Annotated in this window: 52 protein-coding genes (1 of these 52 running past the window's edge); 31 read left to right on the top strand and 21 right to left on the bottom strand. The window is 38.5% G+C overall.

All coding sequences use genetic code 11. The annotated features are described in order from the left end of the window. Positions 1-327 carry the 5' portion of a hypothetical protein gene (locus GJV03_RS04335; protein ID WP_154129548.1) on the bottom strand. It extends 702 nt beyond the left edge of the window, so only the first 327 of its 1029 coding nucleotides appear in the window; it begins with the start codon at positions 325-327; its stop codon lies off the left edge, out of view. A 217-nt stretch (positions 328-544) separates the two neighbouring features. Here GJV03_RS04335 and pheS point away from each other — a divergent pair, with 217 nt between their 5' ends. From pheS to GJV03_RS04320, 3 genes are all read left to right on the top strand, one after another. Then, positions 545-1525: a phenylalanine--tRNA ligase subunit alpha gene (gene pheS, locus GJV03_RS04330; protein ID WP_004723046.1), complete on the top strand. Its 981-nt coding sequence runs from the start codon at positions 545-547 to the stop codon at positions 1523-1525. Positions 1526-1655: 130 nt separating this feature from the next. Continuing rightward, positions 1656-4037 carry a phenylalanine--tRNA ligase subunit beta gene (gene pheT, locus GJV03_RS04325; RefSeq protein WP_154129547.1) on the top strand — a complete coding sequence of 794 codons (2382 nt, stop codon included), beginning with the start codon at positions 1656-1658 and terminating at the stop codon, positions 4035-4037. Further along, a complete protein-coding gene (locus GJV03_RS04320; protein WP_004723042.1) occupies positions 4034-4330 on the top strand; it encodes an integration host factor subunit alpha in 297 nt (98 codons plus the stop codon). The genes pheT and GJV03_RS04320 overlap by 4 nt, the downstream gene beginning before the upstream one ends. A 554-nt stretch (positions 4331-4884) precedes the next feature. On the opposite strand, the gene GJV03_RS04315 is transcribed toward GJV03_RS04320, so the two are convergent. The 3 genes from GJV03_RS04315 to trxA form a co-directional block, all read right to left on the bottom strand. Continuing rightward, positions 4885-5139, bottom strand: a complete 255-nt coding sequence (locus GJV03_RS04315; protein WP_154129546.1) for a hypothetical protein — start codon at positions 5137-5139, stop codon at positions 4885-4887. Positions 5140-5519: 380 nt separating this feature from the next. Beyond that, the gene (gene rho, locus GJV03_RS04310; RefSeq protein WP_004723038.1) at positions 5520-6788 is read right to left on the bottom strand and encodes a transcription termination factor Rho; all 1269 of its coding nucleotides are present in this window, start codon (positions 6786-6788) and stop codon (positions 5520-5522) included. A gap of 344 nt (positions 6789-7132) precedes the next feature. Further along, entirely contained in the window at positions 7133-7459 is a 327-nt protein-coding gene (gene trxA, locus GJV03_RS04305; protein ID WP_004723035.1) for a thioredoxin, read from the bottom strand. A 292-nt stretch (positions 7460-7751) separates the two neighbouring features. Here trxA and ppx point away from each other — a divergent pair, with 292 nt between their 5' ends. From ppx to GJV03_RS04275, 6 genes are all read left to right on the top strand, one after another. Continuing rightward, positions 7752-9272, top strand: a complete 1521-nt coding sequence (gene ppx / locus GJV03_RS04300; protein WP_151957192.1) for an exopolyphosphatase — start codon at positions 7752-7754, stop codon at positions 9270-9272. Between the two features lie 102 nt (positions 9273-9374). Continuing rightward, on the top strand, positions 9375-10199 hold the full coding sequence (locus GJV03_RS04295; protein WP_004819131.1) for an acetyl-CoA carboxylase carboxyltransferase subunit alpha: 825 nt from the start codon (positions 9375-9377) through the stop codon (positions 10197-10199). Beyond that, on the top strand, positions 10136-11515 hold the full coding sequence (gene tilS / locus GJV03_RS04290) for a tRNA lysidine(34) synthetase TilS (protein WP_154129545.1): 1380 nt from the start codon (positions 10136-10138) through the stop codon (positions 11513-11515). The genes GJV03_RS04295 and tilS overlap by 64 nt, the downstream gene beginning before the upstream one ends. Then, positions 11512-12342 carry a pyrroline-5-carboxylate reductase gene (gene proC, locus GJV03_RS04285; RefSeq protein ID WP_154129544.1) on the top strand — a complete coding sequence of 277 codons (831 nt, stop codon included), beginning with the start codon at positions 11512-11514 and terminating at the stop codon, positions 12340-12342. Before tilS ends, proC begins: the two co-directional genes overlap by 4 nt. A 26-nt stretch (positions 12343-12368) precedes the next feature. After that, a complete protein-coding gene (locus GJV03_RS04280; RefSeq protein WP_004723028.1) occupies positions 12369-12938 on the top strand; it encodes a YggT family protein in 570 nt (189 codons plus the stop codon). A 112-nt stretch (positions 12939-13050) separates the two neighbouring features. Next, positions 13051-13413, top strand: coding sequence for a hypothetical protein (locus GJV03_RS04275; protein ID WP_154129543.1), 363 nt, complete (start codon positions 13051-13053; stop codon positions 13411-13413). 155 nt (positions 13414-13568) lie between these two features. On the opposite strand, the gene polA is transcribed toward GJV03_RS04275, so the two are convergent. Further along, positions 13569-16331 (bottom strand): DNA polymerase I, encoded by a 2763-nt coding sequence (gene polA, locus GJV03_RS04270; protein ID WP_154129542.1) that lies wholly within the window; start codon positions 16329-16331, stop codon positions 13569-13571. Positions 16332-16493: 162 nt separating this feature from the next. Between polA and GJV03_RS04265 the strand changes: the two genes are divergently transcribed. After that, the gene (locus GJV03_RS04265; RefSeq protein WP_154129541.1) at positions 16494-19211 is read left to right on the top strand and encodes a DUF2339 domain-containing protein; all 2718 of its coding nucleotides are present in this window, start codon (positions 16494-16496) and stop codon (positions 19209-19211) included. Positions 19212-19311: 100 nt separating this feature from the next. Here the strand turns inward: GJV03_RS04265 and GJV03_RS04260 are convergent, their stop codons facing one another. Next, positions 19312-20487: a thiolase family protein gene (locus tag GJV03_RS04260; RefSeq protein WP_004723023.1), complete on the bottom strand. Its 1176-nt coding sequence runs from the start codon at positions 20485-20487 to the stop codon at positions 19312-19314. 117 nt (positions 20488-20604) lie between these two features. After that, complete coding sequence (locus GJV03_RS04255; protein WP_252720677.1) at positions 20605-21027, bottom strand: GspH/FimT family protein; 423 nt, start codon at positions 21025-21027, stop codon at positions 20605-20607. Positions 21028-21511: 484 nt separating this feature from the next. Between GJV03_RS04255 and omp38 the strand changes: the two genes are divergently transcribed. From omp38 to GJV03_RS04240, 3 genes are all read left to right on the top strand, one after another. Then, entirely contained in the window at positions 21512-22543 is a 1032-nt protein-coding gene (omp38, locus tag GJV03_RS04250) for an outer membrane protein Omp38 (RefSeq protein ID WP_154129539.1), read from the top strand. A gap of 117 nt (positions 22544-22660) precedes the next feature. Further along, positions 22661-23116 (top strand): OmpA family protein, encoded by a 456-nt coding sequence (locus tag GJV03_RS04245; protein WP_154129538.1) that lies wholly within the window; start codon positions 22661-22663, stop codon positions 23114-23116. 75 nt (positions 23117-23191) lie between these two features. Then, positions 23192-23722 (top strand): cysteine peptidase family C39 domain-containing protein, encoded by a 531-nt coding sequence (locus GJV03_RS04240; RefSeq protein ID WP_154129537.1) that lies wholly within the window; start codon positions 23192-23194, stop codon positions 23720-23722. Between the two features lie 75 nt (positions 23723-23797). Here GJV03_RS04240 and GJV03_RS04235 read toward each other — a convergent pair whose 3' ends face one another. The 4 genes from GJV03_RS04235 to GJV03_RS04220 form a co-directional block, all read right to left on the bottom strand. Beyond that, positions 23798-25003 carry an RtcB family protein gene (locus tag GJV03_RS04235; RefSeq protein ID WP_154129536.1) on the bottom strand — a complete coding sequence of 402 codons (1206 nt, stop codon included), beginning with the start codon at positions 25001-25003 and terminating at the stop codon, positions 23798-23800. A gap of 396 nt (positions 25004-25399) precedes the next feature. After that, a complete protein-coding gene (locus GJV03_RS04230) occupies positions 25400-26863 on the bottom strand; it encodes an amino acid permease (RefSeq protein WP_154129535.1) in 1464 nt (487 codons plus the stop codon). A 2-nt stretch (positions 26864-26865) separates the two neighbouring features. Further along, positions 26866-27897, bottom strand: a complete 1032-nt coding sequence (locus GJV03_RS04225; RefSeq protein ID WP_154129534.1) for a class I SAM-dependent methyltransferase — start codon at positions 27895-27897, stop codon at positions 26866-26868. A 69-nt stretch (positions 27898-27966) separates the two neighbouring features. Next, entirely contained in the window at positions 27967-29340 is a 1374-nt protein-coding gene (locus GJV03_RS04220) for a uracil-xanthine permease family protein (RefSeq protein ID WP_004723006.1), read from the bottom strand. A gap of 174 nt (positions 29341-29514) precedes the next feature. On the opposite strand from GJV03_RS04220, the gene typA reads away from it, so the two are divergent. The 4 genes from typA to GJV03_RS04200 all read left to right on the top strand — a co-directional run bounded on the left by typA (position 29515) and on the right by GJV03_RS04200 (position 33684). Then, on the top strand, positions 29515-31350 hold the full coding sequence (gene typA, locus GJV03_RS04215) for a translational GTPase TypA (protein WP_004723004.1): 1836 nt from the start codon (positions 29515-29517) through the stop codon (positions 31348-31350). A 194-nt stretch (positions 31351-31544) separates the two neighbouring features. Beyond that, a complete protein-coding gene (gene mscL, locus GJV03_RS04210) occupies positions 31545-31976 on the top strand; it encodes a large conductance mechanosensitive channel protein MscL (RefSeq protein ID WP_004723003.1) in 432 nt (143 codons plus the stop codon). 140 nt (positions 31977-32116) lie between these two features. Beyond that, the gene (locus tag GJV03_RS04205) at positions 32117-32755 is read left to right on the top strand and encodes a hypothetical protein (RefSeq protein WP_154129533.1); all 639 of its coding nucleotides are present in this window, start codon (positions 32117-32119) and stop codon (positions 32753-32755) included. 11 nt (positions 32756-32766) lie between these two features. Continuing rightward, complete coding sequence (locus GJV03_RS04200) at positions 32767-33684, top strand: hypothetical protein (protein ID WP_154129532.1); 918 nt, start codon at positions 32767-32769, stop codon at positions 33682-33684. On the opposite strand, the gene GJV03_RS04195 is transcribed toward GJV03_RS04200, so the two are convergent. Together GJV03_RS04195 and mutM are read right to left on the bottom strand one after the other, a co-directional pair. After that, positions 33681-33965, bottom strand: coding sequence for a peptidylprolyl isomerase (locus GJV03_RS04195; protein ID WP_004819160.1), 285 nt, complete (start codon positions 33963-33965; stop codon positions 33681-33683). The two genes, GJV03_RS04200 and GJV03_RS04195, sit on opposite strands and share 4 nt — an antisense overlap. Beyond that, positions 33962-34813 (bottom strand): bifunctional DNA-formamidopyrimidine glycosylase/DNA-(apurinic or apyrimidinic site) lyase, encoded by an 852-nt coding sequence (mutM, locus tag GJV03_RS04190; protein WP_004722995.1) that lies wholly within the window; start codon positions 34811-34813, stop codon positions 33962-33964. Before mutM ends, GJV03_RS04195 begins: the two co-directional genes overlap by 4 nt. A 389-nt stretch (positions 34814-35202) precedes the next feature. Here mutM and GJV03_RS04185 point away from each other — a divergent pair, with 389 nt between their 5' ends. The 4 genes from GJV03_RS04185 to GJV03_RS04170 all read left to right on the top strand — a co-directional run bounded on the left by GJV03_RS04185 (position 35203) and on the right by GJV03_RS04170 (position 40871). After that, complete coding sequence (locus GJV03_RS04185) at positions 35203-36501, top strand: carbohydrate porin (protein ID WP_154129531.1); 1299 nt, start codon at positions 35203-35205, stop codon at positions 36499-36501. A gap of 20 nt (positions 36502-36521) precedes the next feature. After that, positions 36522-38690, top strand: coding sequence for a TonB-dependent receptor (locus GJV03_RS04180; protein WP_154129530.1), 2169 nt, complete (start codon positions 36522-36524; stop codon positions 38688-38690). Between the two features lie 19 nt (positions 38691-38709). Continuing rightward, a complete protein-coding gene (locus GJV03_RS04175; protein ID WP_096733226.1) occupies positions 38710-39837 on the top strand; it encodes an NADH:flavin oxidoreductase/NADH oxidase in 1128 nt (375 codons plus the stop codon). A 110-nt stretch (positions 39838-39947) separates the two neighbouring features. After that, the gene (locus GJV03_RS04170; RefSeq protein ID WP_154129529.1) at positions 39948-40871 is read left to right on the top strand and encodes an AEC family transporter; all 924 of its coding nucleotides are present in this window, start codon (positions 39948-39950) and stop codon (positions 40869-40871) included. Between the two features lie 39 nt (positions 40872-40910). Here GJV03_RS04170 and GJV03_RS04165 read toward each other — a convergent pair whose 3' ends face one another. The 5 genes from GJV03_RS04165 to GJV03_RS04145 form a co-directional block, all read right to left on the bottom strand. After that, a complete protein-coding gene (locus tag GJV03_RS04165) occupies positions 40911-41723 on the bottom strand; it encodes a tetratricopeptide repeat protein (RefSeq protein ID WP_154129528.1) in 813 nt (270 codons plus the stop codon). A gap of 222 nt (positions 41724-41945) precedes the next feature. After that, a complete protein-coding gene (locus GJV03_RS04160; RefSeq protein ID WP_004819173.1) occupies positions 41946-42653 on the bottom strand; it encodes a DsbC family protein in 708 nt (235 codons plus the stop codon). Positions 42654-42754: 101 nt separating this feature from the next. After that, positions 42755-44494, bottom strand: a complete 1740-nt coding sequence (locus tag GJV03_RS04155) for a DKNYY domain-containing protein (RefSeq protein ID WP_154129527.1) — start codon at positions 44492-44494, stop codon at positions 42755-42757. Positions 44495-44604: 110 nt separating this feature from the next. Continuing rightward, positions 44605-44925 carry a hypothetical protein gene (locus GJV03_RS04150; RefSeq protein WP_004722986.1) on the bottom strand — a complete coding sequence of 107 codons (321 nt, stop codon included), beginning with the start codon at positions 44923-44925 and terminating at the stop codon, positions 44605-44607. Further along, on the bottom strand, positions 44922-45179 hold the full coding sequence (locus GJV03_RS04145; protein ID WP_004722985.1) for a hypothetical protein: 258 nt from the start codon (positions 45177-45179) through the stop codon (positions 44922-44924). Before GJV03_RS04145 ends, GJV03_RS04150 begins: the two co-directional genes overlap by 4 nt. A gap of 176 nt (positions 45180-45355) precedes the next feature. On the opposite strand from GJV03_RS04145, the gene GJV03_RS04140 reads away from it, so the two are divergent. Together GJV03_RS04140 and GJV03_RS04135 are read left to right on the top strand one after the other, a co-directional pair. After that, entirely contained in the window at positions 45356-45601 is a 246-nt protein-coding gene (locus GJV03_RS04140; RefSeq protein ID WP_004722984.1) for a hypothetical protein, read from the top strand. Positions 45602-45964: 363 nt separating this feature from the next. Continuing rightward, positions 45965-47149 (top strand): glucose/sorbosone dehydrogenase, encoded by a 1185-nt coding sequence (locus tag GJV03_RS04135; RefSeq protein WP_154129526.1) that lies wholly within the window; start codon positions 45965-45967, stop codon positions 47147-47149. A 250-nt stretch (positions 47150-47399) separates the two neighbouring features. Here the strand turns inward: GJV03_RS04135 and GJV03_RS04130 are convergent, their stop codons facing one another. Then, positions 47400-48122 (bottom strand): folate-binding protein YgfZ, encoded by a 723-nt coding sequence (locus tag GJV03_RS04130; RefSeq protein WP_004819185.1) that lies wholly within the window; start codon positions 48120-48122, stop codon positions 47400-47402. 238 nt (positions 48123-48360) lie between these two features. Here GJV03_RS04130 and acnD point away from each other — a divergent pair, with 238 nt between their 5' ends. The 8 genes from acnD to GJV03_RS04095 all read left to right on the top strand — a co-directional run bounded on the left by acnD (position 48361) and on the right by GJV03_RS04095 (position 55874). Further along, positions 48361-50967, top strand: coding sequence for a Fe/S-dependent 2-methylisocitrate dehydratase AcnD (gene acnD, locus GJV03_RS04125; RefSeq protein WP_154129525.1), 2607 nt, complete (start codon positions 48361-48363; stop codon positions 50965-50967). 151 nt (positions 50968-51118) lie between these two features. After that, entirely contained in the window at positions 51119-51271 is a 153-nt protein-coding gene (locus GJV03_RS21395; protein WP_004722970.1) for a hypothetical protein, read from the top strand. Positions 51272-51441: 170 nt separating this feature from the next. Further along, positions 51442-51576 (top strand): hypothetical protein, encoded by a 135-nt coding sequence (locus GJV03_RS04120; protein WP_004722968.1) that lies wholly within the window; start codon positions 51442-51444, stop codon positions 51574-51576. Between the two features lie 126 nt (positions 51577-51702). Next, positions 51703-52278 (top strand): DUF4126 domain-containing protein, encoded by a 576-nt coding sequence (locus tag GJV03_RS04115; protein WP_154129524.1) that lies wholly within the window; start codon positions 51703-51705, stop codon positions 52276-52278. A 292-nt stretch (positions 52279-52570) separates the two neighbouring features. Then, entirely contained in the window at positions 52571-52774 is a 204-nt protein-coding gene (locus GJV03_RS04110) for a hypothetical protein (RefSeq protein WP_154129523.1), read from the top strand. A gap of 391 nt (positions 52775-53165) precedes the next feature. Next, positions 53166-53615 (top strand): hypothetical protein, encoded by a 450-nt coding sequence (locus GJV03_RS04105; protein WP_154129522.1) that lies wholly within the window; start codon positions 53166-53168, stop codon positions 53613-53615. A 249-nt stretch (positions 53616-53864) separates the two neighbouring features. Further along, complete coding sequence (locus GJV03_RS04100) at positions 53865-54332, top strand: hypothetical protein (protein WP_154129521.1); 468 nt, start codon at positions 53865-53867, stop codon at positions 54330-54332. 693 nt (positions 54333-55025) lie between these two features. Continuing rightward, positions 55026-55874, top strand: coding sequence for a GGDEF domain-containing protein (locus tag GJV03_RS04095; RefSeq protein WP_154129520.1), 849 nt, complete (start codon positions 55026-55028; stop codon positions 55872-55874). A gap of 156 nt (positions 55875-56030) precedes the next feature. On the opposite strand, the gene GJV03_RS04090 is transcribed toward GJV03_RS04095, so the two are convergent. Both GJV03_RS04090 and GJV03_RS04085 read right to left on the bottom strand, forming a co-directional pair. Beyond that, the gene (locus GJV03_RS04090; protein ID WP_154129519.1) at positions 56031-56564 is read right to left on the bottom strand and encodes a GTP-binding protein; all 534 of its coding nucleotides are present in this window, start codon (positions 56562-56564) and stop codon (positions 56031-56033) included. Between the two features lie 14 nt (positions 56565-56578). Next, the gene (locus GJV03_RS04085; RefSeq protein ID WP_154129518.1) at positions 56579-57550 is read right to left on the bottom strand and encodes a hypothetical protein; all 972 of its coding nucleotides are present in this window, start codon (positions 57548-57550) and stop codon (positions 56579-56581) included. Between the last annotated feature and the right edge of the window lie 121 nt (positions 57551-57671).

The following is a 57671-nucleotide window of genomic DNA, read 5'->3' as shown; positions in this document are numbered from 1 at the left end:
CCATGCGGTTTTCTTTTGTTGATCATGGCTAACAATAAAGTGGGGAATGGCTAACAGTTCAACATTGGCATTTGGATTTTGTTCATCATTTAAAATGCTCGCGCTATGTAAGCTGAGTCGATACACGCCTTGTTTTTTTAGCCCTTCAAGCCAAATCTGAAAATGCTGTGCCAGTAGGTGCTGGTTGGTTAAATCACGGAAGCCAAAAGCATGCTGATTAAAAATGGCATGATTGACCCAACGAGAAAAACTGATCCCTTGAGTGAGATACTCATTGCCATAAGTGACGAGTGTAAGTTGACGTTTCCAGATTTGATCGAGTGCCATTTTTTATAGATCTCAGCGACATTAAATCCATTTTATACTTTTTATAAATCAAAGTTCTAGCATTTCAACAGGAATCAAACAGGGAAATATACAAATTATTTAGAATAAGTTGTGACTAATCGTATTTTTTGTAAAGCGGAAACTTCATTCAACTGCATAAAAACTGTTAGAATATAGAGTTATATTATTTTTCTAAAATATTGCTTTGAGAGTTACTATGTCACTGGAAGCCCTGACCACTGAAGCGCTCGCTGCGATTGCAGCAGCTCAAGACCTGACTACACTCGACCAAGTACGAGTGCAATTTACAGGGAAAAAAAGCCAGCTTGCGGAACAATCTAAGGCACTTGGCAAAATGGACCCTGAAGAGCGTAAAGTTCAGGGTGCTGCAATTCATGCAGTACGTGAAGCGATCAGTGCAGCGTTGACTGAACGCCAAACTGAATTACAGAAAGCTGAATTAGAATTAAAGCTAGCAAGTGAAACAATCGATATTACTTTGCCTGGACGTGGGCAAGCTGTAGGAAGTATTCATCCCGTTACTCAGGTTCAAGAACGTATTTGTCAATTCTTTACCAAAGCGGGTTTTACTGTTGCGACAGGGCCAGAAGTTGAAGATGATTATCACAACTTTGAAGCATTGAATATTCCAGGACATCATCCTGCACGTGCGATGCATGATACTTTTTACTTTGATGCAAACCATTTGCTACGTACCCATACCTCAGGTGTACAAGTACGCACAATGGAAAACTCGCAACCACCGATTCGTATCGTTTGTCCGGGGCGTGTTTATCGCTGTGATTCAGATCAAACCCATTCTCCAATGTTCCATCAAATCGAAGGTTTATACGTTGCTGAAAATACCAGCTTCGCAGAATTAAAAGGTTTGTTGATTAATTTGCTAAATGAATTTTTTGAGAAAGATTTAAAAGTACGCTTCCGTCCGTCTTATTTCCCATTCACAGAGCCAAGTGCTGAGGTGGATATTATGGATGAGCGTGGTCGTTGGTTAGAAGTTTTGGGTTGCGGTATGGTGCATCCAAATGTTTTACAAGCTGCGGGTATTGATCCTGAAAAATATAAAGGCTTTGCATTTGGTCTTGGTGTAGAGCGTTTCGCAATGTTACGTTATGGCATCAATGATTTGCGTATGTTCTACCAAAACGATGTGCGTTTTTTACGCCAATTTGCTTAACAAATTTATACCTCTCCCTGACCTCTCCTAAAAGGAGAGGGGATGTCCAAGATAATGAGACGAAGGGTTCTGCCTCTTTTTAAAAGAGAGTCAGAGAGGAATTCATAGATATTGAATATAGGTTTTAGAAATGAAAATTAGCGAAAATTGGCTTCGCACATGGGTCAACCCTGCAATTGATAGCGATACCTTGTCTGATCAACTGACTATGTTGGGACTTGAGGTGGATGAACTGGTTCCCGCAGCTAAACCATTTACAGGTGTGGTGATTGGTGAGGTTTTAACTGTTGTACAGCATCCTGATGCAGATCGTTTACGTGTCACCACAGTGAATATTGGTTCGGGTGAACCTTTGCAAATCGTATGTGGCGCACCAAATGTACGTGCTGGAATGAAAGTGCCAGTTGCAACCATTGGTGCGGTGCTTCCGGGTGATTTTAAAATTAAAAAAGGCAAACTTCGTGGTGTTGAATCACAAGGAATGCTGTGTGGTGCTTCAGAAATTGACCTTGAAGATAAAATTGATGGCCTGTTAGAACTTCCTGCAGATGCGCCTGTAGGCACAAATATTCGAGAATATTTAAATCTTGATGATCATGTGATTGATATCAGCATCACGCCAAACCGTGGTGACTGTTTTAGTATTCGTGGGGTGGCGCGTGAAATTGGGGTAATTAACCAATTGCCTGTAACCGCACCTGAAATTCAAGAGGTTGTGACTACGATTGCTGATCAGAAGCAAGTTGTTGTGACAACGGATGGTTGCCCTCGTTACTTAGGTCGTGTAATTAAAAATGTAAATACCAAAGCAGCTACACCTGCATGGATGGAGCAAGCTCTAGCACGTTCAGGTATTCGTCAACACAGTATTCTTGTTGATATTACCAACTATGTGCTTATGGAACTTGGTCAACCGTTACATGCGTTTGATGGTGGTCAGGTTCAAGGTTCAGTGCATGTGCGTCAGGCAAGTGCAAATGAAAAGCTTGTTTTGTTAAATGAACAAGAAATTGAATTGACCGAAGATGTTATGGTGATTGCAGATGATGTAAAAGCATTGGCGATCGCAGGCATCATGGGTGGTTTGTCCTCATCTGTAACAGATGAAACCACTGAGATTTTCCTTGAATCTGCATTCTTTGCACCATTACATATCGCAGGGCGCGCACGTCGTTATGGTTTGCATACAGATGCGTCACAACGTTATGAACGTGGTGTGGACTTTGAATTGCCTATGATCGCAATGCAACGCGCTTCACAATTGATTCAAACTCTTGCAGGTGGTGATTTCGGTCCAATTACCGTATCTGAAAAAACTGAATTGTTGCCTAAACGTGAAGCAATTGAGTTGAATCAAGCGCAAGTGGATCAATTGCTGGGTTATCAAGTTCCTACTGCATTTATTACAAATGCGCTGCAACGTTTAGGTTGTGATGTGACTGTAAAAGCTGAAGGTGAATGGACTGTTGTACCACCATCACATCGTTACGATATGGCAATTTATCAAGATTTAATTGAAGAAGTTGCGCGTATACATGGTTATGACAATATTCAAATTAGTCTGCCAGTGATTGATGTAAAACTTGCTAAACATCAGGATCAATTTGAACTGACTCAGTTACGTCAAACTTTAGTAACACTGGGTTATCAAGAGGCGATTAGTTTTAGTTTTGCAGATTTAAAACTTGAAAAACAATTGAATTCACAAGTAAATCCATTGGCGCTTGCAAATCCGATTTCAAGTGATTTGGCGGTCATGCGTTCAACTTTACTTTCAAGCTTAATTCCGTGTGTTCAGTACAATATCAATCGTCAACAAAGTCGTGTGCGTTTCTTTGAGCTAGGGCTACGTTTTGATTATCAAAACGCGAAAAGTATAGAAGATTTGAAACAGATTCCAACTTTGGCTATGATTGCTGTAGGATCAAAACAAATTGAATCTTGGCATGGAAAAGCTCAAGTTATGGATTTCTTTGATCTCAAAGGCGAGGTCGAAGAAATTTTAGCAGCTGGACGTGTTCACGTTGAATATGTTCGTTCTGATCGTGAATGGTTACATCCAGGTCAGTCTGCGGAAATTCTCGTGGATGGGAAATCAGTAGGCTATTTAGGTCGTCTACATCCATCTTTGGAAAATGCACTAGATTTGAGCACAACTTGGATCGCAGAGCTCGACCAATCGGCTGTTTTGCAAACTTATGTATCTAATTTTACAGAATTATCACGATTTCCATCGGTTAGACGTGATATTGCGCTTGTAATTAGTGATAAGATTAATGTTAGTGAAATTCAGCAACTTATCGAAAAAACGGGTGGAGAGCTTTTAGACTCTACTTGGTTATTTGATGTGTATACAGGGCAAGGTGTTGAACAAGGTAAGCGCTCTTTGGCATTTGCATTGTTATGGCAACATCCATCACGTACACTCGAAGATGCTGAGATTAAATCCGGTATGGATCATATTATTCAAGTGTTAGAAGACACTTATCAAGCGACATTGAGGGCCTCATGACAGCATTAACAAAAGCAGAAATGGCTGATCATTTAAGTGAGCTTACGAGTTTAAACCGTCGTGAAGCAAAACAAATGGTCGAGTTGTTCTTTGACGAGATTAGCCAAGCATTAATTGCTGGCGAACAAGTCAAACTTTCAGGTTTCGGAAATTTTGAACTACGTGACAAACGTCAACGTCCAGGTCGAAATCCTAAAACTGGAGAAGAGATTCCAATCTCAGCACGTCGAGTTGTAACTTTCCGTGCAGGTCAAAAATTTAGACAACGTGTGGGTACAGAACAAGAAGATTAATCGGCAATTTGTGTGTCGTAAGATGAAAGCTCTGTAATTTAAAAGTTTTGTAAGATAAAAACCCTGAGTAATCTGCTTGGGGTTTTTTATTGCCAGAAATAAACATCATTTGGATTGGTATAAACCAACTTTGCTGAAATAACCGTGGCAAGGTCATATATTGATTTTTATCCTTGCATCAAAAGATCAAATGGTTTACCTAGATACGGTTTTAATTAACAATAGGGTAGGGAGAGATTTTGTAATTGTTGGATAAAAGTAAGGCTCTTATGCGGGATAAATTTATTTTGAGAAAATTCTCAGCATCTTTATAAAAATGCAAATAAGTAAACCTATTCTAGTGTTGGTTAAGATGATCTGAATACGCTTGCAATTTTAAAGGGCAATAACCAAAGTAGAATATAGTGGCGTGGTTTTGTACTTATTGGATCTAAAGGTTCTGTAGTGAAGGGCGATACAGCTTATTTATGATGATTTAAACTTTAAGATAAAAAGAAAGCAAAAAAAAGAGAACCTAAAAGGTTCTCTTTTCTTAATAATAATCTAAGCGATTATTAGTGAGCAGCTGAAGCAGCAGCAGAAGCATCTGCAGCAGCAGCATTAGAAGCAGCAGCAGTAGCGTCAGCAGCAGCATCAGTAGCAGATGCAGCAGCAGCGTCAACAGCAGCAGTAGCTTCAGAAGCAGCAGCTACAGCTTGAGAAGCAGCAGCGTTTGCATCAGCAGCAGCTTCTTCAGTTTTTTTAGCACAACCAACGAAAGCTAAAGTAGTAGCAACTGCAGCAGCAATAGCGATTTTTTTGAATAACATGGCATCACTCTCATAAATTTAATTGAGACAAAAAACCCAAGTTAGCCTGTTTTTTGCTTTTTGCATGGGCAGTCTAACTGGTATGCGAATATGCTATCACTGCGCATTTTGAATTGCTACTGTTTATCTTAAAAAAACCGACCAAATTGATGAAAAAATGATGTTTTTTTAACAGTATTTTACAATCAAGTTGCGTTTTTAGATTGGTTTATTGATAAATAAGTTATTAATAAATATAAAAAATATTGATGAATAATTTTTATATTCAAATATTTGCAATATCGTGTAACGTTGAAACTCGATGATTGTATATTTATGTAAATAATGTCAACCAAATAAAAAGGCTACTCTAAGAGTAGCCTTTTTAAGTGTTTATTGAATTAGTTGGCAGCTTTGCGCTTCATTTGATCAAAGAAATCATCATTTGTTTTGGTTTCTTTCATGCGATCCAACAAGAATTCCATCGCCACTAATTCATCCATAGGATGAAGAAGTTTACGAAGAATCCATACTTTACGTAGGTTTTCTTCGCTCATGAGACGCTCTTCACGACGCGTACCTGACTTTTTGATATTCATTGCTGGGAAGACGCGTTTTTCAGCAATACGGCGATCAAGGATGATTTCTTGGTTACCTGTACCTTTGAATTCTTCGTAGATCACTTCATCCATTTTACTGCCTGTTTCAATCAATGCAGTCGAAATAATGGTGAGAGAACCGCCTTCTTCGATATTACGTGCAGCACCAAAGAAACGTTTAGGGCGTTCTAAGGCATGTGCATCAACACCACCGGTAAGTACTTTGCCAGATGAAGGAACAACAGTGTTATAAGCACGGGCTAAACGCGTGATGGAGTCAAGTAAGATCACAACATCTTTTTTGTGCTCTACCAGACGTTTGGCTTTTTCAATCACCATTTCAGCAACTTGGACATGGCGAGCTGGAGATTCATCAAATGTTGATGCAACAACTTCACCACGCACAGTACGTTCCATTTCGGTCACTTCTTCAGGACGTTCGTCGATCAGAAGGACAATCAGGAAACATTCCGGATTGTTACGCACAATAGATTGGGCAATGTTCTGTAATAACATCGTTTTACCCGCTTTTGGCGGTGCTACGATAATTGAACGTTGGCCTTTACCGATGGGTGCAACCAAGTCCACGACACGCGCTGTCAAATCTTCAGAAGAACCATTACCCAGTTCCATAACCAATTGCTCAGTTGGGAAAAGTGGTGTGAGGTTTTCAAATAAAATTTTATTGCGTGAGTTTTCAGGGGTGTCATAGTTAATTTGATTAACTTTTAATAATGCAAAGTAACGTTCACCTTCTTTAGGTGGGCGAATCGTACCTGTAATCGTATCACCAGTTCGTAGATTAAAACGACGAATTTGTGAAGGACTAACATAGATATCATCCGGACCTGCAAGATAAGAACCTGCAGCGGAGCGTAAAAAGCCGAAACCATCAGACAAAATTTCAAGAACACCATCACCAAAAATTTCTTCGCCATTCATTGCATGGCGTTTGAGGATGGCAAAAATGATGTCTTGCTTACGGTTACGAGCCATTCCTTCAAGGCCCATAAACTCAGCAATTTTAATGAGTTCGCCGATCGGTTTTTTCTTGAGTTCAGTTAAATTCATAAATGGTCAGATTGAATAAGGATGTGTGGAACACAGATAAAGAGAAAAGAAGCAAAAGTCGCCAGCAGTGTAATAGGTGAGTTGAAATTGTATAGACACAAAAACAAACTCAGAATCTATGTAGTTCTTTCGAGGAGAAATATGTAAAACAATTTCTGTTGCCGAACGGCGATCTTATGTGTTGTCCTTTAAGAAACAGGAAGAGAATCCTAATGTTCCTTGAGCATGGAATATAAGTTAGATCAACAAGTTTGTCAAATTATAGTCGAAAAAAAATACGCTAGAAAATCAAGCGTATTTCTCATTTTCCTAGATTTATACAAAAAATGTATAAATTCAGCAAATTAAATATTTTCTTCAATAAATGCAGTTAGTTTAGATTTTGGCACTGCACCAATTTGTTGGGCAACAACTTCACCGTTTTTAAACATCAATAATGCTGGAATATTACGAATGTTGTAATTGACCGCAGTTGCTTCACACGCAGTTACATCAACTTTAACGATTTTAACTTTACCTTCAAATTCAGTTGAAAGTACTTCAAGCACTGGTGCAATCGCTTTACACGGTGCACACCAGCCTGCCCAGAAATCTACGATTACAGGGATATCAGATTGAAGTACATCTGCATCAAAGTTGTCATCAGTGGTATTTACGATATTGCCAGACATGGATTTTGCTCCAAAATATTTTAAAGATGAATCTATCTATGGATATAAGTATTACATAGTCATCTTTAACAATGTAGGGGGATACTTAAATTTTCATTCTAATTTGTGAGTTTGTCCAATTGATGCTCACGATATTTACAATCGGATCTTTAGAAAAACCAGTGAAACTGTCACATAATTGTCATATATGCTGAAAAAATAATGACTCATCAAATTGTCTAAATAAATGGCTTTTAAAAAGCGTGTATGTGAATTAATCTAAGCAGCAATTCAGTATGAGTTTGTATAAATAATGTCTGATTTTTTGATTGATGAAGAATTACTTGCTGCGATTGATATGGGGTCAAATAGTTTCCATTTGGCAATTGCTCGTGTGGATCATGGTGAAGTTAAGAAAGTTGCTTCTATGTCAGAAAAGGTTCAGCTTGCGGCTGGATTAGATGAAAATAAAAACTTAACTGAAGCTGCACAGCAACGAGGCTTGGCTTGCTTAGCGCGTTTTGTTGGGCGTTTAAGTTCAGTACAGCCGACTCGACTCAGAATTGTTGCGACAAATGCGCTGCGTCAAGCGAAAAATGGGCATGAATTTATTCAAAAAGCAGCGGAGATCTTGCCAAAACCCATTGAAATTATTGCGGGACGAGAAGAAGCCCGACTCATTTACTTGGGTGTTTCACATACCATGGCCAATAGTGGTCGACGTCTGGTGATCGATATTGGCGGTGGATCTACTGAACTGATTATTGGTGAAGAGTTCGAGCCTATTCATACCGAATCTTTACAAATGGGCTGTGTTGCCTTTACTAAAGCCTATTTTGCTGATGGTGATATTAACAACAAAGCTTTTGATAAAGCTGTGGTTGCTGCACGAAAAGAATTATCTTCGATTGCAAATACCTATAAAGCTGCTGGCTGGGATACTGTGGTGGGTTCTAGTGGAACCATCAAAGCGTGTCGCCAAATTGCAGTCAATATGGGCTGGAGTGATGAGCAAGAGAATCTGACCCGTGAAGGTTTAGAAAAATTAAAAGATAAGTTGCTGAAATTTAAAAATATTTCAGATATGGAATTTGATGGATTAAAAGAAGATCGCCGAGCAGTATTACCTGCGGGTTTAGCGATCCTTTATGCTGTGTTTGAAGTCTTGAATATTGATAAATTGGTGTATTCGGATGGGGCATTACGTGAAGGTGTAATGTATGACTTGCTCGGCCGTTTCCAACATGAAGATATTCGCGATCGTAGTGTACAGGCGATGATGGGACGCTATGGCGCAGATGCAAAACAGGCTGAGCGCGTGGTTGAAACAGCACAACATTTGTTTAATGCTGTGGCCAGCACGCTTAACTTAAACAGTGATGATAGTGATCTGTTGCGTCGAGCTGCTTATTTGCACGAGATCGGTTTAGCCATTAGTCATAGTGGTTATCAAAAGCACAGTGCTTACTTGTTACAACATTCAGACATCCCAGGTTTTTCACAAATTGATCAAAACCATTTGTCACATTTGGTCGCTCATCACCGTCGTAAATTACGCGTAGATGCCAAACTAGACGTGTTAAAAGTGGGCGGCAACAAGCTTGTGTACTTGTGCTTGTTGCTTCGTCTTGCCGTTTTACTAAATCATAGTCGTAGCGATGAGATGCTTCCTGCCATTGAATTGACGATAGAGAATGAGCAACAATGGCAACTCAGCGTTTCTGGTGATGCCAAACAATGGCCATTGCTGGTTGCAGATTTGCATGATGAGCAAGTGCAATTTAAGCATTGGGACATTGAATTGAATATTCAGTCGGAACAGTTTATCGATTAACTTAAAGGTTTGGTGATGATGGAATGATCAATCATTTCATATCACTTAAACCTAAACTTCCGATGCGTAATCCATCGGTGAATTAGGGATAATACTCGACTTATGAAAAATAAAGCTGCTCAATCTCAAGCTTGGAAAACGGTTCAAATTGCACGTCACCCTGAGCGTCCGCAATTTTTGGATTACGTAGGCGAAATCTTTACTGAATTTGATACCTTGCATGGTGATCGTCTATACGGTGATGATGGTGCAATGGTGGGTGGATTGGCCCGTTTTAACGGTCAGCCAGTAATGGTTGTGGGTCAACACCGTGGTCGTAGTACGCGTGAAAAATTACAGCATAACTTTGGGATGTGTAATCCTGAAGGATACAGAAAGTCTCAACGCTTACTGGATATGGCGGAACGCTTTAATCTTCCAGTGTTTACCTTTGTTGACACCATGGGAGCATACCCGGGTATTGGTGCTGAAGAGCGTGGTCAAGCAGAAGCAATTGCAACCAGCTTAGCGCAACTTTCAAGCCTTAAAGTCCCAGTCATTGCAACTGTTTTAGGTGAAGGTGGTTCTGGTGGTGCGTTGGGCATCGGTGTTGCAGATCGCGTTATTATGCTGTCACACAGTATTTACTCTGTGATTTCACCTGAAGGTTGTGCTTCTATTCTATGGAAAACTGCAGATAAAGCAGAACAAGCCAGTGAAGCACTTGCATTAACTGCTGACAAGCTCAAAGAAATTGGTATTGTTGAATATGTGGTTGATGAAGGCGAGGGTGCTCATTTACATCCTTTTGAGGTTATGGAAAAACTCAAGGATGTGTTAAAACAAGCGCTTGATGAATTACAGCCAATGACTGCGGAAGAACGATGCGAAGCACGTTATCAACGTTTAATGAAGTTTGGCAGCGACAATTTAGGTCTTGCTTCTTAAAACAGTATTCTCAATTTCCTGAAAATACCCGTTTCTTAATCGGATGTAGTGGTGGTATGGATTCCATGCTGTTGCTACATCTGATGGTACAACTTTTCCCCAAGCAAATTCGTGCAATTTATGTCAATCATCACCTGCAAAAAGTCAGTGATGCGTGGGCTGATTTTGTTGCTCAACAATGCACAGTGCTGAATATTCCTTATATTCTTCAGTCGGTTCAAGTCGCTCAAGGTAATCTTGAGAATCAAGCACGTCAAGCGCGTTATCAAGCCTATCTACAGCATATCGATGAAAATGAGGTATTGGTTCTTGCACATCATCAGCAAGATCAAGCTGAAACGTTAATGCTGCGTTTGCTATCAGGTGCGGGGGTTACAGGTCTATCTGCAATGCAATCCATCGATCAGCGCGATCAATTGCTGATTTGGCGGCCTTTACTCGATACTTCCCGTGAGCAGATTTGCCAATGGGTTGAGCAACTGAAAATCGATTATGTGGATGACCCTTCCAATTTAGATATACATTATGACCGTGCATGGTGTAGACATGAACTTTGGCATATTTTGCAAAGTCGTTATCCTAAAATGCAGCAAGCATTGGCACGTACCAGCTATTTAATGCAAGATGCTGATGAAATTCTCAATGAGGTGGTACAACAGGATTTAAGCTTTTGTGGTCATCCTGCACAATTGGATTTAGCCAAATTGGCCTCTCTTTCCCCTGCTAGACAGCGGCAACTTCTCTCTATGTGGATGAAAGGTGAGGGGACATATCGCCCAGCCTTGGACATGGTGCAAAGGCTGCAAGATGAAGTAATTGAGTCTAAAACAGATGCGCAAGCTGCTTTACATTGGAATCATTTTTATTATTTACGTTATCAAAATCAGTTGTATCGAATTGAACAAAACCAATATTTAGCATCAAAATCTAAACAATTGCCTCAAGAACAAGAAGTTCAATTTCAGCTTCATCAACAACTACAATTCACATCTGGTGTGTTTCAGATCGAAAGCTCTAAAATGGGTCTGGCTTTTGCATTATTCAATCATAAGCTAACATTAAAGCCGCGTTTGGGTGGTGAAAAAATTCATCTTTATGGCAGAGTCGGTGCTTGGCCTTTGAAAAAAGCCATTCAAGAAGCACATATTTTTCCGTGGATGCGTCATACAATTCAAATATTAAGTGTAGATAATGTTATGCTTGGGGTGTTTACACCAAATGGTTTTTGGTTGGCGCAATCTGAATATTGTGAAGTGGGTGGATGGCAACCAAATTTAATCTCTGAGTTAAAAACTAAGGTCGAGCGTGATTCATGAGTGCAGCGTTAAATTGTAATATTACTTTCATTGGTGGTGGGAATATGGCACAAGCCCTAATCGGTGGCTTGTTGAGTCGTGGATTACCTGCAACACGTATTACAGTTTCTGACCCCTTTGAAAATATTCGACAATTGCTACAAGAAAAAGATGTTCATGTGACTGATGATAATATCGCAGCAATTAAAAATGCCGATATTGTTGTTTTTGCTGTAAAACCTCAAGTTTTGGGTGGGGTGCTTAAACCTTTAAAAGGTTTACTCGAAGATAAATTATTGATTTCGATCGTTGCTGGTGCTGAAATTAAAACGATTTCAGACTTAACCGACAGTGAGCGTGTTGTTCGTGTTATGCCGAATACTCCTGCTTTGGTTCAAACTGGTGCACATGGTATGTTTGCGAAACCAGAGGTCAGTGCTAAAGACCGCGAATTGGCAACACAAGTACTTGCTGCGACAGGTTTAACGCTTTGGGTGAGTTCTGAAGCACAAATTGATGCTGTAACTGCTGTTTCTGGTTCAGGTCCTGCATATTTCTTCTATATGATGGAAAGCATGATTCGTGCTGGAAAAAATATGGGTTTAGATGAAAAGGTTGCGACTGCTTTAACGTTACAAACAGCACTTGGTGCAGCACAAATGGCAATTACCAGCTCAAATGCACCTTCAGAATTGCGTAAAAATGTGACTTCTCCAAACGGCACTACACAAGCTGCTTTAGAAGTATTTGATCGTGCTCAAATTTCTCAAAATATTCAGACAGCTTTAGCTGCTGCGCAGAAGCGTAGTCAGGAACTGGCTCAAGAATTAAGTGACAGCATTAAATAATTATTGATTTTTAGGAACGTTCCAGTATGGGTGCAAATTCTGCGCAAATTTTTGGCATTATTATTAACGTAGCGATTTTGCTCGTATTCTTTCGTTTTTTAATGCAATTGGCCATGGTGAGTCCATACAATCCAGTGGTGATGTCGACAGTTAAAGCGACAAAAATCGTGGATATGTTTGGGCGAATTTTTCCGCCTTTGGCAAAAGGGCGAGTAAATACAGCTGCATTGGTTTTGCTGGTGGTGTTATATCTGCTTAAAATTTTTGGAATGATGTACTTGCAAGGTGCAATACCCAATAGTCCTGTACATTTGATCATTTTAACTTTTGTGACCATGATCCAAGATTTGATTCGTTTTTGTCGCTATTTAATTTTTGCGACCATTATTCTCAGTTGGGTGGTGATGTTTACTCAGTCGAGATCACCTTATATTGAAGTCATTCAAGAGCTTGCTGAACCGTTATTGGCGCCGTTCCGCCGTATCATGCCAAATATGGGAATGATTGATCTTTCTCCAATTTTAGCGATTTTGGCATTGATCATTGCTGAAAAAGTTATGGATTATGCTGCGATTGCATTGCTAACAGGTCTTTAATTCACCAGTTTAAATAGCAAAAGGACTCAATAGAGTCCTTTTTTTATGAGATAAAGCAGATGGTGATCTAAGTGGGTTATTCGTAAACTTTAAATAGTAAAAATAGAATCATATGAAAATTGAAACCAATAATGTAAATGCAGAGTTTTATTTGGCTTCACTCGCTTTGGGTATTTTAGAGGCAATGAAACTAGAGGCTGTTCAGCCAGAAACAGGGATATGGTCATTAGGAAGATTACAAGGTTTACATCAGTTTGAGCATTCATTAGTTCTTTCTGAAGATTTGAAGTATGTGATTGGTTGTTTTGATGAAATTGATGTGTGGTCGAGTTTAGATACTAAAAATGGTTTAGAAAAACAACAAGCCATGATTGAAGAGTTAAAGGTGCTATGTCTGAATGTTTTAAGAAATTTAAGCTACAAAGAAATGAGTTTAACAATCAAATTATCAATGGAAGAGCATGATTTAGATTAGAGTTTTTGATAATTCAGCTATATTTATGGCAAATATATTGGATATTTAAATAGAGTGATTTGAAAAATATTAGTATTTAGTTAGGATGACAGATGTTTAAAAAATATCTATCATCCTAAGTTTCTTCCTAGACGGGCAGGGAACGTTTCAAAGGCTTAATGTGCTTCACCCCAATTCTTACCTTGACCGACTTCAACAACTAAAGGTACTGATAAGGTGACGACTTTTTGCATTACATCTTTAATCTGTGCAGCCAATTGATCTGCAATAGCTTCATCAACTTCAAATACCAATTCATCGTGTACTTGTAGTAAAAGTTTGGCCTGATCTTGGGGGAGGATTTTATTGACTTCAATCATCGCCATTTTAATGATTTCAGCCGCAGAGCCTTGGAGTGGGGCATTAATCGCAGCACGTTCCGCACCTTTACGTACCATCATATTTCGGGCATCAATATCTGGTGTATATAAGCGACGACCTGTAATGGTTTCTACAAAACCTTGTTCCAATGCCACTTGGCGGGTACGTTGCATATACTCATAAATACCCGGATAACGGTGGAAGTATTGCTTAATATAGTTTTGCGATTCTTCACGAGTAAAGCCCAGTTGACGAATCAAACCAAACTCAGACATGCCGTACAATAAACCAAAGTTAACGGCTTTGGCTTGGCGGCGTTGATCAGAGGTTACATTTTCCAGCGCGACACCCAAGACCTCGGATGCTGTACGACGGTGTACATCTTGCCCATTTTGAAAGGCATCAACCAAAGCATCATCTTGTGAGAAATGCGCCATTAACCGTAATTCAATTTGTGAATAATCGGCTGCCAAAAGTACACGCCCTTGAGGTGCAATAAAGGCTTTACGAATCTGACGACCAATTTCTTCACGTATCGGAATGTTCTGTAGATTTGGATCGGTTGAAGACAAGCGTCCCGTTGCTGTTAAGGCTTGATGGTAACTGGTATGTACGCGATGGGTATCGGGATTGGCTTGTTTGACTAAGGCTTCAGTATAGGTACTTCTAAGCTTGGTTAAACCACGATACTCAATGATCAGTTCAGTAATTGGATGATCGATTTTTTCTAAAACCGCTTCAGAGGTACTGTATTGTCCCGTTGCAGTTTTTTTGCCACCTTTTAAACCTAATTTTTCAAATAAAACTTCACCGACTTGTTTGGGTGAACCGACATTAAAAGATTCGCCAGCGATTTCGATAATTTGATTTTCAAGATTTTGAATGGTATTGGCAAAGTCCACACTGAGCTGATCCAAGAAGCTTAGATCAAGCTCAATCCCATTTTCTTCCATGGTCGCCAAAACACTGGCTACTGGCATTTCAATGTGATGTAAGATATTGATCAGTTCAGGAATTTCTTTCAGCTTACGTTCTAAAACTTCATAAAGACGATAAGTGACATGCGCATCTTCTGCGGCATAATGTCCAGCGGTTTCAATCTCGATTTGATTAAAGGTCTTTTGTTTTGCACCTTTACCAGCAACTTGTTCAAAAGTCGTGGTCAAATGGCTCAGGTAAACGCGCGCAACATCATCCATACCATGGCGTGTTGTCACTGCATTCAAGACATAAGAGGCCAGCATGGTATCAAAATACCAGCCGTGTAAATGGATACCGTGATTTTCAAAAATATGTGCATCATATTTTAAATGATGTCCAATTTTTTCAACACTTGGATCTTCAAGAATCGGTTTGATTTGCTGAATAATCGCATCGCGATTGAGTTGCTCAGGTGCACCTTCATAATCATGTGCCAAAGGGATGTAATAAGCATCATTGGCATCAAAAGCCACTGAAAAACCGACCATTTCAGCGATACGGTAATCTAAACTTGTGGTTTCAGTGTCAATTGCAAAACGTTTTTCTGTGCTTAAGCGCTGGAAGAGCTTATCCCATGCTTCTTGACTTAAAACAGTATGATAAGTGGCTTCACCAAGACGGTCATCAACACTCGAACTTGTTGCTTGATCTGTAATTTCACTTTCAACAGGCTGCTCAGTTTTGCCAATACTTTGTGTTGTTTGTTTATAGGCTGGGCTATTGGGATTGTTTGGATGATCTAGCGATTGTAATTGATTACGGAATTCAAGTTCAGTATACAAGTTGCGTAATGCTTCAACATCAGGTTCACACAGCTTTAAATCATCATATGTCAAGCTTAAATCGAGATCGATAACAATACTTGCCAATTGATGATCAAGTGCAATCCCTTCAACATTGTCTTTTAAACTTTGTCCAACTTTACCTTTGATATTGTCAACATTTTCTAAAATGCCAGCAATCGTACCATATTCATTTAACAGCTTAGCAGCCGTTTTTGCACCAACACCAGGTACACCACGAATACCATCAGAGGCATCACCCATCAAGGTTAAATAATCAATAATTTGATCTGGACGGACGCCAAATTTTTCGATTACACCATCGACATCCATCGGTTTGTCTTTAAAACTGTCTTCGAGGGTCACTTTATCCGTGACCAACTGCGCCATGTCTTTATCACCCGTAGAAATCAAAACTTGATGACCGGCTTTTTCAGCACGTTTTGCCAAGGTTCCAATGATGTCATCCGCTTCAGCACCCGGAAGCGTATGTAATGGAATACCTAAAGCACGAATCAAGGCATGCAAATAAGGGATTTGTTGAGATAATTCTTCTGGCATGCTTGGGCGGTCACCTTTATATATCGGTGACAGTACATGGCGGAAAGTGGGTTCAGGTGTGTCAAAAATAACCGCCATATGTGTTGGTTGCACACGACGCATCAGTTTTTGAATTGCAGAAATTGCCCCGCGAATCGCATTGGTCTGTAATCCAGTTGATGTGGTTAAAGGTGGGAGTGCATGAAAAGCACGAAATAAAAAGTATGACCCATCGACCAATACAAATGGTGGCATTGATATTTTCCTAATTCAAATAACCGCTTTATTGTACGTGATTTTTTGCGCTTGCGAAGATGCAACAGTCATCCTTGTGTTACTGAATATCTGATGAATTCACATAATCATCAGGCAAGGCTGTTGTATCATCGAGTTACTCAGGATCGAGAAAGATGAAATATGCTCAAAGGGCAGAGTGAAATTCGCATCATTTGGTTAATGATGCTGATCATTATCGCAGTCAGTGCATGGTTTTTGGATGCACGGATATTGACCTACATCTGTGGTTTGGCATTTGTCATGAGTGTGATGCAGTATGTGGATGCGATTCAAGATCCATTGCAACAGATCGCGCAACAGACACGTGTTCCACTGCAAAGCACCTCGAAAGTGCCATTATATGTCTCTTCGATTATTGCTGTTGTAGGTTTAACACTGCATTTGAGCTGGATGGTGGGTTTAGGTCTAACTGCTTGGATTTTCTTTTTCTTACGCTGGTTGCGCCGTTTAGAGCGCTATTTGAGCCAAGTTCAATTGCAAATTCAACACTTGAATTTGTCAGAACAACAATCTCCAGATTTAAAGCATCCATCATCTATTCAACAAAACATCGGCACGTCACAAGATTCATCGCTGAACTTAATGGGGCAAATTCGCCAATGGATTTTTCAAGGCAATCCTGTTTTGAAAGTTGCAATCTTGGTTTTGGTGATTGGTATTGTGTTATTGCTGCGTTTTGCGACAGAGCATTGGCAATTAAGTTTAGCGGTCAAACTTTCAATCGTTGCCTTGTCTAGTGGTGCAATCACCGCGTTGGGTGTGTTGCTACAAAATAAAAATCGTAGTTTTGCCTTAGCAATAGAGGGCTTGGGGCTGGCAGGATTATTTTTAACCTTATTCTTTGCCTACTACAATCAGGTGATTCCGAGTCTTTATCTAGCAAGTTTGTGTTTTGCTGTAATCATGGCACTGACACTGAGTTTAAGTTTAAAGCAGCAAAGCGTGGAATTGGCATTGATGGCAGTGCTTATTGCTTATATTGCGCCATTTACGTTACCTGTGCGAAATGCAACGGTAGCAGAACTGATGGCTTATTATTTAGTGATTAACATTGCGATTGCTGTACTGAGTACCTTAAGACCTTGGAAATATTTAAATCAGATCGGATTTTTAGTGACTGTAATCATTGGTGGTGGTTATGCGTTCTATCATGGCTATAGTCAAGAAAAACAATCACTCACGATACTTATTCTTGCACATCTTGCAGTATTCATTTGGCTTGGTTTTCGATTCAGTCAATTGATCGCCAAACAGGATCTTGAGCAATTTAAACTTAAACCCAGTTTAGATGTTGCGTTGATTTTTGGCGCACCGATTATTGGCTATTTATTTTTATATTTAATGTATTTTCACCAAGAACTGATTCTTGCTGGTTTTAGCCTTGGTTTTGCTGTGGTGTTTGCTGGGATTTATCAGCTTTCAAAACGTAATCAATCTATTCAACTGATTTCTCAAAGTTATTTTAGTTTGGCATTGATCTTTCTTGCTTTAATTCCACCGATTCTTCTGCATGGTCAGTGGAGTGTGGTGGGTTGGGCTGTTGAAGGTCTCTGTATTTTTGGCTTTGCTTTATATCGACAATCGGTGATCAGTCGTTATATGGCGATTGCCTTGTTGATTGTTGCAGGCTGTTCAAGCCTTTATTACTTGTTTGAATTGCCTGATTTTCCAACCACGATGTATTGGTACTTATGTTTAAGCTATATCGCCGTGGTGTTATTGGCAAATAGCCGTGATGATTTTCGCAAACAGATCAGTTCAGTAACGACCTTGTTTTTAAGCCTACTGATGATTTCTGCAACCACGATGATTCTTGCATTATTGCTTGATCTCTTAGAGGGAGAGAATCGATATATATACAGTGTATTGATTGTGGTTATTGCTTATCTGTTGATGAATGAATTGATGTTATGGCTAAAGGCCAGATCAACATGGTTGATTCCAAAATGGATTGGGGTAATTCCCGTCTATGTATTTACACTCATTTTATTGCTGGATATTAGTAAAAATGGCATGTTGCTATGGACCAGTGATATTGACCGATGGGGTATCGCAGTTTCAGGTTTAGTGCTAGCGACAGTCTGGTTAAGACCTTCAAAAGGGCTACAGTTTGAAAGTGAATGGCTCAGTTTAGGTGTTTTAATCAGTTTAAGTCTAAGCAGTCTTAGCTTAATTGCAACGATGCCTTATATCAGCATGGTCATTTTACCTTTAGTGTTTTGTGGATGGTGCTTCTTTCAGAAAAACTCAGAATGGACAATGTTTTGGCAAACGCGCAGCAGTTTGTTACTGATGTTGATTTGGATGATTTGTTCTCAGCTATTTTCACAGCAAGCATTTCAAGGATATTTATTACCAATCTTAAATCCCTTTGATTTGGTTAGTATCGCCATGTTAATTGGTTTTTTCTGGATGCTGAACCTTCAATTTAAACAAGCTTTGAAGCCGGGAATCGACCATGGAATACTTGCAGTACTATGTGTTTTAAGTTTGTTATGGCTGAGTAGCTATATCGTTCTAAGAGCCTTACATGTGTATTTTGCTACACCTTATAACCAACTGAGTCTTTGGCAAGATGCCACTGCTCAACTGAGTCTAACCTTGCTTTGGGTAAGCTTAGCCTTTATTGCGATGAGCTTTGCTAGCCGTAAATTATTACGTCCTTTATGGATTTTAGGGGGAAGCATTTTGGTGATTGTCACCTTAAAATTGGTACTGTTTGATTTATCTCATATTGGAACGTTAACGCGCGTGATTTCTTTCTTGGGTGCGGGTTTTGTGATGCTGATTATTGCCTATATTGCCCCGATTCCAGAGCAGAACAATTTAAATCCTTAATTATGAATTGAGCGATATTTAAGTTGTTCAGGTGAAAGCAAAATAAAAGAGGCGTCTACCATGTAATAGATGCCTCTTTTTAATTCAAGGATTGAGGTGCTTAAAGAATTTCAATCGCTACAGCAGTCGCCTCACCACCACCAATACAAAGGGCAGCAATACCTTTTTTACCACCAGTACGTTTTAACGCATGAATCAAGGTCAGGATGATGCGTGAACCTGTAGAACCAACAGGATGGCCGAGGGCACATGCACCACCATGAATATTGACTTTTTCAGCGTCCAATTTAAATTCATCGATAGGGCACATGGTAACCATAGCAAATGCTTCATTGATTTCCCATAAGTCAACATCTTGAACATCCCAACCGGTTTTATTCAGTACCTTTTGGATTGCACCTACTGGGGCAATGGTAAATTCAGAGGGATGTTGTGAGTTTGAAGCATAGGCAACAATTTTTGCTAAAGGTTGAAGCCCTTTTGCTGCAGCATGATCCGCAGAGGTTAAAACCAGCGCAGATGCACCATCTGAAATTGAACTGGCATTGGCTGCCGTGATTGTTCCATCTTTGGCAAACGCAGGGCGCAAGCTAGGAATTTTGTCGATATTGGCATTAAATGGTTGTTCATCTTGATCTATAACAACATCGCCTTTACGGCTTGAAACTGTGACAGAAACGATTTCATCTTTAAACCAACCTTCAGTAATAGCTTTTTGTGCACGTTGTAAAGAACGAATCGCAAAATCATCCATCTGTTGGCGTGTATAGCCTTTGCTATTTGCCATATCTTGGGCAAAAGAACCCATTAAACGACCTGTTTCAGCATCTTCTAGGCCATCAAAGAACATATGATCTTTTACTTCGCCATGGCCCATGCGATATCCGCTACGTGCTTTTGGCAAAAGATAAGGTGCGTTGGTCATCGATTCCATACCGCCAGCAACAATCACATCTGCTGAACCTGCTTTGATTGCATCCGCAGCCTGCATAACTGCTTTCATGCCTGAACCACACAATTTGTTAATAGTTACAGCACCGGTTGAATCAGGTAAGCCAGCTTTGCGCATCGCTTGGCGGGCCGGGCCTTGTTTTAAACCCGCAGGTAAAACACATCCCATAATGACTTCTTGTACATCATTTGGTTGTAAGCCAGCACGGGCAATGGCTTCTTTAATCGTCGCAGCACCTAGTTCTGGCGCAGTCAAACTGGTCAGGCTTCCTTGAAAACCACCCATAGCTGTACGCGCACCATTCACAATTACGATGTCAGTCATTGTTTTAATCTCCAAATGATTATTCTGTGAATATATCCAAAACTTAAGCAGTATATAAAAAATAGTATAAGAATAAAGTCTAGCGATTGAATATATGCTGACCGTAGAGAACAGTTTTTAACATTCAGGTGGTGGCCCTAAATTTATTGCTCCCATTCGTCCGATTTTGTAGCGCTTATTATTTGCCTCATCATATTGGCTACAATAATAGAAGCTTCCAGGTGAACCTCTGGGCAAACCTGTATCACCTTGTAAAGTCAATACATCTCTACTGCTGGCACTTCCGACCCACGTCAGCTTGCCATATTTAATTTTATTTTCAGTTTTGAGGAGTATGTGATCTTCAGCATCGACTTGTTTGTTTTTATTTTTATCTGTAAAAATAAGTAATCCTTTGTTCCATTTGTCTTTTTCACATCGAATTAAATCTTCGGATGAACAAATGACCACAGTAGTATGTCGGACTAAAGCTTGACTTCTTGCATAAGAAACATGCTGTTGGATACCTGAAGATATGATTCTAATCTCTTGTTTTTGCATCCAATTATGATAGTGAGGCAAACAGATTAGGCTGATAATTGTAAGGATACAAATAGTGGTGATAAGCTCGAACAAGGTTAGGCCTTGCTCTTTACAATAAAAATACATCTTAAGGTCTTCTGTTAAGTCTTGTTTTTTATTTGAAAAATAATGATTTTTCTATTAAATTTAATTGAAATGTTAACGTAGTAAAATATTTATTACTATCAGTTTCTTTTACTGCTAAAATGCACGTAGCAAAAAGATAAGCGATCCACGCAAAAAAATTGAGTAAAATGTTACCGAATTACAACGGAAATTGTAAGTAATTTTGTCAATAATTTACTTGATTAAAGTTATCAAGCACTTGGAAAAAGCCTCAAGTGTTTGTATGATTCAACGTGAGTAGCTTAAAAATAATACTGGGGTATTAAAATTTATCTCAGGATAGCCAATAAATTTTAGGCTAAGCTTGAACAACAATTGTTATCTCTGGAGGATATCCATGAAATTGAGTCGTATCGCACTTGCTATGCTTGTTGCCGCTCCATTCGCTGCTGCTAATGCTGGTGTAACTGTTACACCTTTACTACTTGGTTACACTTTCCAAGACACTCAACACAACAATGGTGGTGATAAAGGCGAGTTAACTAACGGTCCTGAATTACAAGACGATTTATTCGTTGGTGCTGCACTTGGTGTAGAACTTACTCCATGGTTAGGTTTTGAAGCTGAATATAACCAAGTTAAAGGTGATCTTGACGGTACTGGCGTAGCTGGTTCTGAATACAAGCAAACTCAAATCAACGGTAACTTTTATGCTACTTCTGATTTGATCACTAAAAACTATGACAGCAAAATCAAACCGTATGTATTGTTAGGTGCTGGTCATTACAAGTACAAACTTGATGACATGTCTTACCATAACAACGAAGAAGGTACTTTAGGTAATGCTGGTGTTGGTGCTTTCTGGCGCTTAAACGATGCTTTATCTCTTCGTACTGAAGCTCGTGGTACTTATAACTTTGACGAAAAATTCTGGAACTATACTGCTCTTGCAGGTCTTAACGTAGTTCTTGGCGGTCACTTGAAGCCTGCTGCTCCTGTAGTAGAAGTTGCTCCAGTGGTTCCAGTTGCTCCAACTCCAGTTGAACCAGCTCCACAAGTTCTTACTGAAGATTTGAACATGGAACTTCGTGTGTTCTTTGATACAAACAAATCAAACATCAAAGATCAATACAAGCCAGAAGTTGCTAAAGTTGCTGATGCGTTAACTACATTCCCGAATGCGACTGCTCGTATTGAAGGTCATACAGATAACACTGGTCCACGTAAGTTAAACGAACGTTTATCTTTAGCTCGTGCTAACTCTGTTAAATCTGCGCTTGTAAGCGAGTACAACATTGATGCATCTCGTTTGTCTACTCAAGGTTTCGCTTGGGATCAACCGATTGCTGACAACAAAACTAAAGAAGGTCGTGCTATGAACCGTCGTGTATTCGCGACAATCACTGGTAGCCGTACTGTAACTAAATAATCCTTTATTTAGTGAATAAAAAAGCGACTCAATTGAGTCGCTTTTTTATTTAAAGTACTTATAATTATAGAATATCTAAATAAAATTGAATCAGAAATTAATAATTACAGGTTAAAGATGAAATATATTATTTTAGGACTGGTACTCATGGCATTAAATGCCTGTACGTCGACACCAATAAATTCAAATCGTATTTCAATCCAAAAACAGTATCCAAATGAAGTGAAGTCATTGAAAAATGGGCTGTCCATATATTTTCAACCGAAATCAACAGACATTGAAGCTGAGTATAAACCTGCTTTATCTGTTGCTTCACAATTATTGAAAGACAATAAAAATTTTGTTCTCTACATTGAAGGCCATACAGACAGTACTGGCTCTTTGGCAGCAAATAATAAAGTATCGTTAACGCGCGCAAATATTGTCAAAGATTTTCTCTTAAATGAATATCAAGTCAATCCAGAACAATTGATTACGCTCGGTTTAGGACCAACCAAGCCAATTGCTGATAATAAAACAGCTGAGGGACGAGTGAAAAATCGACGAGTAACGGTGACTTTAAAAATTAAGTAATTTCGATAAAGCCTCTCAATTTGATCTTACAGCGTTATAATTGTTGATTGTGATTTCTACAAGTTTGAAAATTGAATGAGTGTGCAACTGCCTAAAGCCTTATTAGACCTAGAATCAAATTGCGGTATTTTTGCTGTTTGGATGTTATTGCAAAATTACTCAATTCAGTTAGATATTCAACAACTGGTTAAACTTTGTCATCACGATGCAGAGGATGGTACTTTTACGATTGGCCTAGCCGTTGGATTAAAAAAATTAGGTTTTGATCTGTGTTTTTATACAGATGAAGACTCAAATATTCATGAAAAAGAAATCGTCCGTTATCAAGATGCGAAGAAGTTAGGGTTGCAGATTAGTCCAGCGCTAAGCTATCAAGAAATTCAAGCCTATATTGAACAAGGGTGCAATATCATTGTTTTTTATGACACTTTAGAAGGTGTTGGAAATCATTCGTTGGTTTATTCGATAAATGATCAGGAGATTTGTTTCTATGATAATTTTGAAGCTATGCCGAAAGTTGTCTTTGAACAACAACGTTTAGCTGAAGGAATTTGTCAGCAAGTTATTGTGATTCGTGAATATTGTCCTGCGATTCGATATTGTTAATTCAATTGCAAATGTGAATCTCAGTAAATCGAAATTTACTGAGATTCATGATAAAAATTAAGGGCTATTTCGGCTTTAGCCTTTAATACACAATACTTGTTTCAGTGTATGGACCACATCAATCAAATCATTTTGATTGGCCATAACTTGATGAATATCCTTGTAGGCACTTGGAATCTCATCAACCACACCTTTATCTTTGCGGCACTCAATGCCTACTGTTTGTGCAATCAAATCTTGCTGATTAAACAAATGCTTGGCTTTAGAACGACTCATTTTACGTCCTGCACCATGTGAGCATGAACAAAAAGAATCTGGATTACCTTTACCTTTAACGATAAAAGATTGCGCGCCCATTGAACCGGGGATAATCCCATATTCATCGAGCCCTGCACGAATTGCACCTTTACGTGTAACAAAGACGTCTTCACCAAAGTGAAGTTCTTTCTGTACGTAATTATGATGACAATTAATCGCTTCTTTGGTCATTTGAAAACTTGGTAATAAAGGGCGAATTGCTTCTAAAATTAAACGCATCATTTCTCGTCGGTTTTCAAAAGCATATTCTTGTGCCCATTCTACAGCTTCAACATAATCATCGAAATTCGTCGATCCTTCTGCAAAGTAGCTCAAGTCTTTATCAGGCACGTGACCAAAACGATGTTGTGCTTCTTTCTTGGCACGTTCAATAAAGTAAGTGCCAATCACATTACCTAAGCCACGGCTACCTGAATGCAGCATGACCCAGATATCATCATTTTCATCAATACACAGTTCAATAAAGTGATTACCACCACCTAAAGTCCCGAGTTGCTTTTGCCATGTAACATCAAAACTACGTAACATGCGTTTTAAAGCAGGGTGTTTTTCTGTAATACGCTGGAGTTTTTTATCTAAGGGCGAAAGGGTTGAAGCCTTTGCTTTGATTTGTTTGTGCATTTCAAAGCCGACAGGTACTTTTCTTTCAATGGCATTGCGTAAAGTGCTTAAGTTATCGGGCAGTTGAAATGCTTTTAGACTAAGTCTTAATGCATTCATACCACAACCGATATCCACGCCAACCGCAGCAGGAATGATGGCATTTTTGGTGGGAATAACACTTCCCACGGTTGCGCCTTTACCCAAATGTACATCTGGCATGACTGCGATATGTGAATGAATAAATTGCAATTGTGCCATTTTTCGCAGTTGCGTTAGGCTTTCCTCATCCACATCTTTTGTATAAATTTTTACAGGAACACCATATTCTGCTTTGGCGTTTAAAATCATTTGTATGCTCATTTTTTTTCTCGAAGCAAATTTTTTTATTGTCCGAAGGCGGTTACAACACTATTGTCAAAGCAATGATCGATTCAAATTTTAAAGACAATAAAAAACCTAGCGAATGCTAGGTTTGACTGACATTCGGACACTTTGATTAATTCAGTGCCCGTGGGTAGACGACTGCTTAATCTTAATTTAAAGTTTTCTCAAGTTGATGCATGTCGTACTCCTATACTTTTTGATTTAAAATCAAAGGTGAAAATTCTGATTGGAAATAATCCAATGGGCGTTATTCTATAAAGAAAAAAAACTTTGTCAATGAAACATAGCAAATTAATTTTTAATTCACGTTGAATTGCTGTTATAAAAAAACAATAAAGCAGCTAAAAAGCTGCTTTATTTACATCAAGTGATTTACTCTTTTTCGACTTGAATGGGTTGTACATCCATCTGATCATAAGCAATCAATTTAGATTTGTGTTTCCACTTATAGCCAAGCCAGATAACAAGGAACAGTGGAATACTGATATAAGTAGACAACACACTCATCCATTTTCCATCAAGCACAGCTTCTGCATTTTGGCCAAGAATAATGATGGCACAAAGAATAAAGGCAAACCACGGACCAAAAGGGAAGAATTTTGCACGATAAGCGAGATCATCAAGTTTATAGCCTTGAGCTAAATAACCTTTACGGAAGCGATAATGTGAGATTGCGATACCTAACCAGACAATAAAACCGCACATACCTGACATGTTTAACAACCAAGTAAACACGACACTTTCACCAATAAAGGTGGTTAAGAAACACAGTGCCGCAATTGCCGTTGTTGCATACAGTGCATTCATGGGTACACCGCGAAGATCGAGTTTAGAGAAAACTCGTGGCGCTTTACCTTCACGTGCCATATCAAACAACATACGTGTTGATGAATACATACCTGAGTTACCTGCAGACATAATTGCAGTCAAAATCACGGCATTCATTAAGCCTGCTGCAAATGCTAAACCTGCTTTTTCATATAATAGAGTAAATGGTGACAGGGTAATGTTTCCATCACCTTCCGCAGCAAGTGCAAGGTTTGGATCTGTATAAGCAACCAATGTACCAATGATAAAGATACACAAGATATAAAATAAAAGAATACGCCAAAAGATTTGTTTAATGGCGATTGGAATGGTTTTTTTCGGATCCTTAGATTCACCTGCGGCAACACCGACCATCTCCGTCCCTTGGAACGAGAATCCTGCGATCATGGCCACACCGACTAAGGCTTGAAAGCCACCTACAAATGGCGCTTCACCAACGGTCCAATTCTTGGTAATGGAATCTGTTGGATCTAACATGATTTTACCAATCATGAATAAACCAATGACAATAAAGAAGATGATGGCAATGACTTTAACCAGTGAAAATAAAAATTCACTTTCACCAAAGCCTTTTACAGTTAAGGCATTGATACAGAAGATAATCGCAAGGAATAGCGCACTCCACCAAAAGCCGGGGATGTCTGGAAACCAAAACTTCATGATGAATTGAACGGCAACCAATTCAAATGCAACGGTAATGGCCCAGTTATACCAGTAGTTCCAACCGAGTGCGAAACCAAAACCTTCTTCTACATACTTATTACCATAGGTAAAAAATGCGCCTGATGTTGGATTATGGGTTGCAAGTTCACCTAAACTGGTCATCAAGAAATAAATCATGATACCAATCAGGACATAAGCAAGTAATGCACCACCAGGTCCAGCAGTGGCAATCGTTTGACCAGAAGCAAGGAATAACCCTGTACCAATAGAACCGCCAATGGCGATCATGTTTAAATGTCGTGCTCCAAGCTTACGCTGGAGTTGAGGATGATCTGTTTCGCTCATCGTTATTCCTTACTACTTTTTTGAGTGTTGGCGAACAGCACTTTAAAGCCTTGTTGATCTGCTTTAGTCGTACATTGACTAAAACTCTGCTCAATGAGTAATGGGTAATTTAGGAAGCGGTTTGCCACAATCCATAATTCACCACCTGATTTTAAATGTCGTCTCGCAGTTTTACATAACGTTTCACTGGCATTGTAATCTGTTTGAATACCTTGGTGAAATGGAGGGTTACTCACGATGGCGTGTAAGAACAATGGCGCATCTTCAATCCCTGTGACTGCTTTTATTTCAAGTTGTTCTAAAGGTAAATTATTTTTTTCAAAAGTCATTTGCGTTGATGCTAAAGCAAAAGCATCGACATCTAAAGCAAAAATACGATTTTTCGGATTAAGTTTACTGAGATAAGCACTGATGACACCTGCACCACAACCAAAGTCCGCAATCTTTCCAGACGTCACTTGTTTGAGATAAGGTAAAAGCACTGCAGTTCCAATATCTAGACGATTTTGGCTAAACACACCAGGGAGTGCACAAATGCTAAGTTCTCCAGCAGGTGTTGGAACATTATAGACTTGCGCCCATTCTGCTAATGGCTTTGCTTTCACGGTTTTATCTGTGGTGAGTTGCCACATTTGACAATGACGTGCGCTATCAAGCTTGATGGCTTGACCATAAGGCTGGAGTTGTTTTGCAGCACGTTCTACACCACCTTTTTTCTCTCCAACCAAGAAAATCGAAGCGCCAACGGCTAAACGACTGACTAAATTGTGCAAGATATAGTTGAGTAGCTCTTTTGATTTTGGAACAAAAACAACAGCTTGATCAAATTCAGCTTCTGGCAGGTCAGTACCAAAATGTACCATTGCCTGCTGATTCTGAAAATATTGAAACTCATTGTAATTCCAAGTCCAAATGCTTGCTTCGATGTTATGAGCTAAATTTGAAAGTAGATCATCCGTTGCTGCATTTACAAATAGCACGCGTCCAGAAAGGTAGTCATGCTGTCGAATGACAACTTCGCTTTTTGGCTCCATATTCACCATCCATCAATAAAAATTAGAGCAATGCCCAGTCTAAGCTGGGCATTATAAAGAATAGATTTATTATTTTTTAGTTTCGGGTAAAACTAAATTCAAAATTAATGCAGCTAGCCCGCCAGTTGCGACACCAGAACTAAAAATATTACGTGGTAATTCTGGTAAATGTTCCAAAATTTGAGGAACTTGTGCAACCCCTAGGCCGAGACCCAAAGAGATAGCAATAATCAATAACGCACGACGGTCTAGTTGAATTCCCGATAAAATGTTAATGCCTGAAGCAGCAACAGCACCAAACATTACCATAACCGCACCACCCAGTACCGCTTGCGGTACCGCCTGAATGATACCAGCAACAGCAGGGAATAACCCCAGAATGATGAGCAGGATTGCAATCCAAATTCCAACAAAACGACTTGCAACACCCGTCAACTGAATTACACCATTATTTTGTGCAAAGACAGAACTTGGGAATGTATTAAAAATCCCTGCAAGGAATGAGTTGGCACCATTGACCAATACGCCACCTTTTATTCGTTCCATCCACACTGGGCCATCTACAGGCTGATTTGAAATTTTAGAGGTTGCGGTGACATCGCCAATTGCTTCTAAAGACGTGACAAGATAAATAAATGCCATAGGAATAAATAAGCTCCATGAGAAACTAATTCCAAAATGCATTGGTGTCGGAATTTGAATCAATGGAGCATCTTTTAAACCAGAAAAATCTAAATAGCCCATAAAGCCCGCAAGAATATAGCCAATGACTAAAGCAATCAGAATTGCAGAACTTTTCACCCAAACCACTTTGAAGCGATTGAGAAGGACGATAATTGCCAACACTGTACATGACATGATGAGATTGTCGGCGCTGGCAAACGTATGGCTTTCCATGGCTTGGTAGCCACCACCCATGCTGATTAAACCTTCTTTAATTAAGGTTAAACCAATCAACAGTACCACAATCCCTGTAACCAAGGGCGTGATCAACTTTTTTACCCAAGGTAAAATACGTGAAACACCCATTTCAATAAATGAGCCTGCAATGACCACACCAAAAATAGATGCCATAACCGCTTCTACTGGTGTGCCCGCAGCAACCATGGCTGAACCAATCCCAATCATTGGACCAATAAAGTTAAAGCTTGTACCTTGAACAATCAGTAGCCCTGCACCAAAGGGTCCAATTTTTTTACATTGTAAGAATGTTGCTACCCCAGAAATCACCAATGACATGGAAAGAATCATGTTGGTATCTTGAGGAGAAACACCTAAAGCTAAACAAATCAGTAAACCGGGTGTTACAATTGGAACAATAATCGCAAGTAAATGTTGCAAAGCCGCAAAAAAAGCGATGAGTGGTTTTGGACGATCATCTAGACCATAAACAAGATCAATTTGAGCCTGTTTCTGATTGGGAGAGGGGGTAGAATTGGACATGGCACAGCAATTGGAAGTGGCAAGATGGCGCTATTCTAATCGCTTTACACACTATTACAAAATAAAAAGCCTGCTGTTGTGAAAAAAACTTGTAACTGTCAATAAACTGTCACTACTAAAAGTTAAGATTTTTCTGTATAATTTGCCCTCAAATTTAAAGCGTATCGAATTTACATGTCTGATATTAAAACTCTCCGTAATATTGCCATCATCGCGCACGTCGACCATGGTAAAACGACTCTTGTCGACAAACTTTTACAACAATCAGGTGCACTCGGTGACCGCGCGGGTGAGATTGAGCGTGTTATGGATTCGAATGCGCTTGAGTCTGAACGCGGTATTACCATTCTTGCAAAAAACACTGCAATCAAATGGTTAGACAAGCGTACAAATACTGAATACCGCATCAACATCGTCGACACCCCAGGACATGCTGACTTTGGTGGTGAAGTTGAACGTGTAATGTCTATGGTTGACTGCGTACTTCTTCTTGTCGATTCACAAGAAGGCCCAATGCCACAAACTCGCTTTGTAACACAAAAAGCGTTTGCTCGTGGTTTGAAGCCAATTGTTATCATCAACAAAGTAGATAAGCCAAGTGCTCGTCCAGACTGGGTAATCGATCAAGTATTTGATTTGTTCGATAACTTAGGCGGTAGTGATGAACAGTTAGACTTCCCAATCGTATATGCTTCTGGCTTACGTGGTGTTGCTGGTCCTTCTCCTGAAGAATTAGCGGAAGACATGACACCGTTGTTCGAAACAATCGTAGATATCGTTGAACCACCAGCAGTTGATATTGATGGTCCATTCCAAATGCAAATTTCATCACTTGACTATAATAGTTTCGTGGGTGTAATTGGTGTTGGTCGTATTCAACGTGGTTCAGTAAAAACCAATACACCAGTGACTGTTATCGATAAAGATGGCAAAACACGTAACGGTCGTATCTTAAAAATTATGGGTTACCATGGTTTAGAGCGTGTAGATGTAGATTCTGCTCAAGCGGGTGATATCGTATGTATCACTGGTTTAGATGCATTGAACATTTCTGACACAATCTGTGATCCTAAAAATGTTGAAGCATTACCTGCATTGTCTGTAGATGAACCTACAGTTTCGATGACGTTCCAAGTAAACAACTCACCGTTTGCTGGTAAAGAAGGTAAATTTGTAACTTCACGTAATATCCGTGAGCGTTTAGATCGCGAATTGATCCATAACGTTGCTTTACGTGTTGAAGATACTGACAGTCCAGACCGTTTCAAAGTTTCTGGTCGTGGTGAACTTCACCTTTCAGTATTGATTGAAACAATGCGTCGTGAAGGCTTCGAGATGGGTGTTTCCCGTCCGCAAGTGATCATGAAAGAAGTTGATGGCGAAACTCAAGAGCCATACGAAAACGTTACTTTTGATGTTGAAGAACAACATCAGGGTTCTGTTATGGAACAAATGGGTAACCGTAAAGGTGAGTTGACCAATATGGAAGTTGACGGTAAAGGCCGTATCCGTATTGAAGCAACTGTTCCATCACGTGGTTTGATTGGTTTCCGTTCTGAATTCTTAACCATTACCTCTGGTACTGGTATCATGACTTCAAGCTTCTCGCATTACGGTACAGCTAAACAAGGTGCAGTTGCGAAACGTCAAAACGGTGTGTTGATCTCTATGGTTAACGGTACTTGCTTAGCGTTTGCATTGTTCACTTTACAAGACCGTGGTCGTCTATTTGCTGAACCACAGTTAGAAGTTTATGAAGGTATGATCGTGGGTATGAACTCTCGTTCAGACGACATGACTGTGAACCCAACCAAAGCGAAACAGTTAACTAACATGCGTGCATCTGGTACAGATGAAGCGTTAACGTTAACACCTGCAATTAAATTCACGCTTGAACAAGCATTAGAATTTATTGAAGATGACGAATTGGTTGAAGTAACACCTAAATCAGTTCGTATTCGTAAAAAATTCTTAACTGAAAATGAACGTAAACGTGCTTCACGTGGCTAAGCGTTCAAACTGGAAATAATTTAATTTCTAAAAAAAAAAACCGCAATTTTTTAATAAATTGCGGTTTTTTTATATAAATGTAAAAGGATATTGGTTTTTAATAAAAAGCGAGTAAATTAGGCGGAAATATATGTTGAAACATAATGTATACTTCGTCACATAAAAAATACGCAAAATCGGCGTGGAGTTAAAATATGAGTATTCTTTCAGAGTTCAGAGAATTTGCCATTAAAGGCAATATGATGGATTTGGCAATTGGTGTCATCATTGGTGGTGCTTTCAATAAAATTATCGACTCATTAGTGAAAGACGTGATTATGCCTTTAATCACAGTGATTACGGGTGGTGGTGTTGATTTTACCCAAAAATTTGTCGTACTTGGCGATAACCCAAATAACCTTTCATCATTGGATGAATTAACCAAAGCCGGAATTAATGTATTAACCTATGGTAATTTCATCACAATTGTATTGAACTTCCTGATCTTAATGTGGGTGGTTTTCTTGTTGGTTAAATTCCTAAATAAAATCCGTAAACCTGCTGAAGAAGCTCCAGCTGCTACACCAGAAGATATTGCATTACTGCGTGAAATTCGTGATGAATTAAAGAAACGCCCTGAAGCTTAATCTTCATTAAATTGATTCAAATTACAGTATTTTAATATGTCTAAACCCTGATAAAGCGATTAAATCATTGTAAAAGAGTTGAATGAAACGGTACGATCAAGTACCGTTTTTTATGCAAGCAAGAAAATAGGGATGGGCTGATGAAAAAAAACATAGGGATTATGGCAATACTTATCAGTTTGCATGCATGTTCAGAGCATCCAAAAGAGCAACAATCCGCTGATACTCAAACATCTACACAAGCGGATCGCAACCGACCTGCCAGCGGTTTAACTTTTAATGAAATGCCAAATGAAGATACCCGCTACGTCACTATAGAAACCGATTCGGTAGATGAAAATGAAACATTACTGTTGGCCCTACAAACACGTTTATTAAAAGCCAATTTTGAGTTTATAGAAAAAGACAGTGGTAGTTCTTGGTCTGAAAATGATTGTTCTCTGAATAAAGTGATTCAAGTAAAAGGTGAGGGCATTCGCTCTTATAAGGCAATCAGTAAAGTTAAGTTAGGTGATGAAAAACAATATCGTCCAGATTTTGTTTTGCTGGTTTTTGCGTTTAAGGATGAACAGCTTGCTGAGCAAAGTTTTCAAATGCTTAAGTCTGCTGTCTATTCAGCAGGAGGGTACTGTAATGGTAAATCTCCTGAAACCATCGTCAGAAATGGCAATGAAATATTTTACTTTACCACTCGGGAAGAAGCATTTAGATCATATATTGATGATTATGCGAAGTTTATCCATGAATTTAAACCTGAGCAAATTGATTCAAAAATATAGGATGGTTTAAATTGACTAGAACAGCTCAGATTTTTATTGTTTTGGCGAGTTTTCTAATCTATGGATGCCAAGCCCAAGTTAAAGTTGATGAAAATTTTATTAAGCAGTTCAGCCCAGAAATACGCCCTCAAGTGATCTCGATATGTGAACAATATGATTCTAATGATCAGGTTCAAGGGATTTATTTTAGTCGCTATGCATTTGGTTTATATACCTTTATTAGAATAAAAAACAACAGATTTGAAATATTAAGCTTTGATGATGTCAAGTACTCTCCTATAGATGAAGTTTCAGATATTGAATTGCAAACGGGTCAATATATAAAACGAAATGACCAAATCATTTTAAAAACGGAAAAATTGAATAAGTCAGACCCCTTGGCAAATCAAAGTGCAGATTTTGAAAACTCTATATATTTGCAAAACGCTCAGAGTGCATTTTTAATTAAAGATATTGAGGATGTAGCCAGTTCAATGTCATGGTCACAAACGATGGGAAGTGCACGTTCACAATTTAAGAAGATTCATTGTCATATTCAGGATTATCATCATTATAAAGGTGATGAAGAACCATCACCATCTTATCAAGCATTACCTGAGCGCTTTAAAGCGCTTGTGTTTGAGCAACCTTTGCATTTGACAATAAAGTCTGCGGAAGACATTTCTAAGTCATTAGAGCGAAATGATGATTCCGAAACAGTAATAGAGCAAACAGTTCAAATTCTAAGTGGAAATACTCAGAAGTTATTTATGAATCAGCCAATCTGTATTATTCAAGGGCAAGGAAAAGGATTGTATGGATACATAAATCAACCGAGTCAGCCCCTTACTAAGGCATGGATGAGTTTTGAGCAAGGTGCGAGTATGGGAATTGCCAGACAAGGGGATATCATTTCAACTTCATACCAAGAATGTAAATCTTTAAACTAAAAATCCATGCGAAATTTAATTTCAACCAAGTGAAAGCCGAATTGGCTTTTTACTGGACCATGAAGTACACGTTCAGCAGCGGTAAATACCAGTTTATCAATCACAGGAACAAGCTGTCCTTTTTTTACTTCACCCAGTTCACCACCACGTTTTGCTGAATTACATGTGGAATGCTGTTTAGCCACTTTGGCAAAATCAGCACCATCATGGATCTTCTTCTTAAGTTGTTCAGCCAAGTCCTTATCTTTGACGAGAATATGTCGAACGATTGCAGTTTTCATTTACTTTTTCCTCGTGGTTTTTGTGGGATGCTCTTCGCGATCTTTAATGGCTGGCATTGTGGGCAAAACACACTGGCTCTTTGTCCTAACTTTAAATTTTCTAAAGTGGTTTCACAGTTAATACACATCTCACCCGCACGACCATAAGCCAATAAGGTCTGCTGAAAGTAGCCATTCTCACCCATGGCATTGCTATAATCTCTTAAGGTTGAACCACCCAAATCAATCGCTTGCTTTAAAATTCGTTTAATTTCGATGACCAATTTTTGAATTTGTGCTTTCGTCAAACTCGAAGCAGGCTGTGCCGGATGAATCCCTAAATTAAATAAGCTTTCGGTTGCATAAATATTGCCTACACCCACAACAATATGATTATCCATGATTGCAACTTTTGTGCCGACATTTTTATTTTTAAACTTTTCTGCTAAATATTCGGCATGAAATTCATCACTTAATGGTTCAGGCCCTAAAGTATCAATCAATTTTGTTTGGCTTTCTTCATTCAGCCAAATGATACAACCAAAACGTCGAGGGTCATGATAGCGCAGCTGTGTGTCTTCAAACTGAATGATCAGATGGTCATGCTTTCTAAGCGCTTCATGTTCATCACAGATTCTAAAACTACCAGACATACCCAAATGCCATAACATGCTATGGGTTTCAAACTCTGCCAAAATGTATTTTGAACGACGTGTTAAGCGAACGAGTTTTTGACCTTGAAGTTGTTGAATATCTTCGGGAATAGGCCAGCGTAACCGTGACTCACGCACTTGAACATGAAGAACTTTCTGGTCGATCAGGGGGAGTAAACTGGTTTTTGTTGTTTCAACTTCAGGTAATTCAGGCATGCACTTGTCACATTGGTGTGAGGACTGAATATTGTATGCAAGAATTGGATTGCGTTAAAGGGCGGTTGTGTTGAGCCAACGACTTTAGTTTAAAATTATGGATATGATCGTTGAATAAGATAGAATTATTATTGTTAAGTTATTGTTATTTAAAATAAAGTTTATTGATAAAATAAAGTTTTCCAATTGATAAAAAATATCTGATAGTTATATGTAAAAAAATGTGTAAATTTCTAGTGAATTGTTTACTGAAATAATTCTTTTTATCTCAATATTTCAGGAAAAATAGTCATTTTAAAGCTGGAACTTTCTATTAAATTTAGACGGTTAAAGTGATTGAGAGTTGACTAGTTTATCTTTATTCGTTTTGTTCCTGATTAGGCTTTCCCATGAAAAAAATTGCTTATCCGTTATTGGCAATCTCTGCATGTAGCATGATGTCTTTTGCATCAGCTGAAGATGCGTTTAATTTACACGGCTCAACCATGACGGGTGATTGGAATGGGAGTCGGACTGAACTTGCAGAAAAGGGAATCAAATTTGATGGCACCATTGCCATGGACAGTTCATATCTCGCTGATGGTGGTTATGATGCACATCAAGCGCCAACATTTGCGACACAATTCGGACTGGGTACAACCTTAGATATGGGGAAACTGGCGGGTTGGAATGATGTGACTATTCGTGCTTTAGTTACAGCACGTCAAGGTGAAAGTACTTCACTCAGAGGTATTCAAGCACCAGATGCACCACAATGGGCAAACTCGCAAGCCAATTGGGGACGTGGTAATTCAGGGAGCCGTCTCAGCGAATTATATATAGAAAAGAATTTTAAGGATCAAGGACTAAGCTTGCGTTTAGGTCGTATGGGTTTAGGTACTGAATTCAATACCATGGCTTGTGATTTCCAAGGCAATGCATTTTGTGCAGCACAGATGGGGAAATGGCAAGGCAAGCTTTGGTATAACACACCAGTCTCACAATGGGGCGCACGCTTAAAATATCACATCAATCCTGAACTATTTGCACAAGTGGGGGTGTTTGAATACAACCCTGATAATGCTTTAGAGCGACAAGGCTGGAATTTGGATACAAAGCATGCCGATGGTGTCAATATTCTTTCTGAAGTGGTGTGGTCACCTAAGCAGGGTGTGAATAATTTACCAGGCAGTTATCGTATTGGTACGCTTTACAATACTGCTGATGAGGCTAAAAATCAGTATGATGTGGGCTATAAAGCAGGAACTAAGGCTGAAGATCGTACATATGGCGGTTGGATTGCGTTTGAACAGCAATTGACTTCAACTGGAGAGGGGAAACGCGGTTTACACAGTTTTGGTAACTTCACCATTCATGATCGTACGACGACAGCCGTAAATGATTCACAGCAACTTGGCCTAAAATACTATGGTCTGTTTGATGCTCAACCAAACGATATTCTTGGTTTGGCTGTAAATCGGGTACATTTGAACGATCGGTATACTAATTATGTGAATGGTGCTCGTTTAGGAACAAATTTAAGACAGTTGAATGAAGATGCAGAGTATAATGTTGAGTTGAATTACTCATATTACCCTGCCAAATGGTTCATGCTTCGTCCTTTAGTGCAGTATGTGGTACATCCTGGTGCAACCAATCAGGTGGACAATGCGTTTGTCGTTGGCTTGGGGTCTAAAATTATTTTTTAATACCACCCGAGGACACCTTTATGCAAAGAGTGAAACATCTAAAAATTAATACAACACTACTTTGCTTAACGGTATGTATCACACAGAGCTTATATGCTGAAGTGGAATCTCAAGATTCCATTCAGCAACATTCTGCGCAGCAACTTCCAACCATCAAAATTGAAGCAACACGTTCTGATACCAGCATATTAAACACCCCAGCATCGGTATATAGAGTTGATCAACAACAAAGTCAAAATAATATTGGGGTAAACCTCACTGAAACACTCAAAGGAATTCCGGGTTTACAGCTCAATAATCGTGAAAATTATGCCCAAGACTTACAACTGTCTATGCGCGGATTTGGCGCACGTTCAACTTTTGGGGTACGTGGAATTCGTCTTTATGTCGATGGGATTCCTGCGACGATGCCAGACGGACAAGGCCAAACTTCAAATATTGATTTAACGAGCTTAGATCATATTGAAGTACTTGGTGGGCCCTTTTCATCACTGTATGGAAACTCCTCTGGGGGGACTATTCTCACCACGACCAAAGAAGGAACAGGGCGTGATTCGGTCGAGTTAGGATATTCAGGTGGCAGTAATAATAAAGGGCGTGCTGACATCACCTTACAAGGTGGTGCAGATAAAGCCAATGAACCGAGCTATGTGATCAGTTCTTCTTATTTTGATACCGATGGTTATCGTGACCACAGTGCCGCAAGAAAAGTGTTGAGCAATGCCAAACTCACGTGGGACTTAGATGATGGTTCTAAGATCAATTGGCTGATCAATCATGTAGATATTTCAGCTGATGATCCACAAGGTCTGACTCGTAAGCAATGGAAGCAAAATCCTAAACAAGTGAACGACAGTATAAATGAATATAATGTCCGTAAAGATATTAACCAGACACAAACAGGTATCAATTGGAATAAACCCATCAACGACCAAAATGAAATCTATTCGATGGTTTATGTAGGTCATCGTGAAGTGACCCAATATCAGTCTATTCCTAATACTGCTCAAGCTAATCCTAGACATGCGGGCGGTGTAATTGATTTTTCTAGAGATTTTTATGGTGCTGATTTACGTTGGACAGGCAAAGATTTATTGCCGAATACACGGATCAGTGCAGGCTTGGCTTATGATGCGATGAATGAAAATCGCCAAGGATATGAAAATTATATTTTAGATAATAATAAAAAACCTCATTATGGGGTAAAAGGTAATTTACGCCGTGATGAACGAAATACTTTATGGAATTTAGATCCTTATCTTCAGGCATCTTGGCAATTTTTGCCGACTGTACGTCTAGATACAGGGTTACGCTATAGCAATGTCCATTACGAATCTAAAGATCGTTATATTAAATATGATGCCGATCCAAAGAAAAATAATGGCGACGATAGCGGGCAAACCGATTATCAAAAACTGCTCCCATCGGCTGCTTTGACATGGGAAATTACTCCTGAGATCAGCAGTTATCTCAGTTATGCTAAAGGCTTTGAAACACCAACCTTTACCGAAATGGCCTATCCAACAGAAGGAACGGCAGGGATTAACTTTGCGCTTAAACCTTCAACCAGTGATAACTATGAGCTTGGTTTAAAAGTACAAAATCGTCTAGGTAATTTTACCGCCGCAGTTTTCCAAAGTAATACCCAAGATGACATCGTTTCTGCGGGAACACTCAATGGACGTGCAACCTATCAAAATGCAGATAAAACACTGCGCCAAGGGGTAGAGCTGTCTTGGAATAAAAAGTTGTGGAAAAATTTAACGGCTCAAGCCAGTTATAGTTTCCTTGATGCAACATTTGATGCAGATATTCCCAACACTGATCCTAAAAAAGTTATCCAAAGTGGCAATTACATTCCCGGAATTGCAAAAAACCAAGCCTTTGTATCTTTCGGCTGGTTGCCTGAGCAGGGCTTTAACGCGGGTGTCGATGTTCGATATATGGATAAAATCTATGTAGATGATCTCAATACAGATACTGCACCAAGTTATACAGTAACCAGTATGAATGTCGGTTATATCTGGAAAAACAACGATTGGAAAGTGCGTAGTTTTGTTCGAGTTGATAATTTATTCGATAAAAATTATGTCGGTTCAGTCATTGTGAATGATGGTAATAGTCGATTCTTTGAACCTGCTGATGGTATTAACTGGAGTGCAGGACTCAGTGTCACCAAACAGTTCTAATTCATTGGGAAAATAATTTATGTCTGCTCAACCAAAGTTATTTGAATCTATTCAATTTGGTTCACTCTCCCTCAGCAATAAAATTATTATTGCGCCAATGTGTCAATATTCGGCAACAGATCAGGGTGAAGTGACCTATTGGCATGAACAGCAATGGGCAAGTTACGCTTTGTCAGGCGCGAGCTTATGTATTATTGAAGCAACAGCGGTTCAAGCCGAAGGGCGGATCAGTTATGCCGATGTGGGACTTTGGAATGATACGCAACGGGATCAAATCAAAGCTTTACTCAATAAGGTAAAAAGCATTGCTCCAACACCTTTTGCTATTCAGCTTGCGCATGCAGGTCGTAAAGCTTCGACTGAAAAGCCTTGGTTGGTGAAGCAGGGGAAAGGTCAGATTGCGCCCGATCATGAACATGGATGGCAAACTGTATCAGCCAGTGATATTGCTTTTAGTCCGAATGATATTGCTCCGCATGAATTAACCATTGATGAAATTAAAACAATTATTCAAGACTTTGCGCAAGCGGCGATTCGTGCAGTAGATGCTGGTTTTTCACTGATTGAAATTCATGCAGCGCATGGGTATTTACTGCATCAATTTATGTCGCCATTGTCTAACCACCGAACTGATGAATATGGTGGAAGTTTTGAAAATCGTATTCGTTTTACACTAGAAGTTTTTCAAGCCATTCGAGCAGTTGTGCCAACTGACTATCCTGTAGGTGTACGTATTTCTGCAACTGACTGGATGGATGCAGAAAATAGTTGGAATGTTGAATCAAGCATTGGCTTATCAAAAGCTTTAGCGCAACTTGGTGCTGCTTATATCCATGTATCCTCTGCGGGATTACATATTCAACAAGATATTAAAGTGGGTGCAAATTACCAAGTGCCTTTTGCAAATGCGATTAAAAAACAGGTGAATATTCCTGTCATTGCGGTGGGCTTAATTACCGAAGCTGAACAAGCTGAACAGATCCTTCAACAAGGCGAAGCAGATGCAATTGCATTGGCAAGAGCGATTTTATATGACCCACGCTGGCCTTGGCATGCTGCCGCAAAATTGGGTGCAAAAATCTCGATTGCACCACAATATTTACGTTGTCAGCCGCACGGAATCAAAGATTTGTTCTCAGCATATTGATGGCATAACAGTTTTGATTCACTCATTATTCTTTAAACGTATTTAAACTGAATAAAGATATATTCTAGGATATATCTTTATTTGTATGATCTGGAAAAGGAACGGCTTGAATGATTTTTTCGGTAATTTTTCCAGTATTTTTCCTGTTATTTTTGGGTTTTATATCTGTCAAAATCCAATTGATCTCTAAAGAGCAAATTACTGCAATTGGTGCTTTTGTAATCAAAATTGCATTACCTGCTTTATTACTTCATGCACTGGCTGCAAAAGATTTACATGAGATTTGGTATCCTGCTTATTTCTTTGTTTATGCAGGCGTCACTTTTACTCTATTTATTTTGGCCTTTATTTTAGGGCAAAAGCTTTTTAACAACCATTTTACCCATGCTTCTGTGTTTTCACTTGGCGCATCAATGTCCAATACCGGGTTACTGGGCGCAGCAATTTTGACTTTGCTGATGGGTAGTGAAGCCATGATTTATATTTCACTGATTGTTATCATTGAAAGCGTATTTCTTGTACCGCTGATGTTAACCTTGGCAGAAATAGGGCGACAAAGACAAGCCAATTTAGCCGCCATTTTAAAAACAACATTTCTGACTTTATTAAAAAATCCATTGTTCTTGTCAGTGATGATTGGCATGAGCTGTGCGATCTTCGAAATTCAAATTCCACATGTATTAGACCAAGTATTTGCCTTGTTAGGTCAGACGGCTTCACCTTTAGCATTATTTATTATTGGTGGTGGGATGGTTGGGATTACGATTCAATCACTTAATCTGCAAACCATTTATTTGGTGGTTTCTAAAAATATCTGTATGCCGATATTGGTCTATTTAGGTTTGACTCATTTAACAGACTTGGATCAAAAGATGATTTATGCAGGTACCTTGATTGCCGCTTTGCCTATGCCTTCTATATTTGGAATTTTTGGGCAAGTCTATGGTTTAAATGAAAAAGCACTGACACCTTTGATGATAAGTACTTTATTGAGTTTTATTGTGGTGAGTGTTCTGATTGGTATTTGGTGGTAAAAAAATACTCACTTGCGAGAGTATTTTTTTAAGTGTTGCTTATTTTTTTGCTGGTGCTGCGGGAGCAGGTGTTTTGCCTTTTTCAGCAATCAGTTTGTTTACAACATCCAAAGACTCTTTTGCCTTAGGCACATTATTTTTAGCCAGTTCTGAGAAAATCTTTTGTGCTTCTGGCAGATTTTGATCAATGATATTGCCATTGGTCAGCATATTTCCGACAGCCATTAATGCTGGGATATATCCTTTTTTAGCTAAATCTTGGATTGATTTTAAACCTTGATTGACTGCTGCTGCATTCTTCTTCTTTAAACCATCGGTGATGTCATACAGCGCTTTCGCATGAATCGCAGGTGCAAAATCCTTTTTCACTAAAGGGTCAAGTTTTTGTAAGCCAAGCTTGTCAGATGCGGGTTTGCCTTCAGCAAATAATAAAACCGCAAGTTCCACTGTAGCATCATCAAATCCTTGAGCAGAGGACTTTTCTAAGTATTCCCGAACTCTCTTTTCGTCTTTGGCTAAGCCCAATTGACCTACCGCATAGCTTTGCGCCAAGACGTAACTTGCAACAGGATAGCCTTTTGCTGAAGCATCTTGATAATATTTCAAAGCTTTCTTATCGTCTTTGGTTGTGCCTTGTCCCGTTTGGGTTAAATAGCCTAAGTTATATAAGGCTTGAGCATTACCAGCTTTTGCAAGACGTTCAAGTTCTTGATAGGCCGCAGGATAATTTTTTGCTTGAATCAGCTCTTGCGCTTTGACAAATGCAGGGTCAACGTTGCCTTTAGCTGTATCTGCTGCAAATGCAGAAATACATGAAAAGCTGAGCAGTGTAGCGAATAGAATTTTTTTCATTTTGACGATATACCTTGTTTTAATTTCAACATAATTCCATTTATGGTGTGAGAACATTGTTGAGGACGTTTTTATCATAATTTGAAAATTATAAATGTAAACATGCCTATTGTATAAGTTAGTGTATTTAAATTTTAATTTATTTATAAATAAGAAAGAATTAAGGATATTTTAACAACATTAAAGCCTAGAGAAATTTTTTATTCTCTAGGCTGTGGGCTGTTATTTTACTGCTTTGAGGAGTAATTCAATTTCGCCTGCTTCACGTGCGCCTGAAATACGGGTGCCATCTTGTAAGAAGAATGTTGGTGTACCATCGACTTCGAGTGATTTTGCTAAAGCAATATTTTTCTCAATTGGGTTCGTACATGACTTGTTTGAAGTCGGTTGTTTCTTATCAATCAAATAGTCTTCCCACGCTTGGTACTGGTTTTTAGAGCACCAAATTTGCTGTGAAATACTTTCAGCATTTGGATGTAAACGGGTGATTGGGTATAAAAATAAGTAAACTGTTAGGTTGTCGATATTTTTTAATTCTTTTTCAAGATGTTGGCAATATGGACAGTCAGGATCACTAAATACGTAGATTACACGTTCACCTTTACCTTTGACATGCTTAATGGCTTGTTTCAAAGGTAATGATTTTACATCAATACTTTTTAGCGCTTGCATACGTTCTTCGGTCAGGTTTTTTTGTTCTTTAAGATCAATTAAATTGCCGACAAAGAAATATTTTGCTTCTTCATTGGTATAAACAATACGCCCACCCATATAGACTTCATAAACATCTTTAATTGGTGAGTTTTGTACCGATTTCACCTGAATCTCAGGATATTTGGTTTTTAAGTTTTGCTGCAAAGTTTGAATATCTGCATGTGCAGAAGAAAAGGTAAAAAGACCTAAAGTTAGAAGAGATAACCAGATTTTCATGTTAAAGCTCAAAATAATAATGTGGATATTGTGCACTCAATAATGATCAAAAATATATTGAGATCATGTAATTGCCAATGCGATATTTAGTTGGTACCACGCTAACTTCGTATTGTATTCTGGATACCATGGCGTGTTAACTCATTTCTGAGTTGTTGGATATATTGATTTAATTCTACTTGTGAGTCACTCCGTAAACGTAATTGCGTACTAAAATTAAAGATTCTGCTACGTTTGCCATTGCGCTGTAAAATTTGAAAGTGCCCAAGATAACCTCCATTCGCTGTAGTCATACGGGTACTAAATTCAACGCATGTGATCTGATCTAAAGGGTAAGAGGTCATCATCAAGTTACTGACGATCAGTTTATGATTACGTATATAAAATGGGGCAAAATTTAAATTAAACCGTTTAAATATCCACATCAGCATACTAAAAAATGCTACGAAAATGATCGGAATAAACAAGCCCCAATATTTGTCTGAGCGGTTAGTCGTCTCTACTTCGAGTAATTCTACATGTTTGGCTTCAACCATCTTTTGCTCTTCAATCCATTGTCGAATATCGTCAGTGCGTGGTTGAGTTCTCAGTAAATTCTGAATCGTTTGTGGGTCACGAATATGATAAATCGTGGCCTTAACCAGTTGGCTATTTCCCAACTGATCAAAATAGTAAAATGCATTGCCATTTTTCCATACAGTGCCATAGTTGTAATTTACATCTCCAAGTTTTTGCCATGTGGAATGAAGTGGTTCAGCTAATTTTAGAATATGGGTGGATTTGGAAGAGGCTGATCCTTTGTTGCTGCGATATTCACTGGCTTGTAGATAGAGTAGTTGTGAGCCATCAGAAAAAATCAGCGGTGCGATTTCTTTAAATGCTTTGCCTAAAAATGGACTATCACCTGCGCGACGCATTTTTTTCTTATTCAGATCAAAATAATAAATCCCCGTGTCGTTATAAAACAAAGCATGGTTAATGTGATCGCCATGTTCGCTTAAGAGATGATAAGGCGCGTATTGGGGATCAAAGGCAAACTCGTTGACATAGACCATACCATCCACAGGATTGAGCAAATAATATTGGTTATTTAAACCGTCTATTTCAATACTATAAAGTTTTCCATTGTCTTTTAAATCGAGCAGGGTGTTGTTGTAATAGACGTTTTTTCCATCCGCTCGATAGGCATAGTTTCGTTTACCTAAGACAAGTTTGAGTTGGTCTGGATTGGCTCCAGAAAGTAATTTCCCTTGAAAATAGGTGAATGTCCCATTACTTGCCGTATCATTTTCGGAATTAACACGATAAGGCCGGTTGCCTGGTTCAAGTTTAAAATAGGGGTAGAGATAACTTTGTGGTTTTGAACCTAGGGCAAAATTTTGTTGCATGATTTGCCACACTTCTCGAAGCGCCCCTAAATCCTTATTTCGTTCGGTGGAGGGGGAGCAATACCAAGTGTCTTTTCCAGCAGTAAAATAACCATCCCCAATAGTTTTCACCTGTTGAGGTTGCACACCTTTTAGGAGGATATTGCCACAATAAACATGCAGTTTATCTGCACCTAGTTGTCGGTATTGGTAATTATCATTGGGTAAATAAAAACTTTGAACATCTGCATCTGGGATCAAATAATCACCATTGCTGGGTACAGCGGCATAGATTTGGTTATTATATTTTTGAAATATTCCCAGTTTTTCTGTAGTCGCAGTAAAAGGAATCTCATCTGAATTTGAGTCAGAAAATCTAAATATAAAACTAAAGCTGAACAGAACCGCGCATATCACCAAGATAAGCGTGAAGGTTTTAAGGATAGAAAATACTTTTAGTGGATTCTGCATCATTTATTTTATTGTTAAATATTGATCGGGTTGAGCTATGGCAATTTAAGGTTGTTTTGTCATCATTTTGATTATGAATTGGTCATACTGATTGATGGCAACGACTTTAGCATTTAAGGCAAATAGGGTTGCATAGCCTCTGTTAAAATTTCAATTAACTCTTCATCCATATAGTGATAATCGTCTGGAATATCCAACACCATGACTTTTTTATGTTGTAACTGGTTGGGGAATTTCTCTTTGATATTTTGTTTATGTTTTTGCTCCATGACAAAAATCATATCTGCCCAGGCAATATCTTTGACAGAAATACGATGTTTGGCGTGTTTACTTGTTCCAGCGGAACGTGTGGAAATGCCATAGCCCACTGCAAAGACACGCTCGGCAGTGGGACTACGCCATTGGTTACGACTACAAATAAAAAGGGTGTTCAATCAGCAGTCTTCCAAAAATCATATTGTGCTTGTTTTCGTCTTTTAGCAGATGAAATACGTGGATATTCAATTCTTAATTGTTTCGAGCGAGATCTTTTTAACGATCTGTTCCAAAGCAGCTTCCAGTCTTTTTCTGGTTTCCAAAGGCTTGAAGTATGTCTGCAATCTCGACCACGGTGTAAATAATTTACCTTACGTCTCCAAGCGCGATTGCGGTTTATTTCATTTTCAAAATATTGTTGTGTAATGTCCATAGATAAAAACTCATGAGTTGATCGGGTTCAGCAGCCGCGATAACACATGATTGGGCTATTTTATAAGTATTTATCTGGGTAAACAAGCCGAATGATTTTGATAATGTTTATTTAGGGCCATTTTAAAGGCAATGAAAAGAGTATAATTCTGGCTAAATAGAATGTGTGAGTAGACGATGTTTATTAAAGGCATTAGACGTAATTATGACAAAGTCAGCCAAGATGACAGTATTGCTGATGAAGATAAGATAGATGCTTTGTTGATCAAACTGGGTGGTGAGTTTCTTGTCAGTAAGGATGACCGTGTTTATATTTTTGAAAAAGATGGTCAGACGGCCAAGTTTGATGCAAAACATGCACGGGCATTTCACTTTAAAGATTATTTGTGTAAAGACATGAATAAATTATTTCATGGGTTTTAATATCCATTGAAAATTAGTGAACTGTTCAATTGGGCTATAAAAATATTTTAAGCACTTGGATGAGCCCTCTACCGATGTATTAATGGTGATTAGGGCTTTCTAAAGTAATAACTTTTGATGTTGTCATTGTTTATTTTCTTAGTTCTGTTTTTTGATACGCTGCGTGCCGTAGAACTAGAGTCAATGCATTAATCCACTGCAAGGATACTTTCGGAGCTTGGCTAAAAACAGTATAAAACAATGGCTTGTATCTGGATGGTCTTTGTGTTTTTCTAGCAAAATTATTTGACTATATACTCGTGCTTCAAGTTATATAATATAAAAAAGAAGGCTGTTTTTCCTAAGATTAATCGAGACGTATCTATGATGAAAGTACTGTCAATCTTATTCATAAGTTTAGTTTGTTCAATGGGGATTTTAGCTCAACAGCCAAATCTTGTGCCTCAGCAGGTTAACTTAAAAAATGGGAAGCGCTTTTCTTTAAATCTTCCAGCAAATTACGAAATTATTCCAGCGGCTGAGGGCTTAAAGCGAGTTCGTTTTTTTAGCAAAGCTCCTGATGGCAGAATGTTTGTAACAGATATGCATGATTTGACTGATAATAAAAAAGGCATCGTTTATATTTTGGATGAATGGAACCCTGAAACGGGAAAATTCGGCAAAATTATTCCTTATATGACGGGGCTGAAGAACCCTAATTCAGTTCAATTTTATACAGATTCTTCCGGACAAGATTGGTTGTATTTAGCGGAAACTAATCAACTGACCCGACGAAAATTTACCAAAGGTGAAATTAAACCAACCGATAAAGCCGAAGTTTTAGTGACTTTTCCTGACTATGGTTTAAGTTATAAATATGGTGGTTGGCATCTAACGCGAACAATTGCTGTGGGTGGGAACGGAAAAATTTATGTTTCAGTCGGCTCAAGTTGCAATGCTTGTACTGAGAAAGAAAAAGTTCGGGCAACAGTATTAGAAATGAATCCCGATGGTTCGCAACAAAAGATTTTTGCTACAGGTTTACGCAATGCAGTCGGTTTGAAATGGGTTGGTAATTTTTTATTTGCCACCAATCAGGGTGTGGACCATTTGGGTAAAAATAAGCCTGATGAAACTTTTTATGCACTCAAACGTGATGCAGATTATGGTTGGGCTTCATGTTATTCGTCGAATGGTAAAATTTTGGCAGATCCAAAATTTAAACGTCCGTTAGGTTGCAAAAATGTATTGCCTCCTTATGCCTATTTCCCTGCGCATTCATCTGCACTTGGCTTTGATTATTTTGATCATCCCGATACAGATGACACCATCAAAAATTCTTTTTTAGTTGCTTTACATGGTTCTACCGATGCCACGATTGGTCATGGCTATAAAATTGTGATTATGCGTAAAGGGCAAAAACTACAGACGTTTATGGATGGTTTTTTAGTGGGCAAAAATGTCTATGGTCGCCCTTGTGATATTTATCGGGTAGATGAAAATTCATTTTATTTTTCCGATGATAAGAGTGGTGTGATTTATTATGTGAGGCAGAAAGAATCTTCCTAAACTTTGAACTTTTCTAAAATTTTAGGAGTTAGTAAAAAGAGCATGGCTGAGAATACAAAATTCAGGTGAAAGTAAAAATATAAATTGTCGATAAATCTTTGGAAGCAGTACTAGATTAGTAAAGTATTTATCTATGGAAGTGAATCTAAGTAGTTATTATTATTGAAATTATTGTGATTGAATTAATCGTTTAATTCTCTAAATAAACCTACAAGGTTGTAGGTTTATTATTGTAGAAAATTTTGAGAAATTACTGCGGTCTCGCAACATCACCACTTAAGCTTTCAGGCAATGCTAAAACAGTCACGTCTAACTCTTCTAAAGCGTCAGGACGGGCAACCACAAGCGCAATATAACCATTTTCAAATGCTGCACTGTTTACCACTTGAACACCTTTATTCAATTGTTCAGCTTGAGCAGGGGCAGGACCTGTACCTTGAATGACATGTAACCATGCTTTTGGTTTTGCCTTAAACCAGAGGCGTGCAATCACTTCCTGACCAAGGTAACAGCCTTTGTCATAATTGATTCCTTCACGTTGGTGTAAGCGTAATTCTTGTGGTTGAAATACATGTTCAATTGCTTGATTTATATATGCTTGACCAGTTTGAATTGCAGAAATTTCCCATGCTGAAATATCGGTTTCTGTAGCAGAAAAATCAGTCGTTGAACCATTCAATGTTGGAAAAACTTGTCCAGTTTCTTCAAGCTTCATTTTAGAAAAAGCGCCGTATTTTTTAATATGTTTGGCAAATTCTTCGGCTTGATCTTGAGTCGTAACAATCTCTAAATGTTCAGGATTAATTTTTTTAAGCCATAAGCCAAAATGGATACGACCTTTAAGATCACAAATCGCAGTGTATTGGGTGATATTTTCAGCCAAAGCTTCAACGTTTACAGTCACTTGACCTTGTAGAAATTTGATTGCATCAACACCAATCAAGGTAAATGAGGAGAAAGCTAGATCGCTCATGAATTGCTCGCTTATCTTAAATCTAATACTAAAGAATTAATCTTATTTTCCGCTATTTTTCAAAAAAAAGCAGATTTAGTGCAAATATTTTAATGAAGTTGTTACTAAATATTTCAAAAACCCCTATTTTCATATCTAAGCTTATGAAATATAAACGATTTGGGAAATGGGTTTTCGACAGTGTACTATGCCAATCATTAGACACGCAGTACAAAATGATGCAAGAGGCACAAAACTAATGAATAACAACTATCGTAAACCACTGCAAGGTACCCAGCTCGAATACTTCGATGTGCGTCAAGCCGTAGAAGATATCCAGCAAGGCGCATATGCAAAACTTCCATACACTTCAAAAGTATTGGCCGAACAGCTGGTACGCCGTTGTGATCCAGCTATTCTCGAACAGTCTTTAAAAGAACTGATTAATCGTAAACAAGACCATGATTTCCCTTGGTATCCAGCACGTGTGGTATGTCACGACATCCTTGGACAGACGGCATTAGTCGACCTTGCAGGTTTACGTGATGCGATTGCAGATCAAGGCGGTGACCCTGCTAAAGTTAATCCTGTTGTACCAACACAGTTGATCGTTGACCACTCATTGGCGGTGGAATACGGTGGCTTTGATCCAGATGCATTTGAAAAAAACCGTGCTGTAGAAGACCGTCGTAATGAAGACCGTTTTCACTTTATTGAATGGACCAAAACAGCGTTTGAAAATGTCGATGTGATCCCAGCAGGGAATGGCATCATGCACCAAATCAACTTGGAGAAAATGTCTCCAGTGATTCAAAACCGTGAAGGTATCGCATTTCCAGATACTTGTGTCGGTACCGATTCACATACGCCACATACAGATGCGTTGGGTGTAATTTCTATCGGTGTTGGTGGTTTGGAAGCTGAAAATGTCATGCTGGGTCGTGCATCCTGGATGCGTCTTCCAGACATAATCGGTGTGGAATTGGTGGGACAGCGTAAAGCTGGTATCACGGCAACAGATATCGTTTTAGCACTTACAGAATTCTTGCGTAAAGAACGTGTAGTGGGTGCATATTTAGAATTCTTTGGTGAAGGTGCGGACAGTATGTCTGTAGGAGATCGTGCAACGATTTCCAATATGACTCCAGAATATGGCGCAACTGCGGCAATGTTCTATATCGACCAGAACACCATTGATTATTTAACCTTGACTGGTCGTGAATCTGACCAAATCAAATTGGTAGAAAGTTATGCCAAAGAAATTGGTCTTTGGGCATCAGATATGCAACAAGCAGAATACCCTCGGGTACTTCGTTTCGATCTTTCAACCGTAACACGTAATATTGCAGGTCCATCAAACCCACATGCACGTGTATCAACAGCAGATTTAAAAGAGAAAGGCATTGCAGGCATAGTTGAAAACCGTACTGATGGTTTAATGCCTGATGGTGCAATCATTATTGCCGCGATTACCTCTTGTACCAATACCTCAAACCCTCGTAATACCGTTGCTGCGGGTTTGTTGGCACGTAAAGCAAATGAATTGGGCTTAGTACGTAAACCTTGGGTGAAATCATCATTTGCACCAGGTTCTAAAGCTGCTGCACTTTATCTTGAAGAAGCTGGCGTACTGGAAGATTTAGAAAAGCTTGGTTTTGGTATCGTGGCTTATGCATGTACGACGTGTAACGGTATGTCTGGTGCTTTAGATCCAAAAATTCAGCAAGAAATTATTGACCGTGATTTGTATGCGACTGCGGTACTTTCAGGTAATCGTAACTTTGATGGTCGTATCCATCCTTATGCAAAACAAGCATTCTTGGCTTCACCGCCTTTGGTAGTGGCTTATGCAATTGCGGGCACAATTCGTTTTGATATTGAAACGGATTCATTGGGCAATGACAAAGACGGTAATCCAATTTACCTAAAAGACGTTTGGCCATCGGATGCTGAAATTGATGCGCTGGTTAAAGAATCTGTAAAACCTGAACAGTTCCGTAAAGTATATATCCCGATGTTTGATTTGGGTGTGACGGAAAAATCAGAAAGCCCATTATACGATTGGCGCCCGCAAAGTACTTATATCCGCCGTCCGCCGTATTGGGAAGGGGCTTTGGCTGCACCACGTACATTGTCAAATATGCGTCCACTAGCGATCTTGCCTGACAACATTACCACGGATCATTTATCACCATCGAATGCAATTATGATGGATTCGGCAGCAGGTGAATATCTGCATAAAATGGGTGTCCCTGAAGAAGACTTTAACTCGTATGCAACGCATCGTGGTGACCATTTGACCGCGCAACGTGCAACTTTTGCCAACCCAAAACTGTTTAATGAAATGGTGGTTCGTTCTGACGGTACCATCAAGCAAGGTTCTAAAGCGCGTGTTGAGCCAGAAGGCGAAGTGATGCGTATGTGGGAAGCGATTGAGATTTATATGAATCGTAAGCAGCCACTGATCATCATCGCTGGGAAGGATTATGGTCAAGGCTCTAGTCGTGACTGGGCTGCGAAAGGTGTTCGTCTTGCTGGGGTTGAAGCGATTGTGGCAGAAGGCTTTGAACGTATCCACCGTACTAACCTTGTTGGTATGGGCGTGTTACCACTTGAGTTTAAAGCGGGTACTGACCGTAAAACCTTAAAGCTTGATGGTACTGAGCTGTATAGTGTGATTGGTAATATTGCACCACGTACAGACTTAACCTTGGTGATTGAACGTGCCACGGTTGATGGTAAGAATGAAGTGATTGAAGTTCCTGTAACTTGTCGTTTGGATACTGAAGAAGAAGTGCATGTGTATGAAGCGGGTGGGGTATTACAACGCTTTGCACAGGATTTCTTGGAAGGGCAAGTGGCTTGATTGAGTTCTATTCTTTAAATCCTCCCCAACCCTCCTTTGAAAAGGAGGGAGTTCTGCTCTTTTAAAAAGAAGATTAATTGAGGATTAAAAGTAATTGATAGTGTTGTAAAAAAGCCCTACTGTTAAGTGGGGTTTTTATTTGGGGAATAAAATGTCTTTATTACGAAAAACTCAAAGTGATACGGTAAATTCTGATGAATCAATCACAGCTGAGCGCCTTTTAAATGTATTGTCACAGATGCCTGATGATTTTTATGAGGAAGAAAGAACAGATGAGCCATCTCAAGAAAGAGAAGAGCTTTAAATGGTTTACGATACTTAATGATTAAGCAGTAGCTCTCAAAAACAATAAATTTCTCTCTTGAAATCATTTCTTGCAAAAATGACACCATCATTTTTGGAAATAGACAGTAGACATACATCAAAATATGGTTATACTTTATTCACCATTTCTAAAACCTATGGAGAACAAAAATGGTTACTGCTGGCGAAAAACCCGGAACAGGCTTCTATTTTTGTGTCCAATGCGGACATCGCACTTACTTAGAAATTGGTACAGATCGTTTACCCCAGTGTACCAAATGCCTTGGCAATCAATTTAAAAAATAAGATTGCTAAGCCGCACAGATAAAACAGATATTCCCTGTTTTAAGCAAAAGCCCTATCCAGTGATAGGGCTTTTTGTTAATTTAATAATAGTTGAAAAGATAACGAGAAAAAGGCAGATAAATCATTATGGAAACAATCCTGAGTTTATGTATTGGCATTGGTTTAAGTGCCGCCTGCGGTTTTCGTGTATTTGTACCGTTATTGGTGATGAGTGTTGCATCACTGATGGGCTGGTTTGAGCCAATGAGAGGTTTTGAGTGGTTAGCGATACCATCGGTATGTATTGGCTTAGCTGTCGCAACCATTTGTGAAATTGGTGCGTACTATATTCCTTGGGTCGACAATGCTTTAGATACTATTGCCACGCCAGCAGCCATGGTAGCTGGAACATTGACCACCATGGCGGTCAGTACAGGTGAAATGTCACAGTTTGCAAGCTGGGCGGCTGCGATTATCGTTGGTGGTGGTACAGCAACAGCTGTACAAATGGGAACGGTTGCGGTTCGTGGTGTATCTACTGCAACGACAGGTGGAATAGCCAATCCTTTGGTGTCTACAGGTGAGTGGATTGGGGCAATCGTTGTATCGGTATTATCACTTATCGTTCCTGTATTGGTGGTGATTGTTGGCATTATTTTGATGGTGCTAGCGGTTCGCTGGTTAAGAAAGAAAAAACAAGAAAGCGTTGTTCATCCATTGTAGTTAGTGTGTTTTAGCATTTGTGAAACAAGTGTTTATCAAGATTCAAAGAGGATAATGACTCAATTCAATTGGGTTGAGTCATTAAATTGGATTAAGTGTTTTCTGTTTTTTGACATAGAAAGTTGATTCACTTTAAATCGAATACAAAGACAAATTTCCCCCAACAATAAATCAATAAAAGAGAGATTGATTTTTGCACCATAAAGGCATACTTTTATTATGGGATTAATAAAAACATCATCTTTATGGATTTAATCTCAAGGTCTTTTTAAGAGTATTGGGGGAAACTTTTATGATGGACAAGTTCATTATCGATATAAATGCGCAAGCCAATGGTGTATATGAGGTACACAATGCAAGCAAAGCTTGTGAGCATTTACCTAAGGCGGAAAATCAAAATCTACTGGGATTTTTTGCAACTAGTGAGTTGGCAATTAAACGAGCAAAGATGAATTGGCCTCGTGAAAAAATTAAGGGATGTGTTTGCTGTTGTTAAGAAGCTCATAGCCTTTAACCATCACCAATTTTACCTGCAGTTTCATCTTTATGTGGTGGAACTGCATATATTAAAAGGGATAGAGCGTATACCTATTCAATTGAAATGTATATTTTAAACGTCAATTGTTTGAAGTCACGATGAAAGCTTATGCTGACTCATCGTTTTAAAAATAACTGGGGGATTAAAAGTATGCTGATACTTTTTACTGTTTGATATAAAAATAGAAAAATTAATAAAAACTTCATCAATAAATAATCTGATTTTTGTGATGTGTATTTGATAAAAAGTAATAAATTTTAATGATTTAACATAAATATTTGTTTTAAAACAAAAATATAAATGCTATTAATAGCTCATAATATAAACATCACATGGATAGGTGAGAACAATGAGAACGTTCGAGGTCGAGATCAATTTGCCTGCGCAAGATATCGTGTCATTTGAGGCAGAGGACATTGAGCAAATTCGTGCAAAATTTTATGCGATCAATTGGCGTCGTTTATTTCTGACACAGGGACAAGTTGAAAATTCTGATATTTCCTTTGCTGTACAGGACACGGAGACAGAACTTTATTTACATATTCAGTTAAATACACACTCGAGTAAAGCAGACCCTGTTTTTCAGATCGATAGCAATATCCAACTGGTTGTTGAAAGTAAAGAATTTCTGGGGCTTTTAACGCGTAAAAAGAAATATGATGTGGTGTATAAAAACTTAAACCAATCGCAAGTTTCAGAACAGCTCAGCTTATTCCTAAATGGTCAAATCGAAGAGATGACAGAACAATATCGACAATTAATGCATAAAAAAATGCTGCAAGAGCATCGTTTGGCATAACGACTAGAGGTCGACATCTTCTATAAAAAAATAAGGAAGCGTGAGCTTCCTTATTGATCTGTAAAAAAGTAATAAACGGGCTTGATTATTTGACCAATGGATAAAATACACTTAGTACATATAAAAGTTAAATATAGTGAGCGATTATACAATTTACACTTTAAAATCAATGACTAATTTATAAAAATTTGGTTTAAATTGCTATTAATTTCAATGAGTATTGTTACACTACAAATAGATTTTAAAGGTATGCGTTATAAAATAATGAACAATTTTGAAATTCAAATTCAGTATCCTAATCACACAGATGAGCGTGAGATGGAGCATGAGAGCGATTTAGATATTGCTGAGATATTGGCGAAATTTGAAAGTATCAGTTGGCGCCATCAACGTGTTTTACAATTACAACTGGATGGTCGAAATACTATTTTTACAGTGTTGAACCCAGCGTCAGAAGCATTTTTAAAAATTACATTAAATGCTTATGCGAAAAGTGAAGATTTTGAATTTAAGATAGAAAGCAATATCAAATTGATTTTCCCACAACGCGAATTATTTGGCTTGATGACGCGGAAAAATAAAGAAGTATTTGCAATCAAACACAGTACGCTTGAACAGGTAAAAGCCAGTTTAACCGCATTTTTAAATCAGGATACCAAAGGCTTAGAAGATATCTTGCGTGACAGTAAAGCAACTTCACTAAAAGATGCGTCTTAACTCAGCAGATTAAAGCGTGTGCCAATTGAAATAGAGTGACTAAAATGCAAATTTATAAATTAAATTTGCATTTTTTTTAGAATTCATGCAATAAAAAATCATTAAATATGCTTTCTTGGAAAATTTTCTTTATTAAGTGACTTTCGAAGGAAAATTTTCCTAAAAAATAAAAAAATTAATCTATCTTAGGAAAATAATCCCGAGCCGATTTCGTTAATATTTATCTCAAGGATGTAAGGGATCGAAAAGAGTAGATTGCTACCAGTTACGTACAACGTGAGTGTAGTACTTACCCACAAGGTCTCGATTCGGCTTAGGACGCTATAAATCAAAAGTTTATAGGCAATAGGATTAAAACTTACAAAGTTTTAATAGTTGAAGTAAACCAGAGTTGTTTTCCCGCTCATCCTGAAAAATTCGATAAAAATTATACTGTACAATTCCTTTTATTTGATCTAATTAACCTAGCTACAAAGTAATTAAGAAATTATCTATAAGAAGCTAAAAATCATCATACTCAAAACTTTACTTTATTGAATATTTTAACTATAAGTGACTAATGAAGTCTGAATTTTATTATTAAAATTAATTAAAACATAGCTTTAGTTCGGTTTCGTGGTGTTGTTGTTTTTGGTTTTTTATATTCAAGCTGTTTTAAAAGCTTACTGCTATTGGTCAAGGAATGATGTCTAAATGATTAAACAATTGGAGACCTATCTGTTGATGAGTTCGATGGTTGTACGTCGTATTAGTTTGCTTTTTATCATCATCATTTTAGGTGCAATTGATCTGGCGACTGGCTATGAATACTCATTTGCAGTGTTTTATCTGATTCCTGTTTCTATTGCTGCTTGGTATGACAACAAGCATATCGCGATGATTACGGTTATTTTATCGGGGATTACTTGGTTATATGCTGACTATAGTGCAGGGCACCAGTATACAAATTCGATTATCCCTTTCTGGAATGCTTGTGTAAGGCTTGGCTTCTTTAGTGTTGTGGCTTTTTTATTGTTGAGAATAAAAAATAATTTGAATGAAATGACCTTAATGGCAATGAAAGATTCTCTGACATCGCTGAATAATACTCGTGCCTTTAATTTAGAGTATCAGGCACTAAAAAAGCGATATTGCAAAAAAGAACATACCTTAGCTGTCGCTATTATAGATTTAGATGGCTTTAAAGCGGTAAATGATACCTATGGACATAGCAAAGGTGATGATGTTTTAGTCGAGTTCGCTCATGTATTGCAAGCTGCGACACGCCATTCTGATGTGGTTGCTCGTATGGGCGGTGATGAATTTGTAGTGATCTTACAAGATACTGATTTAAAAGGAATCGAGGACTACGCAAAACGACTTAGAAATAGTTTTTTATTTAGTGGCTTAAAACAAAAATTCGGTATTGATTTTAGTATGGGGATTGGTATTTACAATGAATTACCTGACAATATCGATGATGCCACGCATCAGGCAGATCTATTGATGTATCAGTCTAAAGCACAAGGTAAGTCACAAACAACAATTCAGGCAATCTTATAAACAGTAGCCTTACAATCAGTAATAAGGCTAAAGATTTTATTCGTTTATGCTATCAAGTGGATTCGGTTTTATATTCTCATTACTTAAATAACGGCTTTAAATAGCGACTTTTGAGTATCCGAATACGCTTCCAGTAAGCGGATACATACCAATAGCCTATAAATATTTTACTTCTAATGTGGTGATCAAGGTTTCTAAGAGCAATAACACATCAGTTTTCTTGCGTGCATCAATAAAAAATACAGGTAAATTTAGATTGCGTTCCATCAACCATTGACGGTATTGGTGCGTTGGCTTATTCATATCATCATCGATATGGGTGACTCCAATCACAATGTTTTCACCATATTGTTTAAAAATATTAAGGTAATATTCTAGTTCATCTAAGGGCGTTGCTAAGCTATGGTCTATCAGCAAAATCGTACCAATCGCACCTTTGCATATCACGCCCCACATAAAGTCAAAGCGACCTTGTCCAGGTGTACCATACAGTCCAACTTTACTGCCATCATCAAGGGTTACTTCGCCATAATCGATTCCCACCGTTGTGTTTAGTTTTTTATGGCTATGATCATCGGTGTTAAATGCTTCTGTTGCTAATACAGGTACTTCTGATAATGATTTAATCGCTTCAGTTTTACCTGCCCCCATTGAACCTGCAAAAACAATTTTATACTTCTGAATAATCATCGTGTATTTATCCCTTAAAATTTAAATCGACTTTTTAATTTGTTAAAAAAGCTTTTTAAAATTCCTTTTTCTTCCGTTTGCTCAGTATCACTTGATGTTTTATCAAATAGGCTTTCTTTTGCTGAAATCAGTTCAGCGTTATGGATGGCTAAATTCGCAGCAACAAAGTGCTGCACGGTTGTGACTGGGATATTGAGTTTGTCTGAGACGTGTTGAATCTCAGCCCCAGAAATAAAACATGCACTTAGTTGTAACAGTAATTTCTTATCCAGCTCATTGGGTTGAACCCAAAATTTGAGGCGATAATATTTATCAGCTGCAGGTACGGTAATTAAATTGGGATTTTTCCAAATCAGGTTAAATAACCAATTTTCTAAATTGAATTGTCGTTTACGAGAGACTTTTATAAAGTCCGCAGTGACTGCCGCGGTGTAGTGTATCGAGCGATCTGTTTGGTATTCTTCACGGGTAGCTTCTAGCCATGCCAGATGCGCATGATGGTCGATAATCGCAATCGTACCGAGATGATCATTTAATATAACTTTGCGGCTGTCGTGATGGAAAAGCGCTGCAAAAAAATCAATTTCTTTGATTTCAAGTTGATCATCAGCTTCATCATCTGGAATTTGGCTAAGTTCAGATTGTTCTGTTTCAGTCTTATGCAGTAATTTGATATTGACCCAGTTTTTCAGTGTAAATTCGTCATAAATCGGGATGCAGAGTAAATTATCTTCAGCACTTTCTTTATGTTCACTATGTTTTGAAATTTTTAAATAAGGAATATTTTTATTTTGGATAATATTCTGGATATTATTATTTTCAAAAAACTGCTCATTGATCAAAATACAATTTATATTTTGATCTGAAACACTTGTCCAATTTATACCAATGTTGGTTGGTAAAATTTTTCTAAGTCTTATTTTAAGATCGTCAGAGGTGGTTAAACCTAAGCCTGAAATTGCGATATTGATACATTGATTGTTCATAATATCACTTATCTAATATTAAAAAATTAAAGTGTAAACTGTTTTTTAACGGTCGTAGTTAGTTTAAGTTAACGCTAGATTTGTTCTTTTTCCAGTAAAATCATTTTTTTAATGTTTAATT

Source organism: Acinetobacter sp. RIT698, assembly GCF_009668065.1.
GTDB lineage: Bacteria > Pseudomonadota > Gammaproteobacteria > Pseudomonadales > Moraxellaceae > Acinetobacter > Acinetobacter guillouiae.
This window is presented reverse-complemented; position numbering and strand designations above follow the sequence as displayed.

Excerpts from the sequence above, each read along its gene's own strand:
- GJV03_RS04195 (WP_004819160.1), bottom strand. The coding sequence starts at position 33,965 with ATGAAAACTGCAATCGTTCGACATATTCTCGTCAAAGATAAGGACTTG.
- GJV03_RS04185 (WP_154129531.1), top strand. The coding sequence starts at position 35,203 with ATGAAAAAAATTGCTTATCCGTTATTGGCAATCTCTGCATGTAGCATG.
- trxA (WP_004723035.1), bottom strand. The coding sequence starts at position 7,459 with ATGTCTGGCAATATCGTAAATACCACTGATGACAACTTTGATGCAGAT.
- rho (WP_004723038.1), bottom strand. The coding sequence starts at position 6,788 with ATGAATTTAACTGAACTCAAGAAAAAACCGATCGGCGAACTCATTAAA.
- GJV03_RS04090 (WP_154129519.1), bottom strand. The coding sequence starts at position 56,564 with ATGATTATTCAGAAGTATAAAATTGTTTTTGCAGGTTCAATGGGGGCA.
- GJV03_RS04110 (WP_154129523.1), top strand. The coding sequence starts at position 52,571 with ATGATGGACAAGTTCATTATCGATATAAATGCGCAAGCCAATGGTGTA.
- mscL (WP_004723003.1), top strand. The coding sequence starts at position 31,545 with ATGAGTATTCTTTCAGAGTTCAGAGAATTTGCCATTAAAGGCAATATG.
- GJV03_RS04255 (WP_252720677.1), bottom strand. The coding sequence starts at position 21,027 with ATGCAAAAACAAGAGATTAGAATCATATCTTCAGGTATCCAACAGCAT.
- proC (WP_154129544.1), top strand. The coding sequence starts at position 11,512 with ATGAGTGCAGCGTTAAATTGTAATATTACTTTCATTGGTGGTGGGAAT.
- mutM (WP_004722995.1), bottom strand. The coding sequence starts at position 34,813 with ATGCCTGAATTACCTGAAGTTGAAACAACAAAAACCAGTTTACTCCCC.
- typA (WP_004723004.1), top strand. The coding sequence starts at position 29,515 with ATGTCTGATATTAAAACTCTCCGTAATATTGCCATCATCGCGCACGTC.
- GJV03_RS21395 (WP_004722970.1), top strand. The coding sequence starts at position 51,119 with ATGTCTTTATTACGAAAAACTCAAAGTGATACGGTAAATTCTGATGAA.
- GJV03_RS04180 (WP_154129530.1), top strand. The coding sequence starts at position 36,522 with ATGCAAAGAGTGAAACATCTAAAAATTAATACAACACTACTTTGCTTA.
- GJV03_RS04085 (WP_154129518.1), bottom strand. The coding sequence starts at position 57,550 with ATGAACAATCAATGTATCAATATCGCAATTTCAGGCTTAGGTTTAACC.
- pheS (WP_004723046.1), top strand. The coding sequence starts at position 545 with ATGTCACTGGAAGCCCTGACCACTGAAGCGCTCGCTGCGATTGCAGCA.
- GJV03_RS04240 (WP_154129537.1), top strand. The coding sequence starts at position 23,192 with ATGAGTGTGCAACTGCCTAAAGCCTTATTAGACCTAGAATCAAATTGC.
- GJV03_RS04165 (WP_154129528.1), bottom strand. The coding sequence starts at position 41,723 with ATGAAAAAAATTCTATTCGCTACACTGCTCAGCTTTTCATGTATTTCT.
- GJV03_RS04175 (WP_096733226.1), top strand. The coding sequence starts at position 38,710 with ATGTCTGCTCAACCAAAGTTATTTGAATCTATTCAATTTGGTTCACTC.
- acnD (WP_154129525.1), top strand. The coding sequence starts at position 48,361 with ATGAATAACAACTATCGTAAACCACTGCAAGGTACCCAGCTCGAATAC.
- GJV03_RS04245 (WP_154129538.1), top strand. The coding sequence starts at position 22,661 with ATGAAATATATTATTTTAGGACTGGTACTCATGGCATTAAATGCCTGT.
- GJV03_RS04095 (WP_154129520.1), top strand. The coding sequence starts at position 55,026 with ATGATTAAACAATTGGAGACCTATCTGTTGATGAGTTCGATGGTTGTA.
- GJV03_RS04105 (WP_154129522.1), top strand. The coding sequence starts at position 53,166 with ATGAGAACGTTCGAGGTCGAGATCAATTTGCCTGCGCAAGATATCGTG.
- GJV03_RS04205 (WP_154129533.1), top strand. The coding sequence starts at position 32,117 with ATGAAAAAAAACATAGGGATTATGGCAATACTTATCAGTTTGCATGCA.
- GJV03_RS04115 (WP_154129524.1), top strand. The coding sequence starts at position 51,703 with ATGGAAACAATCCTGAGTTTATGTATTGGCATTGGTTTAAGTGCCGCC.
- GJV03_RS04295 (WP_004819131.1), top strand. The coding sequence starts at position 9,375 with ATGAAAAATAAAGCTGCTCAATCTCAAGCTTGGAAAACGGTTCAAATT.
- pheT (WP_154129547.1), top strand. The coding sequence starts at position 1,656 with ATGAAAATTAGCGAAAATTGGCTTCGCACATGGGTCAACCCTGCAATT.
- GJV03_RS04315 (WP_154129546.1), bottom strand. The coding sequence starts at position 5,139 with ATGTTATTCAAAAAAATCGCTATTGCTGCTGCAGTTGCTACTACTTTA.
- GJV03_RS04220 (WP_004723006.1), bottom strand. The coding sequence starts at position 29,340 with ATGTCCAATTCTACCCCCTCTCCCAATCAGAAACAGGCTCAAATTGAT.
- GJV03_RS04320 (WP_004723042.1), top strand. The coding sequence starts at position 4,034 with ATGACAGCATTAACAAAAGCAGAAATGGCTGATCATTTAAGTGAGCTT.
- GJV03_RS04130 (WP_004819185.1), bottom strand. The coding sequence starts at position 48,122 with ATGAGCGATCTAGCTTTCTCCTCATTTACCTTGATTGGTGTTGATGCA.
- GJV03_RS04260 (WP_004723023.1), bottom strand. The coding sequence starts at position 20,487 with ATGACTGACATCGTAATTGTGAATGGTGCGCGTACAGCTATGGGTGGT.
- GJV03_RS04155 (WP_154129527.1), bottom strand. The coding sequence starts at position 44,494 with ATGATGCAGAATCCACTAAAAGTATTTTCTATCCTTAAAACCTTCACG.
- GJV03_RS04170 (WP_154129529.1), top strand. The coding sequence starts at position 39,948 with ATGATTTTTTCGGTAATTTTTCCAGTATTTTTCCTGTTATTTTTGGGT.
- GJV03_RS04120 (WP_004722968.1), top strand. The coding sequence starts at position 51,442 with ATGGTTACTGCTGGCGAAAAACCCGGAACAGGCTTCTATTTTTGTGTC.
- GJV03_RS04140 (WP_004722984.1), top strand. The coding sequence starts at position 45,356 with ATGTTTATTAAAGGCATTAGACGTAATTATGACAAAGTCAGCCAAGAT.
- GJV03_RS04145 (WP_004722985.1), bottom strand. The coding sequence starts at position 45,179 with ATGGACATTACACAACAATATTTTGAAAATGAAATAAACCGCAATCGC.
- GJV03_RS04100 (WP_154129521.1), top strand. The coding sequence starts at position 53,865 with ATGCGTTATAAAATAATGAACAATTTTGAAATTCAAATTCAGTATCCT.
- ppx (WP_151957192.1), top strand. The coding sequence starts at position 7,752 with ATGTCTGATTTTTTGATTGATGAAGAATTACTTGCTGCGATTGATATG.
- GJV03_RS04160 (WP_004819173.1), bottom strand. The coding sequence starts at position 42,653 with ATGAAAATCTGGTTATCTCTTCTAACTTTAGGTCTTTTTACCTTTTCT.
- GJV03_RS04225 (WP_154129534.1), bottom strand. The coding sequence starts at position 27,897 with ATGGAGCCAAAAAGCGAAGTTGTCATTCGACAGCATGACTACCTTTCT.
- omp38 (WP_154129539.1), top strand. The coding sequence starts at position 21,512 with ATGAAATTGAGTCGTATCGCACTTGCTATGCTTGTTGCCGCTCCATTC.
- GJV03_RS04235 (WP_154129536.1), bottom strand. The coding sequence starts at position 25,003 with ATGAGCATACAAATGATTTTAAACGCCAAAGCAGAATATGGTGTTCCT.
- GJV03_RS04265 (WP_154129541.1), top strand. The coding sequence starts at position 16,494 with ATGCTCAAAGGGCAGAGTGAAATTCGCATCATTTGGTTAATGATGCTG.
- GJV03_RS04280 (WP_004723028.1), top strand. The coding sequence starts at position 12,369 with ATGGGTGCAAATTCTGCGCAAATTTTTGGCATTATTATTAACGTAGCG.
- GJV03_RS04230 (WP_154129535.1), bottom strand. The coding sequence starts at position 26,863 with ATGAGCGAAACAGATCATCCTCAACTCCAGCGTAAGCTTGGAGCACGA.
- GJV03_RS04275 (WP_154129543.1), top strand. The coding sequence starts at position 13,051 with ATGAAAATTGAAACCAATAATGTAAATGCAGAGTTTTATTTGGCTTCA.
- polA (WP_154129542.1), bottom strand. The coding sequence starts at position 16,331 with ATGCCACCATTTGTATTGGTCGATGGGTCATACTTTTTATTTCGTGCT.
- tilS (WP_154129545.1), top strand. The coding sequence starts at position 10,136 with ATGCGAAGCACGTTATCAACGTTTAATGAAGTTTGGCAGCGACAATTT.
- GJV03_RS04135 (WP_154129526.1), top strand. The coding sequence starts at position 45,965 with ATGATGAAAGTACTGTCAATCTTATTCATAAGTTTAGTTTGTTCAATG.